52 protein-coding genes, 2 tRNA genes and 1 pseudogene (1 of these 55 running past the window's edge) are annotated in these 56,069 nt (G+C 64.3%); 33 read left to right on the top strand and 22 right to left on the bottom strand.

All coding sequences use genetic code 11. The features are described from left to right. Positions 1-235, top strand: the 3' portion of a protein-coding gene (locus DDZ17_RS09665; RefSeq protein WP_116366308.1) for an RNA polymerase sigma factor FliA. It extends 473 nt beyond the left edge of the window; only the last 235 of its 708 coding nucleotides appear in the window; its start codon lies beyond the left edge, outside the window; the stop codon is at positions 233-235. Between the two features lie 86 nt (positions 236-321). Here the strand turns inward: DDZ17_RS09665 and nadS are convergent, their stop codons facing one another. Both nadS and DDZ17_RS09655 read right to left on the bottom strand, forming a co-directional pair. Then, complete coding sequence (gene nadS / locus DDZ17_RS09660) at positions 322-609, bottom strand: NadS family protein (protein WP_116367237.1); 288 nt, start codon at positions 607-609, stop codon at positions 322-324. After that, positions 602-943 (bottom strand): type II toxin-antitoxin system RelE/ParE family toxin, encoded by a 342-nt coding sequence (locus tag DDZ17_RS09655; RefSeq protein ID WP_116366306.1) that lies wholly within the window; start codon positions 941-943, stop codon positions 602-604. Before DDZ17_RS09655 ends, nadS begins: the two co-directional genes overlap by 8 nt. A 290-nt stretch (positions 944-1,233) precedes the next feature. Here DDZ17_RS09655 and DDZ17_RS09645 point away from each other — a divergent pair, with 290 nt between their 5' ends. The 13 genes from DDZ17_RS09645 to DDZ17_RS09585 all read left to right on the top strand — a co-directional run bounded on the left by DDZ17_RS09645 (position 1,234) and on the right by DDZ17_RS09585 (position 14,366). After that, a complete protein-coding gene (locus DDZ17_RS09645; RefSeq protein ID WP_116366302.1) occupies positions 1,234-1,578 on the top strand; it encodes a hypothetical protein in 345 nt (114 codons plus the stop codon). A 148-nt stretch (positions 1,579-1,726) separates the two neighbouring features. Further along, complete coding sequence (gene hppD / locus DDZ17_RS09640) at positions 1,727-2,839, top strand: 4-hydroxyphenylpyruvate dioxygenase (RefSeq protein ID WP_116366300.1); 1,113 nt, start codon at positions 1,727-1,729, stop codon at positions 2,837-2,839. Between the two features lie 16 nt (positions 2,840-2,855). Then, positions 2,856-3,395, top strand: coding sequence for a VOC family protein (locus DDZ17_RS09635; protein WP_116366298.1), 540 nt, complete (start codon positions 2,856-2,858; stop codon positions 3,393-3,395). 27 nt (positions 3,396-3,422) lie between these two features. Next, on the top strand, positions 3,423-4,418 hold the full coding sequence (locus tag DDZ17_RS09630; RefSeq protein ID WP_116366296.1) for a fumarylacetoacetate hydrolase family protein: 996 nt from the start codon (positions 3,423-3,425) through the stop codon (positions 4,416-4,418). Between the two features lie 137 nt (positions 4,419-4,555). Next, positions 4,556-4,632, top strand: a tRNA-Met gene (locus tag DDZ17_RS09625). A 111-nt stretch (positions 4,633-4,743) separates the two neighbouring features. Then, positions 4,744-5,226: a ribosome maturation factor RimP gene (rimP, locus tag DDZ17_RS09620; RefSeq protein WP_116366294.1), complete on the top strand. Its 483-nt coding sequence runs from the start codon at positions 4,744-4,746 to the stop codon at positions 5,224-5,226. Position 5,227: 1 nt separating this feature from the next. Beyond that, complete coding sequence (gene nusA / locus DDZ17_RS09615) at positions 5,228-6,721, top strand: transcription termination factor NusA (protein WP_116366292.1); 1,494 nt, start codon at positions 5,228-5,230, stop codon at positions 6,719-6,721. A 63-nt stretch (positions 6,722-6,784) separates the two neighbouring features. Next, complete coding sequence (gene infB / locus DDZ17_RS09610) at positions 6,785-9,541, top strand: translation initiation factor IF-2 (RefSeq protein ID WP_116366290.1); 2,757 nt, start codon at positions 6,785-6,787, stop codon at positions 9,539-9,541. A gap of 21 nt (positions 9,542-9,562) precedes the next feature. Continuing rightward, positions 9,563-9,982, top strand: a complete 420-nt coding sequence (gene rbfA / locus DDZ17_RS09605) for a 30S ribosome-binding factor RbfA (protein ID WP_116366288.1) — start codon at positions 9,563-9,565, stop codon at positions 9,980-9,982. Beyond that, positions 9,982-10,911, top strand: coding sequence for a tRNA pseudouridine(55) synthase TruB (gene truB, locus DDZ17_RS09600; RefSeq protein WP_116366286.1), 930 nt, complete (start codon positions 9,982-9,984; stop codon positions 10,909-10,911). The genes rbfA and truB overlap by 1 nt, the downstream gene beginning before the upstream one ends. A gap of 137 nt (positions 10,912-11,048) precedes the next feature. Beyond that, on the top strand, positions 11,049-11,318 hold the full coding sequence (rpsO, locus tag DDZ17_RS09595) for a 30S ribosomal protein S15 (RefSeq protein WP_116366285.1): 270 nt from the start codon (positions 11,049-11,051) through the stop codon (positions 11,316-11,318). 60 nt (positions 11,319-11,378) lie between these two features. Beyond that, a complete protein-coding gene (gene pnp / locus DDZ17_RS09590; RefSeq protein WP_116366283.1) occupies positions 11,379-13,508 on the top strand; it encodes a polyribonucleotide nucleotidyltransferase in 2,130 nt (709 codons plus the stop codon). Between the two features lie 222 nt (positions 13,509-13,730). Next, positions 13,731-14,366, top strand: a complete 636-nt coding sequence (locus tag DDZ17_RS09585; RefSeq protein ID WP_116366281.1) for a TIGR04219 family outer membrane beta-barrel protein — start codon at positions 13,731-13,733, stop codon at positions 14,364-14,366. Positions 14,367-14,375: 9 nt separating this feature from the next. On the opposite strand, the gene DDZ17_RS09580 is transcribed toward DDZ17_RS09585, so the two are convergent. From DDZ17_RS09580 to dksA, 11 genes are all read right to left on the bottom strand, one after another. After that, positions 14,376-14,789 (bottom strand): PGPGW domain-containing protein, encoded by a 414-nt coding sequence (locus DDZ17_RS09580; RefSeq protein WP_116366279.1) that lies wholly within the window; start codon positions 14,787-14,789, stop codon positions 14,376-14,378. 66 nt (positions 14,790-14,855) lie between these two features. Beyond that, positions 14,856-15,740, bottom strand: a complete 885-nt coding sequence (panC, locus tag DDZ17_RS09575; RefSeq protein WP_116367236.1) for a pantoate--beta-alanine ligase — start codon at positions 15,738-15,740, stop codon at positions 14,856-14,858. A 434-nt stretch (positions 15,741-16,174) separates the two neighbouring features. Further along, positions 16,175-16,966 (bottom strand): 3-methyl-2-oxobutanoate hydroxymethyltransferase, encoded by a 792-nt coding sequence (gene panB, locus DDZ17_RS09570; protein WP_116367235.1) that lies wholly within the window; start codon positions 16,964-16,966, stop codon positions 16,175-16,177. A 7-nt stretch (positions 16,967-16,973) separates the two neighbouring features. After that, on the bottom strand, positions 16,974-17,657 hold the full coding sequence (locus DDZ17_RS09565; protein ID WP_116366277.1) for a deoxynucleoside kinase: 684 nt from the start codon (positions 17,655-17,657) through the stop codon (positions 16,974-16,976). A gap of 10 nt (positions 17,658-17,667) precedes the next feature. Next, positions 17,668-18,168 carry a 2-amino-4-hydroxy-6-hydroxymethyldihydropteridine diphosphokinase gene (gene folK / locus DDZ17_RS09560; RefSeq protein WP_116366275.1) on the bottom strand — a complete coding sequence of 167 codons (501 nt, stop codon included), beginning with the start codon at positions 18,166-18,168 and terminating at the stop codon, positions 17,668-17,670. After that, positions 18,165-19,454 (bottom strand): polynucleotide adenylyltransferase PcnB, encoded by a 1,290-nt coding sequence (pcnB, locus tag DDZ17_RS09555; protein WP_206613510.1) that lies wholly within the window; start codon positions 19,452-19,454, stop codon positions 18,165-18,167. Before pcnB ends, folK begins: the two co-directional genes overlap by 4 nt. Positions 19,455-20,016: 562 nt before the next feature. Beyond that, positions 20,017-21,468 (bottom strand): sigma-54-dependent transcriptional regulator, encoded by a 1,452-nt coding sequence (locus DDZ17_RS09550; RefSeq protein WP_116366271.1) that lies wholly within the window; start codon positions 21,466-21,468, stop codon positions 20,017-20,019. Between the two features lie 90 nt (positions 21,469-21,558). Beyond that, entirely contained in the window at positions 21,559-24,546 is a 2,988-nt protein-coding gene (locus DDZ17_RS09545; protein WP_116366269.1) for an ATP-binding protein, read from the bottom strand. Then, positions 24,536-24,712, bottom strand: coding sequence for a hypothetical protein (locus tag DDZ17_RS22635; protein ID WP_170150196.1), 177 nt, complete (start codon positions 24,710-24,712; stop codon positions 24,536-24,538). The genes DDZ17_RS09545 and DDZ17_RS22635 overlap by 11 nt, the downstream gene beginning before the upstream one ends. A 64-nt stretch (positions 24,713-24,776) precedes the next feature. Then, a complete protein-coding gene (gene gluQRS, locus DDZ17_RS09540) occupies positions 24,777-25,655 on the bottom strand; it encodes a tRNA glutamyl-Q(34) synthetase GluQRS (protein WP_116366267.1) in 879 nt (292 codons plus the stop codon). A gap of 93 nt (positions 25,656-25,748) precedes the next feature. Next, complete coding sequence (gene dksA / locus DDZ17_RS09535) at positions 25,749-26,219, bottom strand: RNA polymerase-binding protein DksA (RefSeq protein ID WP_116366266.1); 471 nt, start codon at positions 26,217-26,219, stop codon at positions 25,749-25,751. Between the two features lie 154 nt (positions 26,220-26,373). On the opposite strand from dksA, the gene DDZ17_RS09530 reads away from it, so the two are divergent. Both DDZ17_RS09530 and sfsA read left to right on the top strand, forming a co-directional pair. Further along, positions 26,374-27,594: a pyridoxal phosphate-dependent aminotransferase gene (locus tag DDZ17_RS09530; RefSeq protein ID WP_241505852.1), complete on the top strand. Its 1,221-nt coding sequence runs from the start codon at positions 26,374-26,376 to the stop codon at positions 27,592-27,594. Beyond that, the gene (sfsA, locus tag DDZ17_RS09525; RefSeq protein ID WP_116366264.1) at positions 27,594-28,298 is read left to right on the top strand and encodes a DNA/RNA nuclease SfsA; all 705 of its coding nucleotides are present in this window, start codon (positions 27,594-27,596) and stop codon (positions 28,296-28,298) included. The genes DDZ17_RS09530 and sfsA overlap by 1 nt, the downstream gene beginning before the upstream one ends. Positions 28,299-28,381: 83 nt before the next feature. On the opposite strand, the gene DDZ17_RS09520 is transcribed toward sfsA, so the two are convergent. Continuing rightward, complete coding sequence (locus DDZ17_RS09520; protein WP_116366262.1) at positions 28,382-28,696, bottom strand: Rieske (2Fe-2S) protein; 315 nt, start codon at positions 28,694-28,696, stop codon at positions 28,382-28,384. A 90-nt stretch (positions 28,697-28,786) separates the two neighbouring features. Between DDZ17_RS09520 and DDZ17_RS09515 the strand changes: the two genes are divergently transcribed. Further along, complete coding sequence (locus tag DDZ17_RS09515; RefSeq protein ID WP_116366260.1) at positions 28,787-29,515, top strand: M15 family metallopeptidase; 729 nt, start codon at positions 28,787-28,789, stop codon at positions 29,513-29,515. 23 nt (positions 29,516-29,538) lie between these two features. On the opposite strand, the gene ppa is transcribed toward DDZ17_RS09515, so the two are convergent. Together ppa and DDZ17_RS09505 are read right to left on the bottom strand one after the other, a co-directional pair. Then, positions 29,539-30,078, bottom strand: a complete 540-nt coding sequence (ppa, locus tag DDZ17_RS09510; RefSeq protein WP_116366257.1) for an inorganic diphosphatase — start codon at positions 30,076-30,078, stop codon at positions 29,539-29,541. A 64-nt stretch (positions 30,079-30,142) separates the two neighbouring features. Beyond that, positions 30,143-31,405 (bottom strand): 6-phosphofructokinase, encoded by a 1,263-nt coding sequence (locus tag DDZ17_RS09505; RefSeq protein WP_116366255.1) that lies wholly within the window; start codon positions 31,403-31,405, stop codon positions 30,143-30,145. Between the two features lie 192 nt (positions 31,406-31,597). Here DDZ17_RS09505 and mpl point away from each other — a divergent pair, with 192 nt between their 5' ends. From mpl to DDZ17_RS09485, 4 genes are read left to right on the top strand one after another with little or no spacing between them, the layout of a single operon-like run. Then, positions 31,598-32,974: a UDP-N-acetylmuramate:L-alanyl-gamma-D-glutamyl-meso-diaminopimelate ligase gene (gene mpl / locus DDZ17_RS09500; protein ID WP_277749308.1), complete on the top strand. Its 1,377-nt coding sequence runs from the start codon at positions 31,598-31,600 to the stop codon at positions 32,972-32,974. Between the two features lie 8 nt (positions 32,975-32,982). After that, a complete protein-coding gene (locus DDZ17_RS09495; RefSeq protein ID WP_241505851.1) occupies positions 32,983-35,640 on the top strand; it encodes an efflux RND transporter permease subunit in 2,658 nt (885 codons plus the stop codon). Between the two features lies 1 nt (position 35,641). Beyond that, positions 35,642-35,899, top strand: a complete 258-nt coding sequence (locus DDZ17_RS09490; protein ID WP_116366249.1) for a YkgJ family cysteine cluster protein — start codon at positions 35,642-35,644, stop codon at positions 35,897-35,899. Between the two features lie 6 nt (positions 35,900-35,905). Continuing rightward, positions 35,906-36,553: an LON peptidase substrate-binding domain-containing protein gene (locus DDZ17_RS09485; protein WP_116366247.1), complete on the top strand. Its 648-nt coding sequence runs from the start codon at positions 35,906-35,908 to the stop codon at positions 36,551-36,553. On the opposite strand, the gene rnt is transcribed toward DDZ17_RS09485, so the two are convergent. Together rnt and pyrC are read right to left on the bottom strand one after the other, a co-directional pair. Further along, on the bottom strand, positions 36,550-37,161 hold the full coding sequence (gene rnt, locus DDZ17_RS09480; protein WP_338322792.1) for a ribonuclease T: 612 nt from the start codon (positions 37,159-37,161) through the stop codon (positions 36,550-36,552). The two genes, DDZ17_RS09485 and rnt, sit on opposite strands and share 4 nt — an antisense overlap. Positions 37,162-37,187: 26 nt before the next feature. Beyond that, the gene (gene pyrC / locus DDZ17_RS09475; protein WP_116366243.1) at positions 37,188-38,228 is read right to left on the bottom strand and encodes a dihydroorotase; all 1,041 of its coding nucleotides are present in this window, start codon (positions 38,226-38,228) and stop codon (positions 37,188-37,190) included. Positions 38,229-38,373: 145 nt separating this feature from the next. Here pyrC and DDZ17_RS09470 point away from each other — a divergent pair, with 145 nt between their 5' ends. The 4 genes from DDZ17_RS09470 to DDZ17_RS09455 all read left to right on the top strand — a co-directional run bounded on the left by DDZ17_RS09470 (position 38,374) and on the right by DDZ17_RS09455 (position 45,143). Further along, a complete protein-coding gene (locus tag DDZ17_RS09470; protein ID WP_116366241.1) occupies positions 38,374-39,594 on the top strand; it encodes an argininosuccinate synthase in 1,221 nt (406 codons plus the stop codon). A 192-nt stretch (positions 39,595-39,786) separates the two neighbouring features. Beyond that, on the top strand, positions 39,787-41,511 hold the full coding sequence (locus DDZ17_RS09465) for a mechanosensitive ion channel family protein (protein ID WP_116366239.1): 1,725 nt from the start codon (positions 39,787-39,789) through the stop codon (positions 41,509-41,511). 260 nt (positions 41,512-41,771) lie between these two features. Then, on the top strand, positions 41,772-43,970 hold the full coding sequence (locus DDZ17_RS09460; RefSeq protein ID WP_116366237.1) for a TonB-dependent receptor plug domain-containing protein: 2,199 nt from the start codon (positions 41,772-41,774) through the stop codon (positions 43,968-43,970). A 153-nt stretch (positions 43,971-44,123) separates the two neighbouring features. Then, entirely contained in the window at positions 44,124-45,143 is a 1,020-nt protein-coding gene (locus tag DDZ17_RS09455; protein WP_116366235.1) for a CE1 family esterase, read from the top strand. An 11-nt stretch (positions 45,144-45,154) separates the two neighbouring features. On the opposite strand, the gene DDZ17_RS09450 is transcribed toward DDZ17_RS09455, so the two are convergent. Beyond that, positions 45,155-46,528: a metal-dependent hydrolase family protein gene (locus DDZ17_RS09450; RefSeq protein ID WP_116366233.1), complete on the bottom strand. Its 1,374-nt coding sequence runs from the start codon at positions 46,526-46,528 to the stop codon at positions 45,155-45,157. 130 nt (positions 46,529-46,658) lie between these two features. Beyond that, positions 46,659-47,300 carry a DUF2959 domain-containing protein gene (locus DDZ17_RS09445; RefSeq protein ID WP_116366232.1) on the bottom strand — a complete coding sequence of 214 codons (642 nt, stop codon included), beginning with the start codon at positions 47,298-47,300 and terminating at the stop codon, positions 46,659-46,661. 338 nt (positions 47,301-47,638) lie between these two features. On the opposite strand from DDZ17_RS09445, the gene DDZ17_RS22630 reads away from it, so the two are divergent. After that, positions 47,639-47,806: a hypothetical protein gene (locus DDZ17_RS22630; protein ID WP_170150195.1), complete on the top strand. Its 168-nt coding sequence runs from the start codon at positions 47,639-47,641 to the stop codon at positions 47,804-47,806. 84 nt (positions 47,807-47,890) lie between these two features. After that, positions 47,891-48,436 (top strand): DNA starvation/stationary phase protection protein Dps, encoded by a 546-nt coding sequence (gene dps, locus DDZ17_RS09440; RefSeq protein WP_116366230.1) that lies wholly within the window; start codon positions 47,891-47,893, stop codon positions 48,434-48,436. Between the two features lie 233 nt (positions 48,437-48,669). Here the strand turns inward: dps and DDZ17_RS09435 are convergent, their stop codons facing one another. Together DDZ17_RS09435 and DDZ17_RS09430 are read right to left on the bottom strand one after the other, a co-directional pair. Further along, on the bottom strand, positions 48,670-49,986 hold the full coding sequence (locus tag DDZ17_RS09435) for a hypothetical protein (RefSeq protein ID WP_116366228.1): 1,317 nt from the start codon (positions 49,984-49,986) through the stop codon (positions 48,670-48,672). 96 nt (positions 49,987-50,082) lie between these two features. Then, positions 50,083-50,994 carry a LysR family transcriptional regulator gene (locus DDZ17_RS09430; protein ID WP_116366226.1) on the bottom strand — a complete coding sequence of 304 codons (912 nt, stop codon included), beginning with the start codon at positions 50,992-50,994 and terminating at the stop codon, positions 50,083-50,085. Between the two features lie 137 nt (positions 50,995-51,131). Between DDZ17_RS09430 and DDZ17_RS09425 the strand changes: the two genes are divergently transcribed. From DDZ17_RS09425 to DDZ17_RS22705, 6 genes and pseudogenes are all read left to right on the top strand, one after another. Continuing rightward, positions 51,132-53,213, top strand: coding sequence for a TonB-dependent receptor domain-containing protein (locus DDZ17_RS09425; protein ID WP_206613509.1), 2,082 nt, complete (start codon positions 51,132-51,134; stop codon positions 53,211-53,213). Between the two features lie 92 nt (positions 53,214-53,305). Continuing rightward, positions 53,306-53,593 carry a hypothetical protein gene (locus DDZ17_RS09420; protein WP_116366224.1) on the top strand — a complete coding sequence of 96 codons (288 nt, stop codon included), beginning with the start codon at positions 53,306-53,308 and terminating at the stop codon, positions 53,591-53,593. Continuing rightward, positions 53,590-55,161, top strand: coding sequence for a PepSY-associated TM helix domain-containing protein (locus DDZ17_RS09415; RefSeq protein ID WP_157976560.1), 1,572 nt, complete (start codon positions 53,590-53,592; stop codon positions 55,159-55,161). Before DDZ17_RS09420 ends, DDZ17_RS09415 begins: the two co-directional genes overlap by 4 nt. Continuing rightward, positions 55,161-55,568: a DUF3325 domain-containing protein gene (locus DDZ17_RS09410; protein WP_116366221.1), complete on the top strand. Its 408-nt coding sequence runs from the start codon at positions 55,161-55,163 to the stop codon at positions 55,566-55,568. Before DDZ17_RS09415 ends, DDZ17_RS09410 begins: the two co-directional genes overlap by 1 nt. A 64-nt stretch (positions 55,569-55,632) precedes the next feature. Further along, a tRNA-Met gene (locus DDZ17_RS09405) sits at positions 55,633-55,709 on the top strand. A 125-nt stretch (positions 55,710-55,834) separates the two neighbouring features. Continuing rightward, positions 55,835-56,069, top strand: a pseudogene (locus tag DDZ17_RS22705) (IS110 family transposase); the annotation flags it as partial.

The following is a 56,069-nucleotide window of genomic DNA, read 5'->3' as shown; positions in this document are numbered from 1 at the left end:
CCCCCAGAGCCGCACACCCTTTGGCGCCCTGCTTGAAGGCGAGCGCCGGCAGCAACTCACTGAGGCCATCGACGCCCTGCCCGAACGCGAAAAACTGCTGATGGGCCTGTACTACCAGGAAGAACTCAACCTCAAGGAAATCGGCGCCGTGCTCGGCGTCAGCGAATCCCGCGTCTGCCAACTGCACAGCCAGGCCATCAGCCGCCTGCGTACCCGGCTGGTGGATGGGGACTAGCTGAGATCGCTACAGGTTGCTCTCCCGGATGTGCTTACCCGGATTCGCATCCCAGGCAGCGCTGTAGTCGTTGCGGTATCCGGATACTAGGAGGCCAGTGCGCGAAGGACCATTTCCGGCTCTTTGGCAACGACGTTCAGAAGCACCAGGGCCGGACCTTGCGGGCTACGGTCGCCTCGCTCCCAATGTCGAAGCGTACTCACACTGATACCAAATGCTGAAGCAAATTCGTTCTGTGACATACCGACTTTAGCGCGAATTTTCTTCACATCCAGTGGGCCAAATTCATGGACAACGGCTTTGCCCGGCTTGCCTTTCGAAAAGGCTACGGCCTCGGCCAAACCCTGCTTAATACTTGAAAATGCGCTAGTCATCGCTGCCACCATAATGCTTGTGTAAAAGACGGGTTAACTTTGCGAGTTCATTCCTCTCAGACTTGCTCAGGTTCGCTTTTTCACCCTTGCCAAAAACGGTCAGTAAGAACAGGGGTATAGAGCCGTTGTGGTAATAGTAAATAACGCGAACCCCGCCACTTTTACCTTTTCCCTGAGCAGACCACCGCAGCTTTCTAATCCCTCCCGTACCCTGCAATAAATCGCCAGCGCGAGGGTGCAAAGCCAGGTAGCTGATCATGCTGGATTTTTCGCCTGCTTCCAGAAGCGCATGTGCATGCTTTACGAATTCAGGCAGTTCTACGATAGTCTGCATGCAGCCTACAGTAATCCATTGGATTACCCATGGTCAAGGCGCCATCCAAAGCTGTTAGCGTGGGTCGCTAGGGCCCGCCCACTCAGTGCTGCACGCCGTGGCGGTCACCTGCCGCGCAGCGGGTTGTCCAGGCTGTGGTATTTAAGTAACGCATCCCCACCATCCCCCTCAAGGTTTTCTCCCCGCCGCCGATAGAGCAGTAGACAGCGCGGTGCCGCTGCCGGGCGTGGTCGTTCTGCTGCGCGGTGGCCCGGGCCGTCACCCGAAGCCCCAGACTCCCAGGAGAAGACATGAAAATGCAAAATCGCCATTCCCGCAGTGCGGGCACCGGCGGCGCCGCTGCAGTGGCGCTGGCTGTTTCCCTGATGACCTCCAAGGCGCTGGCCTGCAGCGAGCCGGTGTTTGCTGCCAGCATTCCCGACGGCAGCGCCGCCTCGGAATCCGAAATGGCCGCGGTGCAAAAGGCTGTTAAGGAGTACGTGAGCAGCGGCGAAGCCTATATCGCCTGCCTGGAGGACTCCGGGTCCAACGGTTCGCCCACCTATATTAAAAAGCGCAACGAAACCATCGACGGCATGGAGCGGGTGGCGGCCCAGTTCAATCGGGAGCTGCGCCAGTTCCGTAAAAACAGCTAGCCAGGCCCGCGCCACCGGGGCGCGAGCCATGCCCGACCGGCGCCCACCCATATAGTTGCATTTGCAACCATCTGGGTGGGTGCCTATACTCTCCGCAAACTGAACGGGTGCGCCCAATGCGCCTGTGCAACAGATAGCGGAGGGAGAAATGGCAGACCTGTTTGACAACCCCATGGGCCTCGATGGCTTCGAGTTCGTGGAGTTCACCGCGCCGGAGAAGGGCGTGCTGGAGCCGGTTTTTGAGATGATGGGCTTTGCCCGGGTGGCGCAGCACCGCACCAAGGACGTCAGCCTGTGGCGCCAGGGTGACATCAACTTCATCACCAATTACGAACCCAAAAGCCACGCCTGGTACTACGCCCGCGAGCACGGCGCCGGCGCGTGTGGCATGGCTTTTCGGGTCAAGGACGCCACCGCCGCTTACAACCGCGCGCTGGACAACGGCGCCCAGCCGATCCAGGTGGACACCGGCCCCATGGAGCTGCGCCTGCCGGCCATCAAGGGTATCGGCGGCGCCATCCTCTACCTGATCGACCGCTACGAAGAAGGTCGCAGCATCTACGATATCGACTTCCACTGGCTGGACGGGGTGGAGCGCAAGCCCGCCGGCCACGGCTTCCATACTCTGGATCACCTCACCCACAATGTGTACCGCGGGCGCATGGACTACTGGGCCTCCTATTACGAGGACCTGTTCAACTTCCGCGAAATCCGTTACTTCGACATCAAAGGGGAATACACCGGCCTGCTGTCCAAGGCGATGACGGCCCCCGACGGCAAAATCCGCATTCCCCTCAACGAAGAAGCCAAGGGCGGCGGCCAGATCGAGGAATACCTGATGGCCTACAACGGCGAGGGCATCCAGCACATTGCCTTTGCCTGCGACGACCTGCTGGCCTGCTACGACAAACTCAAGGCTGCGGGCCTTGAATTCATGCCCGCGCCACCGGCCACCTACTACGACATGCTGGACGAGCGCCTGCCGGGCCACGGCGAGCCCGCCGCCGAATTGCAACAGCGCGGCATTTTGCTGGATGGCACCACCGAGGGTGGCCAGCCGCGCCTGCTGTTACAGATATTCTCGGCCAACCTGCTGGGGCCGGTGTTCTTCGAGTTCATTCAGCGCAAGGAAGATGAAGGCTTTGGCGAGGGCAACTTCAAGGCCCTGTTCGAATCCATCGAGCGCGACCAACTGGCCCGGGGCGTGATTGGCGGCGACGATAGCACCAACAGCACCAGCGACGCAAAACAGACAGGTTGAGCCGGGAGGCGCTGCCATGAACATTCGCAAAATTCACCACGTGGCCTACCGTTGTAATGACGCAAAGGAAACGGTGGACTTCTACAAGCGGGTGATGGACATGGACCTGGTGCTGGCCATTGCCGAGAACGAGGTGCCCTCCACCGGCGCGCCGGATCCTTACATGCACATTTTCCTGGATGCCGGCATGGGCAATGTGCTGGCCTTCTTCGAACTGCCGAATTCCCCCGCCATGGGGCGCGATGCCGCCACCCCGGACTGGGTGCAGCACATAGCCTTTGAGCTGGGCTCGGTGGAGGAACTGCTGGCCGCCAAGGCGAAGGTTGAAGCCGAAGGGCTGGACGTGGTGGGGCCAACCCATCACGGTATCTTCAAGTCCATCTATTTCTTTGACCCCAATGGCCACCGCCTGGAGTTGGCCGCCAATATCGACCGGCCCGGGGATCTGGAGCAGCTGCGGGAAGTGGCGCCCGCCATGATAGAGGAGTGGTCGCGCACCAAGCGGGCGCCGCGCCACGCCGCCTGGCTGCATGAGCGCCAGGACGACACTGAATAACACCCAATATCACCCAAGGAGGATACTGTGAAGCTCGCATCATTGAAGGCGGGGCGCGACGGCGCCCTGGTTGTGGTATCGGATGACCTGGCGCGCCAGCTGGCCGCCAACATGACCCTGCAAGCTGCCCTGGATAACTGGGCCGACGCCGAGCCGGCATTGCAGTCGCTGGCTGGCCGGGTCAATGCCGGCGAAGGTGAACCCTTCGACGAGAGTACCTGCGCCTCGCCGCTGCCGCGTGCCTACCAATGGGCCGACGGCTCCGCCTATGTGAACCATGTGGAGCTGGTGCGCAAGGCCCGCGGCGCCGAGATGCCCCAGAGCTTCTGGAGCGACCCGCTGATGTACCAGGGCGGCTCCGACACCTTCCTCGGCCCCCGCGAGCCCATCGTCATGGCCAGCACCGACTGGGGCATCGACTTCGAGGGCGAGATTGCCGTGGTTACCGGCGATGTGCCCATGGGCGCCACCCCGGCGCAGGCCGCCGCCGCCATTCGCCTGGTGATGCTGGTGAACGATGTGTCCCTGCGCAACCTGATTCCCGGTGAACTGGGCAAGGGCTTCGGCTTTTTCCAGTCCAAGCCCTCCAGCGCCTTCAGCCCCGTGTGCGTGACGCCGGACGCGCTGGGTGGTGCCTGGAACGACGGCCGCCTGCACCTGCCTTTATTGGTGAGCTACAACGGCGCGCCCTTCGGCAAGGCCAATGCCGGGGTGGACATGACCTTCGACTTCCCGACCCTGGTGGCCCACGCGGCAAAAACCCGGCCGCTGGGTGCCGGCACCATCATTGGCTCTGGCACTGTGTCCAATAAAGATGCCGATGGCAGCCCCGGGCGGCCGGTGAGCGAGGGTGGGCTCGGCTACAGCTGCATCGCCGAGATCCGGATGATCGAAACCATCCAGCAGGGCAAGCCGCAAACCGCCTTCATGCAGTATGGCGACACCGTGCGCATCGAGATGCGCGATGGTGCCGGGCAATCGATTTTTGGCGCCATTGAGCAGCGCGTGAGCGCCCCGCAATAAATAATGAAATTAAATGGGTGCGCCCGGTTGACCACCATGGGGGCCGTACCTATAATGCACACCCTCGAATTCAGGCAGCAGCAACAACGCAGCCTGAGGTGAAGCGCCAAGGGGCCTTCACAGCGAGGAAGTATTGATGCGGGGTGGAGCAGCCTGGTAGCTCGTCGGGCTCATAACCCGAAGGTCGTCGGTTCAAATCCGGCCCCCGCTACCAATTACGTATCACCCGCTCCTTAATCTAGGTGATACGTTCGGAAAGCCCCTTTTCAGGGGCTTTTTCGTATCTGCGAAAAAGTACCGGCCAGCCGGTGGGAGCAACTTGCCAATGGCGACAAAGGAACAGGAACTCCAGCAGCTGCTGGCGCCCTCTGTGGAGGCGCTGGGCTTTGAGCTGTGGGGTATCGAGTACCTGTCACAGGGCCGTCATACGGTATTGCGCATTTATATCGAGAGCGAGCAGGGCATTGGCGTGGAAGACTGCGCCACTGTCAGTCACCACGTCAGCGGCGTGCTGGACGTGGAAGACCCGATTGCCGGCGAGTACACCCTGGAGGTGTCGTCCCCGGGTGTGGACCGGCTGCTGTTCAAGCTCGAGCAGTACCTGCCCTATGTCGGCGAGTGGATAGAGTTGCGTTTGCGCCGCCCCTTTGACGGGCGCCGTAAATTCAAGGGAACCCTGAAGGGAGTCGAGGGCGAAGACGTGGTGGTCCAGGTGGACGACCACGAATACCTGTTGCCCCACGGCGCAATCGAAAAAGCGCGTATTCAACCCCGCCTGGCGGGCAGTGATCGAACAAGCGAGGCTTGAGATGACGAAGGAAATCCTGATGGTGGCGGAAGCCGTCTCGAACGAGAAAGGTGTCTCCGAGGACATCATTTTCGAGGCGATTGAGCTGGCACTGGCGACAGCGACCAAAAAGCGCTACGACGAGGAAGCGGACATTCAGGTCACCATCGATCGCAAAACCGGCGATTACGAAACCATCCGCCGCTGGCTGGTGGTGCCCGACGATGAAATGGCCCTGCTGGGTACCCAGTTCACCACCGAGGAAGCCGCCGAGAAAGACCCGGGCCTGAAGCCCGGCGACATCTACGAAGAGCAGGTGGAGAACGTCGGCTTTGGCCGCATTGCCGCCCAGACCGCCAAGCAGGTGATTGTGCAGCGTGTGCGCGACGCCGAGCGCGCCCAGGTGGTGGAACAGTACATGGATCGCGTCGGCGAACTGGTGGCCGGCAGCGTCAAGAAAGTGACCCGCGACAACGTGATTGTGGACCTTGGCAACAACGCCGAGGGCCTGCTGCCCCGCGACCAGCTGGTGGGCCGCGAAACCTTCCGCGTCAACGACCGGGTGCGCGCCGTACTGAAAGAAATCAGCACCGAAACCCGCGGCCCGCAGCTCATTCTGAGCCGCGCCTGCCCGGAGATGCTGATTGAGCTGTTCAAGATTGAAGTGCCGGAGATTTCCGAGGAAGTCATCCAGATTCGCGCCGCCGCCCGCGACCCGGGCTCGCGCGCCAAAATCGCGGTAAAAACCAACGACCAGCGCATCGACCCGGTCGGCGCCTGTGTCGGCATGCGCGGCTCCCGCGTGCAGGCCGTGTCCAACGAACTGGACAACGAGCGCGTGGACATCGTGCTGTGGGACGACAACCCCGCCCAGCTGGTGATCAACGCCATGGCCCCGGCCGAGGTGGAGTCCATCGTGATGGACGAGGACAGCGGCACCATGGATGTCGCCGTGTCCGAGGACAACCTGGCCCAGGCCATTGGCCGCTCCGGCCAGAACGTGCGCCTGGCCAGCGAGCTGACCGGCTGGACCATCAACGTGATGAGCACCGAGGAAGCGGCCGAGAAACACGAGGCCGAATCCGGCGAGGTGATCCAGGCCTTTATGGAACAACTGGATGTCGACGAGGAAGTCGCCGAGATCCTGGTGGAAGAGGGCTTTACCACCCTCGAGGAAGTAGCCTACGTACCGCTGGAAGAAATGATTGCGGTAGAGGGCTTTGACGAGGACATCGCCGAGGAACTGCGCGCCCGTGCCAAGGACGCGCTGCTGACCCAGGCGATTGCGTCCGAGGAAGAGCTGGGCGCCCATGAGCCCGCTGAAGATCTGCTGAACATGGACGGCATGGATCGCCACCTGGCCTACATTCTGGCCAGCCGTGAAGTGATCACCATGGAAGATCTGGCGGAACTGGGTGTGGAAGACCTGATGGATATCCCGGAAATGACAGAAGAGCGCGCCGGTGAATTGATTATGACCGCCCGCGCACCCTGGTTTGCGGAGGACGCCGAGTAAGACCACGGCAACAGTGGCACGGCATTGGGCAGACTGGGAAACGGGATTTAAGGAGATTATTGAATGGCGCAGGTGACAGTACAGCAACTCGCAGAAACTGTGAATGCCTCCGTGGAGCGCTTGCTCACACAGATGAAAGACGCCGGTCTGCCGCACAAAGCGGCGGACGAAGCGGTGTCCGAAGAGGACAAACAGACTCTGCTGACCTTCCTGAAGCGCAGCCACGGTGAAGCCACCGAGGCGCCCAAGCGCATCACGCTGAAACGCAAAACCATCAGCACCCTGCGCACCAGTGGCTCCCAGGGCAAGAAAACGGTAAACGTCGAAGTGCGCAAGAAGCGCACCTACGTCAAGCGTGACCCGGAAGAGCTGCGGGCCGAAGCGGAGGCCGCCGCGGCCCAGGAAGCCGAAGAGCAGGCCGCGCGCGAAGCCGCCGCTGCCGCCGAAGAAGCCGCGCGCATCGAGGCACAAGCCGCCGAGGCCGAGCCGGAGCCGGAAGCTGCGGCCCCCGAGCCGGAAGTGGAAGAGGCCCCCGTCGCCGAAGAGCCCGCGCCGGTGCCGGAAGCGGCCCCCGAGCCGGAGCCCGAACCCGAGCCGGTGGCAGCGCAGGAGCCCGCCCCCGCGCCCAAGAAAGAAGACCCGCTGGAGCTGGACCCCGAAATCCTGCGCCAGCGTGCGGCTGAGCGCCGCAAGAAGAAAGAAGCGGAAGAGGCCGAGGCCCGCCGCCGCGCCATCGAGGCCAAAAAAGCCGAGGAAGAGCGCCAGAAGGCCGAGGCGGCCGCCCGTGCCGAGCGCGAGAAAGAGAAAGAAGCCAAGCGCCCCAAGCGCCTGCACGATGCGCCGTCCCCCGATGCCAGCACCCGCAGCAACGAAGAGCAGCGTCGCAAGTCCGCTGGCAAAGGTCGCCTGGAGCGCCCGCCGGGCCGTGGCAAGCAGCGCGGCCACATGTCCCTGAACAACCTCGAAGGCGACGGCTTTGGCCGCCGTCGTGGCGGTCGCCGCAAGCTCAAGGCCTCCCATGCCGAACACGGCAAGCACGGTTTTGAGCTGCCCACCGAGCGCCAGGTACAGGAAGTGGAGCTGGCCGACATGATCACCGTGCAGGGCCTGGCCCAGCAGATGAAGGTCAAGGCCGGCGAAGTCATCAAGGAGCTGATGAAACTCGGCGTGATGGCGAACATCAACCAGATGATCGACCAGGACACCGCGACCCTGGTGGTCGAGGAAATGGGCCACGCCGTCAAGCTGATCAGCGCCGACGCGCTGGAAGAGAAGCTGGAGGAAACCCTGTCGCTACACGAAGGCACGCCGGAGCCGCGCGCGCCGGTGGTGACCGTGATGGGCCACGTGGACCACGGTAAAACCTCCCTGCTGGACTATATCCGCAAGAGCCACGTGGCATCTGGCGAGGCCGGCGGCATTACCCAGCACATCGGTGCCTACCACGTAGAGACCGGCCACGGCATGATCTCCTTCCTGGACACCCCGGGGCACGCGGCCTTTACCGCCATGCGCGCCCGCGGTGCCAAGAGTACCGATATCGTGATTCTGGTGGTGGCGGCCGATGACGGCGTTATGCCCCAGACCGAAGAAGCCGTGCAGCACGCCAAGGCGGCCGGTGTGCCGCTGATCGTGGCGGTGAACAAAATCGACAAGGAAGGGGCCGACCCCGACCGCGTCAAGAACGAGCTGTCCGCCAAGGAAGTAATTCCCGAGGAGTGGGGCGGCGACACCCAGTTCATCAACGTGTCCGCCCATACCGGCGAGGGCATCGAGGCCCTGCTGGATGCGGTGCTGCTGCAGGCCGAACTGCTGGAACTGCAGGCGCCGCGCGATGTGCCGGCCCAGGGTATCGTGATCGAATCCCGCCTGGACAAGGGCCGCGGCCCGGTGGCCTCGCTGCTGGTGCAAAGCGGCACCCTGCGCCAGGGCGACATCGTACTGGCCGGCCTGCAGTACGGCCGCGTGCGCGCCATGCTGGACGAGAACGGCCAGCCGGTGAACGAAGCCGGCCCCAGTATCCCGGTGGAAATCCTCGGCCTGGATGGCACCCCGGATGCGGGCGACCAGTTTGCCGTGGTGGAGAACGAGAAGCGCGCCCGCGAAGTGGCCGACTTCCGCCAGGAGAAGCAGCGCGACAACAAACTGCAGCGCCAGCAGGCGGCCAAGCTCGACAACATGTTCGAGAGCATGACCGCCGGCGAGAAGAAGACCCTCAACGTGGTGGTCAAGGCCGACGTGCGCGGTTCGCTGGAGGCCATCCAGGCCTCGCTGCTGGAGCTTGGCAACGAGGAGGTGCAGGTCAATATCGTCTCCGGCGGTGTCGGTGGTATCGCCGAAACCGACGTCACCCTGGCGATGACCTCCAACGCGGTGATCTTCGGCTTCAACGTGCGCGCCGACAATTCGGCCCGTCGCCTGATCGAGGCCGAGGGCGTGGACCTGCGTTACTACAACGTGATCTACGATTTGATCGACGATGTGAAGCAGGCCCTGTCCGGCATGCTGGCGCCGGAGATGCGCGAGGAAATCGTCGGCATCGCCGAAGTGCGCGACGTGTTCCGCTCGCCCAAGTTCGGCCTGATCGCCGGCTGCATGGTGACCGAGGGCACCGTCTACCGCGCCAAGCCGATTCGTGTACTGCGCGACAACGTGGTGATCTACGAGGGCGAGCTGGAATCCCTGCGCCGCTTCAAGGACGATGCCGCCGAAGTGCGCAACGGCATGGAGTGCGGTATCGGCGTGAAGAACTACAATGACGTGAAGGTCGGTGACCAGATCGAAGTGTACGAGGTGAAGGAGATCGCCCGCTCCCTGTAAGGGGCGGCGACTCTGCCCGACATGGCCAAGGAATACAGCCGCACCCAGCGCGTTGCCGATTACTTGCAGCGCGAACTGGCCGCCCTGATCCAGCAGGAACTGCGCGACCCGCGTGTGGGTATGGTGAGCATCACCGGCGTGGATGTCAGCCGCGACCTCGGCTACGCCAAGGTATTCTTTACCCGGCTGGGGGTGGATTCCAGCGACGACGCGGCGGAAACCGCCGGTGTGCTGAACAAGGCGGCGGGCTTTTTGCGCTCGCAGCTGTCCCGCGACAGCAACATGCGCATGGTGCCCCAGCTGCGTTTCTACTTTGACAGCAGCGTGGGTTACGGCCGCAACATGGAAGACCTGATCCGTCGCGCTGCCGATGCCGACCGCGAGCTCGGCCTGCGCGACGAAGAGGACGACGGCACAGACGGCAGCGGAGAGCCGTCCTAGTGGCACGGCGTCGTCGCGGCCGTCCGGTGGACGGCATACTGGTGTTGGACAAGCCCGGCGGCGTGAGCTCCAACCACGCCCTGCAGCAGGCCAAGCGCCTGTATTTTGCGGCGAAGGCCGGCCATACCGGCAGCCTGGACCCGCTGGCCACCGGGGTGCTGCCCCTGTGCTTTGGCGAGGCGACCAAGTTCTCCCAGTTCCTGCTGGATGCAGACAAGGCCTACGAGAGCACCTTTGTGCTGGGCACCGCCACCGCCACCGGCGATGCCGAGGGCGAAGTGATTGCCCAGGCGGATGCCTCGGCGCTGGATGAGGCCACCGTGCGCAAGGCGCTGCAAGCCTTTCGCGGCGAGATCGAACAGGTGCCCTCGATGTTTTCGGCCATCAAGCAGGATGGCCAGCCGCTGTACAAGCTGGCCCGGCAGGGCGTAGAGGTTGAGCGCAGGTCGCGCCAGGTCACCTTGCACCGGCTGGAGGTGCTGGCCTTTCGCCCGGGCCCCAGGGCAGAGGTGGATGTAGCGCTGGAGTGCAGCAAAGGCACCTACGTGCGCTCCATCGCCGAGGACCTCGGCGCGGCCCTGGGCTGCGGCGCCCATGTGCGTGTGCTGCGGCGCACCAAGGCGGGGCCCTTCACCCTGGCGGATGCGGTCACCCTGCCCACGCTGGAGGCCCTGAAGCAGAACGACAGGCTGGCAGACATGGACCAGTTGCTGCTGCCGGCGGATACTGCCGTGCGCACCATGCCACTGGTGCAGCTGACTGAATCCGGCGGCTTCTACATGCGCCAGGGCCAGCCCGTTCAGGTGCCAAATGCGCCCTGTAATGGTATGGTGCGCGTCGCTCTGGAGACCGGTGAGTTTCTGGGTGTTGGCGAGATATTGGACGACGGGCGCGTGGCGCCCCGTCGACTGATCGTCACCGGGAGGTGACACAGGCATATCACCGTCGCGAGCGTCGACAGTGATGCAAACCGGAGATGTCTGTAAATCTGCACGGACAATCTTCTTTCATGAACGCGCAGCGGTAAGTGCTGCTGCCACAGGCAGATTCAACTGAGGAAATAGCAATGGCTTTAAACGCTGAAAAGAAAGCAGAAATCGTCAAGGAGTACCAGGTAGCTGAAGGCGACACCGGTTCCCCCGAAGTACAGATCGCGCTGCTGACGGCAAATATCGAGCAGCTCCGGGACCACTTCGCCGAGCACAAGCAGGATCACCACTCCCGTCGCGGCCTGATCCGCATGGTGAACCAGCGCCGCAAACTGCTGGACTACCTGAAGCGGAAGGATGTGAACCGCTACGCTGACCTGATCAAGCGCCTGGGTCTGCGTCGATAAGCTGCACCATAGACCGGGGCCCAGTGCCCCGGTTGTCATGTATAGAATTGGAGAAATAACGTGAATCCAGTAACGAAAACCTTCCAGTACGGTGGTCAGACCGTCACCCTGGAAACCGGCCGCATCGCCCGCCAGGCGACCGGCGCGGTTCTGGTGACTGTCGAGAACACCTCCGTGCTGGTTACCGTGGTGGCGGAGAAAACCGCCAAGGAAAACCAGCCCTTCTTCCCGCTGTCTGTGCACTACCAGGAGAAGACCTACTCCGTCGGCAAGATTCCCGGTGGCTTCTTCAAGCGCGAAGGCCGCCCCAGCGAGAAAGAAACCCTGACCTCGCGCCTGATCGACCGCCCCATCCGCCCGCTGTTCGCCGACGGCTTCATGAATGAAGTGCAGGTTGTCTGCACCGTGATGTCCGCCGACAAGCACATCGACCCGGACATTCCGGCCATGATCGGCACCTCCGCCGCCCTGGCCATCTCCGGCTGCCCCTTCAATGGCCCCATCGGCGCCGCCCGCGTTGGCTTCAACGAAGCCAAGGGCTACATGCTGAACCCCACTTACGAGCAGCTCAAAGACAGCAAGCTCGACATGGTGGTTGCCGGCACCACCGACGCCGTGCTGATGGTGGAGTCCGAAGCCAAGCAGCTGTCTGAAGACCAGATGCTGGGCGCCGTGCTGTACGCCCATCAGGAAATGCAGGCCGTGATCAAGGCCGTGAGCGAACTGGCCGCCGAAGCCGGCAAGCCGCGTTGGGACTGGCAGGCGCCGGCCATCAACGAAGAACTGCTGGCCGCCGTTGAAGCACAGGTCAAGACCGACCTGGGTGAAGCCTACCGCATCACCGAGAAGGCCCAGCGCTACGAGCGCGTGGGTGAAATCCGCGAAGCCTGCGTCGCCGCCCTGGCGGTAGAAGGCGGCCCCTCTGCCGATGAAGTGAAAGACATCTTCAAGAAGGTCGAGAAAAACCTGGTGCGCAAGCGCATCATCGCCGGCGAGCCGCGCATCGACGGTCGCGACAACCGCACTGTTCGCGCCATCGCCTGCGAAGTGGATCTGCTGGCCAAAGTACACGGCTCGGCCCTGTTCACCCGCGGTGAAACCCAGGCCATCGGCGCCGTGACCCTCGGCTCCACCCGCGACGCCCAGATCATCGACGCCCTGGAAGGCGAGCGCCGCGACCCCTTCATGCTGCACTACAACTTCCCGCCCTACTCCGTGGGCGAGGCCGGCCGCATCGGTTTCACCGGCCGTCGTGAAGTGGGACACGGCCGCCTGGCCCGTCGCGGCCTGGCTGCGGTGCTGCCCGGCGAAGAGGAATTCCCCTACACCGTGCGCGTGGTTTCCGAGATCACCGAATCTAACGGTTCCAGCTCCATGGCCTCTGTGTGTGTGGGCTCCCTGGCCCTGATGGCCGCGGGCGTGCCCCTGAAGGCGCCGGTTGCCGGTATCGCCATGGGTCTGGTGAAAGAAGGCAACAACTTTGCCGTACTCACCGACATCCTCGGTGATGAGGACCACCTCGGCGACATGGACTTCAAAGTGGCCGGTACCGCCGAAGGCGTCACCGCCCTGCAGATGGACATCAAGATCGAGGGTATCAACGAGCAGATCATGGAGATCGCTCTGCAGCAGGCCCTGCAGGCCCGCCTGCACATCCTCGGCCAGATGAATGTTGTTCTGCCGGCGGCCCGCGAAGTCACCTCCGACAACGCGCCGAGCATGATCACCCTGAAGGTCGACTCCGACAAGATCCGCGACATCATCGGTAAAGGCGGCGCCACCATCCGTTCCATCACCGAAGCCTCCGGCGCCACTGTCGACATCGACGACGACGGCACCGTGCGTGTTTTCGGCCAGGACAAGACCGCCCGCGACAAGGCGGTGGAACTGATCGAGGAAATCACTGCCGAAGCAGAAGTGGGTGCCATCTACACCGGTACCGTGGCGCGCATTGTCGACTTCGGCGCCTTTGTGAACATCCTGCCCGGCAAGGATGGCCTGGTGCACATTTCCCAGATCGCCAACGAGCGCGTGGAGAATGTGACCGACCACCTGAGCGAAGGCCAGGAAGTGCGTGTAAAAGTTCTGGATGTGGACCAGCGCGGCCGTATCAAGCTGTCCATCAAGGAACTGCTGGAAGATGAGGCTCCGGCCGAGGAAGCACCGGCACAGGAATCTGCCGATTCCTGATCCCGGTTACCCCGGTCGTTGATTCAGGGGCGCTCCCGCAAGGGTGCGCCCCTTTTTTTGCGCGCTGAATCCGCGCGCGCAGCCATGCGTGTGCTGCAGATGCCTGAACGGTGAAATCGGAACTGTGATGTCAGGGCAGCGATGGCAGAACAGCATTGACCCTCATCCGCTGGCCCCGTACTGTACCGCGCTACGTTCACAGGCCACCCGGAGTGCCAACACATGAAACGCCTTGCCACCGCCCTCTGTCTCATTGCCGCGCCATCGCTTGCCAGCGCCGACGTGCTGGCCCTCAAGGCCGGCGCCGCCGCCTGGATGGCCGATGCCAGCGCCCCCGGGTTTGATGCAGGGCAGGAGCAGCAGCTGTCGCTGACCGCCGCCTTCGAGCACCCCATTCCCATCATCCCGAACGTGAAAGTCCGCTACTGGGATTACGCCGAAAAAGACGGCCCGGTGCCGCTGGAGCTGAGCACGCTGGATGCCATCCTCTACTACGAAATACTCGATAACCCGGCCATCGACCTGGACCTGGGTGTGAGCGCCACCAACTTCCAGGATGGCCGCGCGCCGGGCCAGCGTTCCTTTGAGGGCTGGCTGCCGCAGCTCTACGGCACGGTGCGCGTGCCGCTGGTGGGCACCGGCTTTGGGGTATACGGCGAGGCCACGGCCACCAACTGGGATGACACCTCGGCATACGATGTGGAAGCCGGCCTTGATTACACCCTGGATATGCCGGTGCTGGATCTGTCCTTGCGCCTGGGCTATCGCCAGGTGGAGAACGACTTCGACGACTTTGACGATTACAGTGGCCGCATGGAATTCAGCGGCTGGAGCCTCGGGTTGCTGGTGGACTTGTAAGGCGCGTGGTCAGCGCGGGGCTTCCATCGGTTCGGAGCCCGCGCGCTGGCGCAGCCAGTTGATGGCGCGCAGGATGCCGGGCGTCAGGGCGAGCTTGCGCTCGAAGCGGTATTTGCCGGGGAAGTTCATCAGCATCAGCCCCACCAGAATGGTGACGGCGCCCTGGCCTGGGGTGAACAGCAGCACAATGCCAACGGCCAGTAGCAGCAGCCCGATCAGGTTTTTCAGTATCACCAGCAGCAGGCTGAGGAGGGGGTAGGGCGTCATATCGCGCCAGGAGCGGCGGGATTCGGCGTTGAAGTAATCCACCGGCAGCCGCGATAGCGCCCAGGGCATGACTACCACCGTGCCAATCAGCATCAGCAGCGACAGACCCGCAACCCAGGCGAGCAGCACTTCGGCGTGTTGCGTGACAAATTCCATGTGTACTTGCGACCGCCTGTGGTAGCGCTGGTTCCGCGCGGGCCTCTCGCCCGCGCGGAAGTCGGGTTACTGGGTGGCGAGCATACCCCAATCGGATGCCGGGTTGACCGCCAGTCGCACGTTGTCGATCAGCCGGGTGCTGCCCAGGCGGGCGGCGGCCAGAATGGCGATTTCCTCGGTGTGCTCATCCACCGCGCGCAGGGTGCGTGCATCGCGAATGGCGAAATAATCCGGCTCGAAGCCGGCCTGCAGCAACTGCATGCGGGCGTGGGACTCCAACTGCAGGAAGTTGTCGAAGCCGCAGGCAATGGCTTCGCGGCAGCCGGTAAGCACCGCGTGAATGGTGGGTGCAATGCGGCGCTGCTCGCGGTTCAGGTAGCCGTTGCGCGAGCTTTTGGCCAGGCCATCGGCATCGCGGGCGGTGGCCACGCCTTCAATCTGGATCGGCATGCACAGGTCGCAGACCATCTTGCGGATGATGGACAACTGCTGGAAGTCCTTCTCGCCGAACACGGCGACATCCGGCTGCACCATGTTGAACAGCTTGTTCACGATGGTGGTGACGCCGTTGAAGTGGCCGGGGCGGCTGCTGCCGCACAGGGTTTCCGACAGGTCGGGCACCTGCACCTGGGTGTGGGTGTGCATGCCCTCGGGGTAGATTTCCTCGACGGTGGGCGCATACAGCACCTGCACGCCTTCGCTGAACAGCTTTTCCTTGTCTGCCGCCATGGTGCGGGGATAGGCGTCCAGATCCTCGTTGGCCCCAAACTGCAGGGGGTTGACGAAAATACTGACGACAACGATATCGCACAGGGCCCGCGCCCGGCGCACCAGATCCAGGTGGCCGTCGTGGAGATTGCCCATGGTGGGAACAAAAGCGATGGATTGCCCCTGCTGGCGGAATTCGCACAGGGCGGAACGCAGGCTTGCGGTCGTGGTGTAAGTTCGCATATCTGCCATATCCCTCTATGTGGAATGGGCGACGCTAAACCGATCGTCGAAGTGGATACAGACCTGCCCTTGCGGCGGCAGGGGTCAGGCAGTATGCACAAAGATAATGTTACGGGCAACGGAATTTCATGAAAAATTCACGCTGCGGTGTTACTAAAGGAAGCAATTTCGACCACTTTTGAAAGTAAGCATTCACTTACTTGGCGGTGACCGTGCTGCCGGCTATGGGTGGGATCACCGGCGCAGCGACGGCGATGAAACCGGGCCACAGGGCAGTGCGACGGTGAGAAAGCCGGGCAGAGAGCAAGGGGAAGAGAAGGGCAGAGAGAAGGGCAGAGGGAAAGGGAGAGTGAGGCGGGCAGAGTCGAACAGAGAGAAGGGCAGGGCGAAGGACAGAGTGAAGGAAGAGAAGAGCGCCCAGCGCGGGGCGGCACCTAGCTGTAGCTGTGTTCTTCCCTTGGGTATTCGCCGGCCTTGACCGCCTGCACAAAAGCACTCAGCGCGCCCTGCACGCTGTTCGCGCCGGCCATAAAGTTCTGTACGAATTTGGGGCTGTGGCCCGACAGGCCCAGCAGGTCGTGCATCACCAGCACCTGGGCATCGGTGCCGGCGCCGGCGCCAATGCCGATCACCGGGATGTCCAGCTTTTCGCTGATGTCGGCGGCCAGGTGGGCAGGCACACACTCCAGCACCAGCAGGCTGGCGCCGGCGTCCTGGATTTCCACCGCATCGGCGAGGATGGACTTGGCGCTCTTGGGGGTTCGGCCCTGCACCCGGTAGCCGCCGAACACGTTGACGGACTGGGGGGTCAGGCCGAGGTGGGCGCACACCGGGATGCCACGCTCCACCAGCATGCTAATGGTGTCACTGAGCCACACACCGCCTTCCATCTTCACCATCTGGGCGCCAGCCTGCATCAGCATGGCGCTGTTGCGCAGGGCGTCCTCGGCGCTGCTGTAGGTCATGAAGGGCAAATCGGCAATCACCATGGCGTCGGTGTTGGCGCGGCACACACAGGCGGTGTGGTAGACCATGTCTTCCATGCGCACCGGGATGGTGCTGCCGTGGCCCTGAACCACATTGCCAAGGGAGTCGCCCACCAGAATGGTTTCGGCGCCCGCCTCGCTGACCAGGCGGGCAAAGGTGGCATCGTAAGCGGTGATGCAGACAAACTTCTCGCCGGCGGCCTTCATCTTGTCCAGGGTGCTGACAGTAATCTTGCCCATGGCGGTGTTATCCAAAGAAGGTGGGGTTGAAGTAGTGGCGGCCGCTGCGAATGTCCAGCAGGTAGTCGACCAGGTGGTGGTAGTCGCTGTCACCGTGGGCGAGATCGATTTCGCTGGCGTTGACGATCAGTAGTGGGGCGCCATCGTAATACAGAAAAAACTCGCTGTACACTTCGTTCAAGCGCTCCAGATAGTCCCGTTCCAGGCCCTGTTCAAAGTGGATTCCACGCTGTTCGATGCGTGATAACAGCACATCCGTGGAGGCCTGCAGGTAGATCACCAGATCCGGTCGCGGCGCATCGATGGTGAGCTGCTTGTACACCCGCTCGTACAGCTGGAACTCGTCCGCCTCGAGGTTGATGCGGGCGAACAGCGGGTCTTTGTCGATCAGGAAGTCGGCCACCCGCACTGGCTCGAAGATGTCGCTTTGGCGCAGCTGCTCGATTTTTTCGGCCCGCTGGAACAGAAAAAACAGCTGGGTGGCCAGCGCCGCCTGTTTGCGGTTGCGGTAGAACTTCTCCAGGAAGGGGTTGGCCTCGGCCTCTTCCAGCAGGGTCTGGTAATTGAAGGTGGCGGCCAGGCGCCTGGCCAGGGTGGTTTTGCCAACGCCGATGGGCCCTTCCACGGCGATGTACTGGGGAGGCTGGCGGCCCTTGAGGTTTGCGCCAATGGTTGTGCTGTCACCGCTCACACTGTGACTCCTAGTGCGTTTTCAGGCGTATCCGCGTGCGTTCCAGCCGGCTTGTGGGGCAGCGCTGCGCCAGTGTGGCGAGGTCACTGCCGCCAGGCACCACCAGGCGCGGGTCGCAGATGTCGGTCAGGGGCACGAGCACAAAGTTGCGCTCTGCCATGGCGGGGTGGGGTACCTGCAGCCGCGGCTCGTTGATGCGCTGGTCACCGTACAGCAGGATGTCCAGGTCGATGCAGCGCGGCCCCCAGCGCTCGCCGCGCACCCGGCCCTGGGTGTCTTCAATGGCCTGCAGGGCGTCCAGCAGTGCCAGCGGTTGCAGTTCGGTGATCAGGGCTACCACGGCGTTCAGGTAGTCGTTCTGCCCGGCGGGCCCCAGCGGCTCGCTGCGGTAGACCGGCGAGGCCGCCGCCAGGCGCGAATGCGGCAGCCGGGCGAGGGCCGCGACGGCGTCCTGCAGCTGGCGCTCGGGGTCGTCCAGATTGCTGCCCAGGGCCAGGTAGCAGGTGATCACGCGGCGTCACCGCCCGGGCGCCGTCGCCGCGGTCGCCGCCGGCGGGTGCGGGCGGGTTTGTCGTGGGCCACCTGCTGCACCTGCTGGTTTTCCGGCAGGGTCTGGAATTCGGTCCACCAGGCGCCGGCGCCGTCGGTGGTTTCGCCGGCGGCTTCGCGCAGCAGCAGAAAGTCGTAGGCGGCGCGAAAGCGTTTGTGCTGCACCAGCTCCACGGCCTTGCGCCCGCGGCGTTCAAGGCGTGACTGGAATTCCCAGATATCGCGCATGGGCAGGCTGAAGCGGCGCGGGATGGACAGGTGCTGGGCAGCCTCGGCGATAACCTGCTGGGCGGCGCTGTTGATGGCCTGGGCCGGCGCTTCACCGCGCGCCTTCAGGTTGTCGGCCCGGGCCCGGACAACCGGCCACAGCAGGGCGGCCAGCAGGAAGGCCGGGGTGACGGGTTTGTCTTCGGCAATGCGGGCATCGGTGCTGCGCATGGCGGCTTCCACCAGGGCCTGGCCGCTGGCGTCGCGCTGCAGCTGGTGGGCGCTGTCCGGGAACAGGTAGCGCAGCAGCTGGTGCTGCTGCAGCAGCGCCAGGGTGGGCTCGGCATAGCCGGCCAGAAACAGTTTCAGGAACTCATCAAACAGCCGCGCCGCGGGGATTTCGGCCAACAGGCCGGCGCACTCGGGAATGGCCGCCGCGGTGCCAGGGTCAATGCCGAAGTCGAGCTTGGCGGCAAAGCGCAACACGCGCAGCATGCGCACCGGATCCTCGGTAAAGCGCTGCACCGGGTCGCCGATAATGCGTATGTTGCGGCGCGCCAGATCGTCCAGCCCCTGAACGTGGTCGAAGACCTCGAAGGTCTTGCTGTCGTAGTACAGGGCGTTGACGGTGAGGTCGCGGCGCACGGCGTCTTCTTCCAGGGTGCCAAACACGTTGTCACGCAGCAGCAGGCCGCTGGAGGACTGGCGTGAGTGGCTGGAACGGGGGCGGCTGTCGTCGCTGTCGTGGTGGCCCCGGAAGGTGGTGACCTCGATGATCTCGCGGCCGAAGCGCACATGCACAATGCGAAAGCGGCGGCCGATGATGCGGGAATTGCGGAACAGCTCGTGAACCTGTTCGGGGGTGGCGTCGGTGGCGACGTCAAAGTCCTTGGGGTGGCCGCCCAGCAGCAGGTCGCGAACGGCGCCGCCAACCAGGTAGGCCTGGTAGTCGCTGCTGCGCAGGCGCGCCATGACCTTGAGGGCGTTATCACTGATGTTCTGCCGGGAAATGCAGTGCTGATCCCTGGGAATGACCTTCAAGCGCCGTGCCTTGTGCAGAGGGTTAACGCTGCGCAGTCTACCACAGAAGGTCGCGCGGAGTGTGTCGAGGAAGGAGGGAATGGCGGTCTCGGTGGGCAATAATAAGACGGGGAAAACAGATGTTTTCCCCATCCAGGTCTCTTCGGATTATTCTTATGCGCTAGCCGTTTTTATTCTTATTGGCAGGCGATAGAACTATTTCGCAAAAGCACTGCCAAATCTGTAGTTCTGGCGTCCAGTGGTTCGGACGTCCGGGGCATATCCCTGATGGGTCAGCCAATGTGGCTGTCGGTTACAGGGTATTCCCGAAAGCTGTTTGGAACGAAGGGGAAGAAATCTTCCCCCACCAGGTCCATAGTGAAAATATCTTATTGTTATTACGGCAGGTTGTTATTTTTATTGTTGTAGCCGACCTAGTAATTGCAGGGCGTGTGCCAATTTTTAAAAAATCGTTATAAAACAGTAAGTTAATTTTTTTGGCTGGGTTTGCCAGATGGCCGCATGGTAGCTGTTGTTACCATTTTACTCCGTGTTTTGTTACACATATGTGACCGGGTAACGCTCAGCTGGCGGCCTTTTTGCGCCGGGTGGCGCTGGCGCTGGCGGCTTTTTTGCGCGGAATATCAAAGCGCTGGCGGCGCTCCCACAGGCACTTGCGGCTGATACCCAGTTTCTGGGCCAGTTCGGTTTCGCTCATGGAGTCCTGGTGTTCCAGTACGAAACGCTGGAAGTAGTCCTCCAGCGACAGGTCTTCCGCCGGGTCCGAACTGATGCTGCGCGGTTGTGCCGGCGCCGGATGCGCCGCGCTGACGCCGCCCTGGTGGCCGCGAATGCGATTGATGTTGACCAGTTCCAGGTCGATGCCCAGGGTTTCGTTGTCGATCTCATCACCCTCGGACAGGATGACCGCCCGCTCGATGGCGTGTTCCAGTTCGCGCACGTTACCGGGCCACTGGTAGGTGGTAATGGCCTGGATGGCTTTGGGCGACAAGGTCATGGGGCCCTTGCCCAGCCGCTCCAGTTGCACCTGCAGCAGTTGTTCGGCCAGGTGCAGGATGTCCTTGCCGCGCTCGCGCAGGGGCGGCAGGTGCAGGCGCAGCACATTGATGCGGTAGTAAAGGTCCTGGCGGAATTCGCCCTCGGCGGCCAGCGCCTGCAGGTTGCGGTGGGTGGCGCAGATCAGCCGCACGTTCACCTTGCGCGAACTCACCGAGCCAATGCGGCGGATTTCCCCCTCCTGAATAAAGCGCAGCAAGCGGGCCTGGGCCTCCATGGGCAGCTCGCCGATTTCGTCCAGGAACAGGGTGCCGCCGTCGGCGGCCTCGATCAGCCCCATGCGGCTGGCGTTGGCGCCGGTGAAGGCGCCCTTTTCATAGCCGAACAGCTCGGATTCGATGAGGGTGTCGGGGATCGCCGCGCAGTTCACGGAAATGAGGGTCTTACCGGCCCGCCGGCTGGCCTGGTGCACGCTGCGCGCCACCAGTTCCTTACCGGTGCCGGTTTCGCCCAGCACCAGCACGGTGGAATCGGTGGGGGCCATTTTGTGGATATTGCTGAACAGCGTCTGCATGGCCGGGCATTTGCCGATAAAGCCGGTGACCCGGCTGCCGCCCTCGTCCTGGCTGGGCTGGGCGGTATCCCGGCTGCTCTCTGCGTGGGCGGTGGGGTGGTCGGCGATAATGCGTTCCACCGCGCTCAGCATGTCGCTGTGGTCGAAGGGCTTGGCGATATAGTCCACCGCGCCCATGCGCATGGAGTCCACCGCCGAGCGCAGGCTGGCGTAGCTGGTCATGATCAGCACCGGCACATCGCCGGCCTTTTTGATCAGGTCGGTGCCCGGGGCGCCCGGCAGGCGCAGGTCGCTGATGATCAGGTCGAATTCAGTCAGGGTGTGCCGCGTTTCTGCCTCTTGCACGGAGGCCGCCTCGGACACGCTGTAGTCATTGCGCTCCAGCAGGCGCCGCAGGGCGGTGCGGATCACGGATTCATCTTCGACGACGAGAATCTTTTGCATCAAGTGTTACCCGTGGGTGTGCAGGTGACACAACATACTCCCCCACCCGCGAATTTTCCAGTCGCGCCCCGGCGCGGATGTCACCGCCGGTTACATGGGTAACCCGAAATCACTGTCGTAGCGCCCCAATGGCAGCTGCAGGGTGATGCGCGTGCCGGGCTGGGCGCCTTCGAATACCGGGCTTTGCAGCTGCACGCTGCCCCCCATGTCCTCCATGATGCTGTACACCAGGGCCAGGCCAAGGCCGGTGCCTTCGCCCGGGTCCTTGGTGGTGTAGAAGGGCTCGAACACCTGGCTCTGGATGCTGGCTGGCACGCCGCTGCCGTTGTCTTCCACCTCGATGGTGGCAATGCCGTTGCCGGTGCTGGCCCGCACATGGACATGGCCGCTGTCGCCGGCGCAGGCGTCGCGGGCGTTGCCGAGCAGGTTGATGAACACCTGCAGCAGCTTCTGGGTGTCGGCCAGCACCACGGTTTCGCGGTCGCAGTCGTTGCTGAAGGTGACCGGCTTGGCCTGGTGGTCCAGCTCCAGCAGGTGCACCGCCTCGTCCACGCAGTCCGCCAGGTTGCAGGCCACCAGCCGCGTGTTGCCGGAGCCGGACCCGGTGTGGGAGAAGTTGACGAGTGATTCCACGATGCGGCTCACGCGGTCGGTCTGTTTGAGGATGTCGCGGGCGGTGGCGCGCACTTCCTCCGGCTCCAGGTCGTAGTCCAGGTTCTGGGCCAGGCAGGCGATGCCGGTGATGGGATTGCCGATTTCGTGGGCTACACCCGCCGCCAGCCGGCCGATGGAGGCCAGGCGCTCGCTGTGCAGCAGTTCGGTTTCCAGCCGCTCGAGGTCGGAGATGTCCTCCACCAGCACCACCCGGTCGCCGCTGCTGCCGCGGCCCTCGGTAGAGGCCTTGTGCAGGCTGATCCAGCGGCTGCTGCCGTCAGCCAGCACCACCTCCTGTTTCAGCAGGGCCTCGCTGGGGTCGGCCAGAAAGTCGCTGAAGATGCGCCGCCAGGGCTGGGGCATAAAGGCCTGCAGGGAGCCCAGGGTGCGGCGGGCGGGGATGCCGGTGATCTCTTCCATGCTGCGGTTCCACAGCAGGATTTCACCGTCCGGCGCAGTGGAAAATACGCCGATGGGCAGGTTGTCCAGGGTCTGGCGGTAGTGGCGGCGCAGGTGATCCAGCTCGGCGGCAAAGCCGGTGAACTGGCCCTCGGCCTTATCCAACTGGCGCTCGATCAGGTAGAGGTCGTCGGTACTGCCGTTGAGGTCGGGCTGGAAGGGCACGCAGCGGTTGAGGATGTTGAGCGCCACGGTGGGGCCGAGCAGGCCGGACAGGTTGGCCTCGAGCCGGGTGCGCAGGCGGCGCAGGGCGTAGGGGCGCGACTCGGTCTCCTCGAACTGCAACTCCACCAGCGCCCGGCGCACCTCGGCGCGGGCGGTGCGCTCGCCCAGTGCCGGGGCCAGCGACTCTATGAACTGGCCGGCGCTGTGCAGCCCGAGGCTGCGGCGCACCGGGCGGTTGAGATCGTCCATGGAGCAGATTTCCGCCGCCACGCGCTCTTCGTCGCTGGTGCCGGTGATCAGGGACACCGCCAGAAACAGCACCACATTGAGGCTGATGGACAGCACGCAGCTGACCGCCCAGGCCTCTCGCGGGTCGCCGAACCAGTCCATCGCCAGCACCGGCAGCCAGGCCGGCTGGGCGGCCCCCAGGGTCGGCAGCAGCAGGGTGGCGCCCCACAGGCCGAGGCCGCCGGCCAGCCCCGCCAGCAAGCCGCGACGGTTGCCGCCGTGCCAGTAGGGCGTGGCGATAATGCCGGGTAAAAACTGCAGCGTGCCGGTAAAGGCCACCAGGCCCAGCTCCGCCAGGCTCTGGCGGCTGCCCACCGCCAGGAAGCAGCCGTAACCGGCCAGGATCAGCAGGGCGATCAGGCTGCGCCGCAGCAGCTTGAGGTGGGAGTACAGGCTCTGCTCGCGGCCAATCTGGATGACGTTGCGGGGCAGGATGAGGTGATTGAGGATCATGTTGGCCAGTGCCAGGGTGGCCACGATGATGGTGGCGCTGGCGGCCGACAGGCCGGCCACGAAGGCGGTGGCGGCCACACCTTCCGACTTGAGCCCCAGCCCCAGGGCCAGCCCGGTGTACTCCCGGGGCAGGTCGTGGGCCAGGCTCATGCCGGCCCAGGTCACCGGCAGCACCGGCAGGCTGATCAGCAGCAGGTAGAGCGGCAGGCCCCAGCTGGCCGCGCGCAGGTCCAGGCTCTCCTTGTTCTCGGCGAAGGCCATGTGAAAGATGTGCGGCATGCACACAGCGCCGGCAAAAAACACCAGCAGCAGCAGGCGGGTGGCATTGCCCTGCAGTGGACGCTGCATGATCTGGGCGGCCTCGGGGGCCTGGGCCAGCCACTCGGCCATGGCGTCGAAACCGCCGAACACCTGGTAGACCGCGGTGAACATCAGCCCCAGCAGGGCCATCAGCTTCACCAGCGATTCAAAAGCAATGGCCGTAACCAGCCCGGTGTTGCGCCGCTGTGAGGCAATGTTGCGGGTGCCAAACAGAATGGCAAACACCACCATGATGACGCAGAACACCAGCGCCAGTCCGTCCTGTCGGTCGGAGGCCGGCAGCAGGTTGCCGGTGGCGCCGGCGAGAATCTGGATGGAGTCCGCCACCGCCTGGATTTGCAGCGCCAGCAGCGGCAGCAGGGTGATGCACATGGCCAGGCTCACCGCTGCGCCAACCCACTGGCTGCGGTAGCGAAAGGTCAGCACGTCGGCCAGCGACGACAACTGATACACCCGACACAGGCGCAGCAGTGGCAGCAGCAGCAGGGTGGCGATCAGGAACATCAGCACCCCGCCGAGGTAGTACAGCAGGTAGCCATAGCCGTAGCGCCAGGCCAGCTCGAAGATGGCATTGCTGGCCATGGCCCCGGTAAACACCCCCAGTGACAGCACATAGGTGGCCGGGTGATGGGTGAGCCAGCGCGGCAGCAGGTCGCGGTCGGCGAGGTGGGCGACGAGGAACAGGATGCTCAGGTAGGCGACAATCGCCAGGACGATCTGCGGTAGGCTAAAGCTCATCCGGGTACCTTGAGCGCTGGTTCCACCAGCCGGCGACAATGGCCGCCAGCCACAACAGGTAGGGGCGATACCACTCGGTGGGGGTTTGCCACAGCCAGCGCTCGATGGCGGGCAGGAAGATCAGGGCCAGGCCCAGTAACAACAGCAATGCCCGGTTGATGTACATGGGGCGTGTTCCTTGTCGGCGTGGCGCTGAGTCTACAGAGGCCCCGCGGGGCGGTAAAGCAGCCTCAGCGGGGCGCCAGCGTGAGCCCGGCGGGCACCCGTGTGGCGTCCCAGTGGCGGCAGGCAGCGGCCAGTAACTCGGTCACGCTGGCGCAGTCCGGCGGGGGCGGGGGCTGGCCGAGGGCGTCCAGGGCGCTGCGCAGGTTGTGCGTGGCCCTGCCATCATCCAGCGCCGGCGCGTGGTTCTGCTTGCTCAGTTTCTGGCCTTGGCGATTGGTCAGCACCGGCAGGTGGCCATAGTGCGGTTGCGGCACATGCAGCAGGGACTGCAGCCACAGCTGGCGCGGGGTGGAATCCAGCAGGTCGCTGCCGCGCACAATGTGGCTGATGCGCTGTTCGGCATCGTCCACCACCACTGCCAGTTGATAGGCGAACAGCTGGTCCTTGCGGCGCACCACAAAGTCCTGCAGAGCGCGCCCGATGGGCCAGTGCTGGGGGCCCTGCCAGCGGTCCTGCCACTGGGCGGCAAATTGTGGCGCCACCGGCACGCGCAGGGCTACCGGCGGTGGTGGGGTCTGCTCCCGGCAGTCACCGCAGCAGTTGCCGGCGCTGTCGGTGCGGGCGCGGCTGCAACTGCAGGCGAACAGGTGCCCCTGCGCTTGCAACTGGTTCAGGGCGGCGAGGTAGGCGGCGCTGCGCTGGCTCTGCCACAGCACCGGCTCGTCCCAGTAAAGGCCGTGGGCCTCCAGGCTGCGCAGGATGGCATCGGCCGCGCCGGGTTGTTCCCGTGGCGGGTCCAGGTCTTCCATGCGCACCAGCCAGGTGCCGCCGGCGCGGCGGGCTTCCAGATAGCTCGCCAGGGCAGCAACCAGTGAGCCCTGGTGCAGGGGGCCGGTGGGAGAGGGGGCAAAACGACCCCGGTAGGCGGTGTCGGCAGAGGGCATGCAGGGTGTGGAGGTTATGGCCCGGGGCGCCGGGGCAAGGCGCGGCGACCTTCGGGCAGGCGCCGCCCGGGCCGGGCGGCGGCAGGGTGGGCCTTAGCCCAGCTCCTGCTTCTCCTTGATTTCGGCGAGGGTTTTGCAGTCGATGCAAAGGGTGGCGGTGGGGCGCGCTTCCAGGCGCTTGATGCCGATTTCCACGCCGCAGGCGTCGCAGAAGCCGTAGTCGTCCTGGTCGATGCGCTCGATGGTGCCGTCGATCTTCTTGATCAGCTTGCGCTCGCGGTCGCGGGTGCGCAGTTCCAGGCTGAACTCCTCTTCCTGGGTGGCGCGGTCGGCCGGGTCGGGGAAGTTGGCGGCCTCGTCCTTCATGTGGGTCACGGTGCGATCCACTTCCTGCATCAGGTTGGCCTTCCAGTTCAGCAAAATGGCGCGGAAGTGGTCGCGCTGCTTCTCATTCATGTACTCCTCGCCGCGCTTGGGCTTGTACGGCACGAAGCTTTTGAACTCGGAGGGTTCCGCTTTCTTGGCGGCGGGTTTTGCGGTCGTTTTTTGCGCTGCTTTTGGCATGGTCAGTATCCCACACTGCAAGATGGTTCAGGCGCTGCTGTAAAGCAGTCCCGGCGGCGGGGGGCCGCCGCTCTCAAGCGCGCAGAAACTACCAGATATCACAGGGCGGTGCCACAAAAAGTTTGGGCCGCTATGGGCCTTGTCAGGCGCTCGCGTGGCGCTGGTAGAATGGCCGGCCAAACCCTTCAAGGACGCCCCGATGCCCAGTGTTTTCGAGCGCCGAGGCAGCGCTGCCCGTGTGCGCGATATCGAGCCCTTTCGCGTGGTGGAAATTCTCACCCGGGCCACCGAACTGGCCGCCAGCGGCCGCGATATCGTCCACATGGCCGCCGGCGAACCGGACTTCGCCACCGCCGCGCCCGTGGTGGAGGCCGGCCGCGCCGCCCTGGCCGCCGGCGCCACCCATTACTCCCAGCCCGCCGGCCTGCCGGCGCTGCGCGAGGCGCTGGCGCGCTACTACCAGGACGAGTACGGCCTGGACGTTCCCCCTTCGCGCATTGTGATCACCCCCGGCGCCTCTGGCGCCCTGCTGTTGCTGTCGGCCCTGCTGATGAACCCCGGCGAATCGCTGCTGATGAGCGACCCGGGTTATCCCTGCAACCGCCACTTTCTGCGCCTGGTGGAGGCCCGCGGCCAGCTGGTGCCCACCGGTCCCGAAGCCCGCTACCAGCTGACCCCGCAACTGCTGGCCGAGCACTGGCAACCCCACACTGCCGGCGCCCTGCTGGCATCGCCGGCCAACCCTACCGGCAGTGTGCTGTCGCTGGAAGAACTGGCGGCGCTGTCGGCGGCCACCCGCGAGCGCGGCGGCTACCTGTTGGTGGACGAGCTCTACCACGGCCTTGGCTACGACGTGGCCACGCCCTCGGTGCTGGCCGTGGACCCGGACGCCTTCGTCATTAACAGTTTCTCCAAATACTTTGGCATGACCGGCTGGCGCCTGGGCTGGCTGGTGGCGCCGGAAGTGGCGGTGCCGGAGCTGGAAAAACTGGCCCAGAACCTGTTCATCTCCATGTCGACCATGGGGCAGTACGCTGCGCTCGCCTGTTTCGAGCCGGCCACCCGGGCGATGCTGGATGAGCGGCGCGAGCTGTTTCGCCAGCGCCGCGACTTTCTGCTGCCTGCGCTCAAAAACATCGGCTTTGAGGTGCCCTGCACACCCCAGGGGGCCTTTTATATCTATGCCAACGCCGCCCGCTTCACCCGCGACAGCCAGGCCTTTTGCCGACAGCTACTGGAAGAGCACGGCCTGGCCCTGACGCCGGGGCTGGATTTTGGCCACCACCGCGCCGGTGAGCATGTGCGGTTTTCCTACACCACTAGCCTGGAGCGGCTGGAGGTGGCGGTGGAGCGACTGGCGAAGGTGCTGGGCTGATGGAATTTGGCAAACTGGTGCAGGGCCGGCTGCTGCGTCGCTACAAGCGCTTCCTGGCGGATGTGGAGCTGCCGCAGGGAGAGGTGATCACGGCCCACTGCCCCAACACGGGCGCCATGACCGGCTGCATGCCCGAGGGCGCCCCGGTGTGGCTGTCGGTGAGCGACTCAAAGACCCGCAAGTACGCCCACACCTGGGAACTGGTGGATACCCCCGCCGGCCTCGCCTGCATTCACTCTGCGCTGGCCAACAAGGTGGTGCGCGAGGGCTTTGAGGCCGGCCGGGTGAAGGGCTTTGCCGACTACTCCACGCTGCGCAGCGAAGTGAAGTACGGCGAAAAAAGCCGGGCCGACCTGCTGCTGGAAGGCGAGCCGGGGCGGGTGTTTGTCGAAGTGAAGTGCGTCACCCTGCACCGCAGCGATGGCTGGGGCGCCTTTCCCGACGCCGTCAGCGACCGCGGCCGCAGGCACATCCGCGAGTTGCAGGGTGTGATGGATGCGGCCACCCGCGCCTTGCTGCTGTTCTGCGTCTTCCACAGCGGTATTCACAAGGTCTGCGCCGCTGGCGACATCGACCCGCAGTACCGCGATGCCCTGGCCGAGGCGATGGCGGCGGGGCTGGAAGTGCAGGCCTACGCGGCCGAGGTGACCACCCGTGGGCTCAGCCTGGCCCGGCGCCTGCCTTTTAGCCTCGATCCTGTTTGATGCGCTGCACAGGCTGATGCGCTACGCAGCCCGAGCCTTGGCACAGCCTGTGCCATGCACAGCTCGCGCTGCCGGATGGCCGCTCAGTCCAGGTAGATATCGCCGTTACTGAGAGTGAAGGGAATGGCGCGCAGGCTCTCGCCCAGGCAGGGGCCGGCCACGCACTCGCCGCTGTGGCTCAAAAATTCCGCCCCGTGGTGCTGGCACACCAGCAGCATGCCCCGATCGGTGGCGACAGAGCCGCCCATCGGGTCCAGCTCGGTGTTGGCGTGGGGGCAGCGGTTTTCATAGAGAAAGAGTTCGCCGTCCTTTTTTACCGCCAGCAGTTCCAGGTGATCCACCTGCAGGCTGGCGCTGCTGTTGTCGTCAAAGTCGTCGATGTGGCCAATCCGGCTCATGCGCTGCCCCGTTGTTGTCGCTGATTTTTCGCTGCGCTATTGTGCCGGCTGTTGCCGCTTTCGCAAGTTATCTGCCATGTGTTATGTGCCATGTCTTCTTCCTTTGCCATTGACCACCTGACCGGTGTCGACGACAGCCACCTGGTGGCGCTGCCCGACGGGCACCGCCTGCAGCCGGCGGTGGCGGAGGCCTGGCAGCGCCTGGTGCGCGATGCCCGCGGCGCGGGCTTTGACCTTGCCACTGCCAGCAGCTACCGGGATTTTGGGCGGCAGGGCGCCATCTGGAACGCCAAGGCGGCGGGGCAGCGCAGTGTGCACGACGACGCCGGCAATCCGGTGGACATGGCGGCGCTCACCCCGGCGCAGCAAATGCACGCCATCCTGCGTTTTTCCGCCCTGCCTGGCACCTCGCGCCACCACTGGGGCACCGACCTTGACGTGTTTGACGCCGCGGCGGTGCCGGCGGACTACGCCGTGCAGCTCACGCCGGCGGAGGTGGCGCCGGGCGGGCCTTTTGACGCCCTGCACACCTGGTTGGACGCGCGCATGGCGGCGGGGGAGTCACACGGCTTCTACCGGCCCTATGCCATTGATCGCGGTGGGGTGGCGCCGGAGCGCTGGCACCTGAGTTACGCGCCACTGGCGCTGGACTGCGCCGGCAGGGTCGGGGCAAGCGAATTGCGTGATTGCTGGAACCGGCATTTGCCGCAGGGGCTGCTGCTGCGTGGGGAGGTTGAGGCGGAGCTGGACGTTTTGCTGGCGCGCTACGTGAGTGTGGCGCAGGGCTGGTGCCCGGGGGGAATCGCCGGCCAGCACTGAGGCTGGCCGGGCTTGGCGGGGTATTAGTGGCCTTCCGCCTTGGCGTAGGCGGCAACCGCCGCTTCGATGGCGGCGCGGGCGTCGGCCGCGGTGCCCCAGCCATCTACCTTCACCCACTTGCCGGGCTCCAGGTCTTTGTAGTGCTCGAAGAAGTGGGTGATCTGCTGGATCAGCAGGGCCGGCAGGTCTTCGGCTTCCTGCACGTCGTTGTACAGGGGGCTCAGTTTCTTGGTGGGCACGGCGATCAGCTTGGCGTCTTCGCCGGCTTCGTCGCTCATTTGCAGGATGCCCACCGGGCGGCAGGGGATCACACAGCCGGAAACCACGGTGTGAGGGGTGTGTACCAGCACGTCCAGAGGGTCGCCGTCATCCGCCAGGGTGTTGGGGATGTAGCCGTAGTTGCAGGGGTAGAACATGGCGGCGGACATGAAGCGGTCCACCATGATGGCGCCGCTGTCGTGGTCCACTTCGTACTTGACCGGGTCGGAGTGGGCCGGCACTTCAATAATCACGTTGATTTCGTCGGGGATGTTCTTTCCCGCGGGGACCAGATTCAGGCTCATGGGCTTACCTATCCTTCGCAAAGACTATGGGGTTGGGTTTTCGGGGCGCGGAGTATAGCAGGGCCTAGACCTTGAATGTACTGCGCAGCTTCTTCGGCACGCCCACCAACTTGAGACGGGTATAGCGGGGCAGTCCGTTCTTGTACTCCGGGTAGGCTTCGCCGGCGATCAGCGGCGCCAGGTAGTCGCGGGCGGCCTCGGTGATGGCAAAGCCGTCGCGGCTGATATAGCTGCGGGGCATTTTCTTTTCCACGTTCGCCACCTGGCTCAGCGGCGCCTCGCCGATGGACCAGCTGTAGCGCTTGCCCTTGCCGCGCACGATGGCGGGCATCACCGCGTTCTTGCCGGCCACGGCAAATTCCACCGCCGCCCGGCCCAGGGCGTAGGCCTGGTCGAGGTCGGTCTGGGAGGCAATGTGGCGGGCCGAGCGCTGCAGGTAGTCGGCCACCGCCCAGTGGTATTTGTAGCCCAGCTCAGACTTGATCATCTGCGCCAGCGACGGCGCCAGGCCGCCGAGCTGCTTGTGGCCGAAGGCATCCACCACACCGGAGTCGGCGAGGAAGGTGCCGTCTTTATACTGGGCGCCCTCGCTGGCCACGATCACGCAGTAGCCGTGCTTCTTCACGGTGCGCTTGACCCGGGCCAGGAACTTCTCGCGGTTAAAGGCGATTTCCGGGAACAGGATGATGTGGGGCGCGTCGCCTTCTTCCTCGGCGGCCAGGCCCGCGGCGGCGGCAATCCAGCCGGCGTGGCGGCCCATTACCTCAAGAATGAAGACCTTGGTGGAGGTCTCGCACATGGAGGCCACATCCAGCGCCGCCTCGCGGGTGGAGATGGCAATGTACTTGGCCACCGAGCCAAAGCCCGGGCAGTTGTCGGTCAGCGGCAGGTCGTTGTCGATGGTCTTGGGTACGTGGATGGCCTGGATGGGGTAGCCCATGGATTCGCTGAGCTGGGACACTTTCAGGCAGGTGTCGGCGGAATCGCCGCCACCGTTGTAAAAGAAGTAACCGATGTCGTGGGCGCGAAACACCTCAATCAGGCGTTCGTACTCGGCGCGGTTTTCCGCCAGGCTCTTGAGCTTGTGGCGGCAGGAGCCGAAGGCGCCGGCGGGGGTGGATAGCAGGCCGCGAATGGCCGCCTTGCTTTCCTTGCTGGTGTCGATGAGGTCTTCGCGCAGCGCGCCGATAATACCGTTGCGCCCGGCATAGACCTTGCCGATGTGTTTGCGGTGCTCGCGGGCGGTTTCGATCACGCCGCAGGCGGAGGCGTTGATGACGGCGGTAACGCCGCCGGACTGTGCGTAAAAGGCGTTCTTCCTGGCCATGGCGGGGGGTCCGTGGTCGGTGAGTGAGCGGGTAGATCCCCGCCTCGGAAAAAGCGCGCATCATACGCGAAAGGCGGGCCCATGTGGACTGCCAGGGGAAGTATTACCGCTTCTTGGCCACGCGCAAGGCGCCGCGCTGCAAGGGCTGCGGGGCTGCGTGCTACACTCGCCGCTGCAAACAAGGAGTGCCTGTTGAAAGCACATATTCATATCCTCGGCATCTGCGGCACCTTTATGGGTGGCATTGCCCTGCTGGCCCGCGAGCTGGGTTACCGCGTGACCGGCTCCGACGCCAACGTCTACCCGCCCATGAGCACCCAGCTCGAAGCCGCCGGCATCGAGCTGATGGAAGGCTACCTGCCGGAACACCTGCAGCCGGCGCCGGACTGCGTGGTGGTGGGCAACGCCATGACCCGGGGCAACCCGGCGGTGGAATACCTGCTCAATCGCGGCATTAACTACAGCTCCGGCCCCCAGTGGCTGGCGGAGCACCTGCTGCACGGCAAGTGGGTGCTGGCCGTCTCTGGCACCCACGGCAAAACCACCACCAGCAGCCTGCTGGCCTGGATACTGGAATACGCCGGCATGTCCCCCGGCTTTCTGATCGGCGGGGTGCCGGCCAATTTCGGCCAGTCGGCCCGCCGTGGCGACAGCGATTTTTTTGTGGTGGAGGCGGACGAGTACGACACGGCCTTCTTCGACAAGCGCTCCAAGTTTGTCCACTACCGGCCGCGCACGCTGGTCATCAACAACCTGGAGTTTGACCACGCGGATATCTTCCCCGACCTGGCCGCCATCCAGCGCCAGTTCCACCACCTGGTGCGCACCGTGCCGGGGGAGGGGCAGGTGATCTACCCCGCCGCCGCCGGCGCGGTGGATGCCGTGTTGCAGCAGGGCTGCTGGACGCCCACCGCCAGCTTTGCCGTGGGCGCCGCCGCCGACTGGCGCGCCGAACCCCTGCAGGCCGACGGCTCCAGCTTTTTACTGCAGGGACCGGATGCCGAGCCGGTCACCGTGGAGTGGGGCTTTCTCGGCCGCCATAACGTTGAGAACGCGCTGGCGGCGGTGGCCGCGGCGCGCCATGTGGGGGTGCCGCCGGCAGTGGCCGGTGCGGCGCTGGCGCAGTTTCGTGGCGTCAAGCGGCGGCTGGAACTGCTGGGCAGCCCGCAACAGGTTTATGTGTACGATGACTTCGCCCACCATCCCACCGCCATTGCCACCACTTTGGAGGGCCTGCGTGCCCACGTGGGGCAGGGACGGGTGATCGCGCTGATCGAGCCGCGTTCCAACACCATGCGCATGGGCTCCCACCGGGACGCCCTGGCGGCCAGCACTGCCTGTGCCGATGCGGTGTACTGGTTTCAGCCGCCCGGCATGGACTGGTCGCTGGAGAGCGTGGTGGCGGCAAGCCCGGTGCCGGCGCAGTGGTTTGGTGATGTGGATCAACTGGCCGCGGCGGTGGCAGCGGGTTCCCGCGCCGGCGACCGCGTGGTCATCATGAGTAATGGCAGCTTCGGCGGTGTGCATCAGCGCCTGCTACAGCAACTGGAGAGCGCTCAGGCCCGATGAACCGTTTGATGTCTTTCTACGAGCGCAGCGTGCTGCGCCACCCCTGGTTTTGGCTCGGTTTTGTGCTGGCCCTGCTGGTGGCCTGCGCCACCCAGCTTGGCAAGCTCAAGCTGGATGCCTCCGCCGACTCCCTGATGCTGCAGGGCGACCCGGCGCTGGACTTCTACCGCGAAATCAGCAGCGAATACAGCGCCGAGGACTTCCTCATCATCACCTGGCAGCCCGAGGCGCCGCTGCTCAGCGATGCCTCCCTGCAGCCCCTGTCGCAAATGGCGGACGAGCTGCGCCAGCTGCCGGGCGTGTCGTCGGTGGTGACGGTGCTGGATGTGCCGCTGCTGCAGAGCCCGCCGGTGGGGCTGTCGGACATTACCGGCAGCGAGCCCCTGCCCAGCCTGCGCGACCCGGGTGTCGATCGCGCGCTGGCGCTGAAGGAGTTCACCACCAGCCCCATTTATTCGCGGCTGCTGGTGAGCCGTGACGGCGATGTCACCGCGGTGCAGATCAACCTGCAGCGCGACCAGCGCTACTTTGAACTGCTGGGCGAGCGCGAGGCCCTGCGCCAGGCCCGCCAGCTGGGTGAGCTGAGCGCCGAGCAGGCGGCGGAGCTGGAGCGGGTAGAGGCGGCCTTCAAGGCCCACAGCGCCGAATCGCTGGCGGCCCAGAGTGCGCTGGTGCAGTCGGTGCGTGACATTGCCGATGCCTACCGCGATCACGCCAGGCTCTTTGTGGGTGGGGTGCCGATGATCACCGCCGACATGGTGAGCTTTGTGCGCTCCGACCTGGTGCTGTTCGGCAGCGCCATCCTCGGCGTGATGCTGCTGGTGCTGGCGGTGATCTTCCGCCGGGTGCGCTGGGTGGTGATTCCGCTGGTGACCTGCAGCGCCTCGGTGCTGGTCATGCTCGGTATCCTGGCGGTCTTCGACTGGCGTATGACGGTGATTTCCTCCAACTTCGTGGCCGTATTGCTGATCATCAGCCTGGCCATTTCCATCCACTTGATTGTGCGCTACCGGGAGCTGCACGCCGCCGAGCCGGAGGGCGACCTGTTCCAGCGGGTCAGCGATACCGTGCGTTTGATGGCGGTGCCCTGCACCTATACCGGCATTACCACCATCGTGGCCTTTGTGTCGCTGGTGGTGTCCGGCATCCAGCCGGTGATCGACTTCGGCTGGATGATGACCACCGGCATCGTGGTGTCGCTTGTGCTGGCCTTTATCCTGGTGCCCTGCCTGATTCTGGTGTGGCCCCACGGTCGCCCCCACCGCTATGCGGCAGAGGGCACACCGCTGACCATCTACTTTGCCCGGGCTACAGACCACTTCCACCGCAGCATCATCGCGGTGACCCTGCTGTTGTGCGCCCTGGTGGTGGCTGGCGTATCGCAGCTGAAAGTGGAAAACCGCTTTATCGACTACTTTAAGGACACCACGGAAATCTACCGTGGCATGGAGCTGCTGGACGCGCGGCTTGGCGGCACCATTCCGCTGGATATCCTGCTGAGCGCCCCCAGCAACGACGAGCCGCTGCCGGGCCTGGAGCCGGCCACCGATGGCAACGCGCCGCCACCGGCCGAGGATGATCCCTTCCTGGCGGAGCTGGAGGCCAGTGAAGACGCCGGAACCGGCTTTGACGACTTTGGCGGCGCCGAGGATGACTTTTCCGAGGACATTTCCGACGACATTGCCGAAGCAGGGGGCGATGACTGGGCCGACGACGGCTTTGGCGAGGAGAGCTTTGATTTTGCCGGCCCCACGGGCAGCTTCAAGCCCAGCTACTGGTTCAGCCTGGAGGGCATGCGCCGCATCGACGCCGCCCACGCCCTGGTGGACGAGCAGCCGGAAACCGGCAAGGTGCTGTCGCTGTCCACCGTGTTCCAGGTGGTGCGCAACCTGATGGGCGACGACATTGGCAGTGTGGAGCTGGCCCTGGTGCAAAAGAGCCTGCCGCAGGACGTGGCGGCCATGATGGTCGACCCGTACTTTTCCGCCGAACACGAGCAGGCGCGCATCACCGTGCGGGTGATGGAGACCAGTAAAGAGCTGCGCCGTGACGCCTTCCTCAAGCGCCTGCATGCCGATTTGGTACAGACCCTGGGCCTGGCGCCGGAGAACGTGCAGTTCACCGGCATGCTGGTGCTGTACAACAACGTGCTGCAGAGCCTGTTCAAATCGCAGATCCTGACCCTGGGGGCGGTGTTTGCCGCCATCCTGCTGATGTTTGTGCTGCTGTTCCGCTCCTTCAGCCTGGCGCTGATCGCCCTGGCGCCAAACGTGCTGGCGGCGGGCATTGTGCTTGGCACCATGGGCCTGCTGGGCATTCCGCTGGACATCATGACCATCACCATTGCCGCCATTGTGGTGGGCATCGGGGTGGACGACTGCATTCACTACGTGCACCGCTACCTGCGTGAATTCGACGTAGACCGGAACTACCTGGCTGCCATGTACCGCTGCCACGGCAGCATCGGCCGCGCCATGTACTACACCACCATCACCGTGGTGATCGGCTTTGCCATGCTCACCCTGTCCAACTTCAACCCCAGCATTTACTTTGGCCTGCTCACCGTCATGGCCATGGTGGCGGCGGTGCTTGGCGCGCTGCTGTTGCTGCCGCTGTTGATTGTGCTCATCAAGCCGCTGGGGCCGGAAGGGGCGGAGGGCCGGTGACATGCAGTGCCGCAGCGGCTGCGGCGCCTGCTGTATTGCGCCGTCCATCACCCGCCCCTACTACGGCATGCCGCATGGCAAGCCGGCGGGGGTGCGCTGCGTACACCTGGACGATGCCATGAACTGCCGGCTGTTCAATGACCCGCGCCGCCCGGCGCTGTGCGCGGCCTTCAGGGCCGAGCCGGACATCTGTGGCGACAGCCGCGAACAGGCCCTGCGCCTGATCGGCGAACTGGAAGTGGCGAGCCAATCACACTGAGGCACTATGCAGACACCGACTGAACCTCCACGGACTGAGCCTACACGGACTGAAATCCCCCTGTTTCCCCTGTCTGGCGTGCTGCTGCCCTATGGCCGCATGCCGCTGCGTATCTTTGAGCGCCGCTACCTCGATCTGGTGCGCGACTGCATGCGCGAGGGCGTGGGTTTCGGGGTGGCCTGGATACGCCGCGGCGAAGAAGTGGCCCAGCGCGGCCAGGCCAGCCCGGAACTGGGCGACTGGGGCACCTATGCGCGCATTGTGGACTGGGACCAGCTCAAGGACGGCCTGCTGGGCATCACCATCGAGGGCGAGCGGCGCTTTTCCCTGCTGCGCAGCAGCGTTGCCCCCTCCCAGCTGGTGATGGGCGAGGTGCAGCTGGATGAGCCGCCGCCGCGCCAGCCGGTGCCCGATGACTGGGAAAGCCTGGTGGAAGTGCTGCAGAGCCTGGAGGCCCACCCCCACGTGGAGCGCATGGGCCTGGCCATTGATTACCAGAACGCCTGGCAGGTGGCCTATGCGCTGATCCAGTTGCTGCCGCTGGAAGAGTCGCTGAAGTACGCCCTGCTCGGGCTGGACGATCTGGAGCAGGTGAAGCAATCCCTCAACCAGATCCTCAACCGCATCAGCGGCGAGGACGAGCTCGAGGGCTAGTCGAAGCTGGGCATCCAGCCGCCGCTTTCCTTCCAGCGGTTGACGATGTCGCAGAACAGCTCGGCGGTGCGCTCGGCGTCGTAGGCGGCACTGTGGGCTTCGTTGTTGTCGAAGGCGATGCCCGCCTCGCTGCAGGCCCTGGCCAGCACTGTCTGGCCGTAGGCCAGGCCCGCCAGGGTGGCGGTGTCGAAGTGGGAGAAGGGGTGGAAGGGGTTGCGCTTGATATTGCAGCGCGCCACCGCGGCGTTGACAAAGCCGGCGTCGAAGTGCGCGTTGTGGCCCACCAGAATCGCGCGGTTGCAGCCCTGGTCCTTGATCTCCTTGCGCACCACCTTGAACACTTCGGTCAGTGCCTGCTCTTCGGGAATGGCCTCGCGAAAGGGGTGCCAGGGGTCGATGCCGGTAAAGTCCAGCGCCGCCTGTTCAATATTGGCCCCTTCAAAGGGCTGCACGTTAAAGCTCACTGTGCGGTGCACCGTCAGCAGGCCGTCGTCATCCATGCGCACGATGGACGCGGCAATTTCCAGTATGGCGTCGGTGGCCGACTGAAAGCCGCCGGTTTCCAGATCAACCACCACCGGCAGAAAGCCCCGGAAGCGGTCGTACATGCGGTGTGGTCCCGAGTCCTGCAACATCAGCCCTCGCGCACCTGCCAGGCCACCGTTTCGCCGGCGCGCATGGGGGTCAGCGGCGCATCACCCAGCGGCAGGGCGGCGGGCACCTGCCAGTCGTGCCTGGCCAGGGTGATCTGGTCGCTGTTGCGCGCCAGGCCGTAAAAATCCGGCCCGAAGTGGCTGGCAAAGCCCTCCAGTTTGTCCAGCGCGCGGGCGCCTTCGAAGGCCTCCGCGTAGAGCTCAATGGCCGCGTGGGCGGTGTATACCCCGGCGCAGCCACAGGGGCTTTCCTTGGCGCTGGTGGCGTGGGGGGCAGAGTCGGTGCCCAGGAAAAACTTGGGGCTGCCAGAGGTGGCCGCCGCCAGCAGGGCCTGCTGGTGGGTGTTGCGCTTGAGAATGGGCAGGCAGAAATAGTGGGGGCGAATGCCGCCCACCAGCATGTCGTTGCGGTTCAGCAGCAGGTGGTGGGCGGTAATGGTCGCCGCCACGTTGGCCGGGGTTGCGCCAACAAAAGCCGCCGCATCGGCGGTGGTGATGTGCTCCAGCACCACCCGCAGGCCCGGGAAGCGCTGCACAATCGGCGCCAGATGGCGTTCGATAAACACCGCCTCGCGGTCAAAAATGTCGATGCCCGCATCCGTCACCTCGCCGTGCACCAGCAGCGGCAGGTCGTGCTTTTCCATCGCCTCCAGGGTCGGGTACAGGCCCGCCAGGTCCGCCACGCCGGCGGCGGAGTTGGTGGTGGCGCCGGCCGGGTACAGCTTGATGGCGTGAACAAAGTCGCTCTCGGCCGCGCGCTGCACCTCGTCCGCCGTGGTGCGGTCGGTCAGGTACAGGGTCATCAGCGGCTCGAAGGGCCGCGCCAGGCCGGCCATGGCCGCCAGGATGCGCTCGCGGTACGCCGCCGCCTCCGCCACGGTGGTCACCGGCGGGGTCAGGTTGGGCATGACAATGGCGCGGCCAAAATAACGCGCCATGTCGCGGCAGGTATCGGGCAGGGCGGCGCCGTCGCGCAGGTGCACGTGCCAGTCATCGGGGCGGGTGAGGGTCAGTTCAGTCACGGGAGCATCAGGCAGCTTTTGAAAGGGCGCATGCTATCACACCTTGGGGCCCCGGAACCCGGCTGCGGCGGCTGTCTGGAATACCGCCACCCCGATCAGTAGAATATGCCCCCTTTGTCCACCCTCACTGCGCGGGAACCCCATCATGTCCGATATCAACAAGGTTGTACTTGCCTATTCCGGCGGCCTCGACACCTCCGTCATCGTGCGCTGGCTGCAGGAAACCTATCATTGCGAAGTCGTCACCTTTACCGCCGATATCGGCCAGGGTGAAGAGGTCGAGCCGGCCCGGGCCAAGGCCGAGGCCCTGGGCGTGAAGGAGATCTACATCGACGACCTGCGCGAGGAATACGTGCGCGACTTCGTCTACCCCATGATGCGTGCCAACACCCTGTACGAGGGCGAGTATCGCCTGGGCACCTCCATCGCCCGCCCGCTGATCGCCAAGCGCCTGATCGAGATTGCCAACGAGACCGGGGCCGATGCCATCTCCCACGGGGCCACCGGCAAAGGCAACGACCAGGTGCGCTTTGAACTTGGCGCCTACGCCCTCAAGCCCGGCATCAAGGTGATCGCCCCCTGGCGCGAGTGGGATTTGAACTCCCGCGAGTCGCTGATGAACTACTGCGAGAAGCACAACATTCCGGTGGACTTCTCCAGCAAGAAGAAAAAGTCCCCCTATTCCATGGACGCCAACCTGCTGCACATTTCCTACGAGGGCGGTGTGCTGGAAGACCCCTGGCAGGGCCCCGAGGAAGACATGTGGCGCTGGAGCGTCAGCCCCGAGGTGGCCCCGGACAGCCCCACCATCATTGAATTGGACTTCGAGCGTGGCGACATCGTTGCCATCGACGGCGAGCAGCTGAGCCCCGCCACCGTGCTGGAGCGCCTGAACAAAGTCGGCGGCGCCAACGGTATTGGCCGCGACGACCTGGTGGAGAACCGCTATGTGGGCATGAAGTCCCGTGGCTGCTACGAAACCCCCGGCGGCACCATCATGCTGAAGGCCCACCGGGCCATGGAATCGCTGACCCTGGACCGCGAAGTGGCTCACCTCAAGGATGCGCTGATGCCGCGCTATGCCGACATGATCTACAACGGCTACTGGTGGTCACCCGAGCGCAAGATGCTGCAAACCGCCATCGACGAAAGCCAGGTGCACGTCAACGGCAAAGTGCGCCTCAAGCTGTACAAGGGCAACGTGATCGTGGATGGGCGCCAGTCCGCCGACAGCCTGTTCGACGAGAGCATTGCCACCTTCGAGGAAGATGCCGGCGCCTACAACCAGGCCGATGCCGAGGGCTTCATCAAGCTGAACGCCCTGCGCATGCGCATCGCCGCCAACAAGGGCCGCAAGCTGCTCTGACCCTGCCGCCGGGGGTGGCTCACCCGCCCCCGGCCATGCCTGCCCCGCCCTGGGCGTGTTTTTCATGCCCCCATTGCATTCTCTGGTTCGTCTTCTACATTCTGCCCAGTGGTTACGAATCTGGCGTACATTGATCCCGATCGGGTTAAATAGCCGCTGAGCGCCGCAGGGAGCGGCCATTGGAGAACAGAGATGCCCAAGTCATCGGTCGCCGTGCTGCGACTCATTCTGCTGTCATTGCTGGCCCTGCCGGTTTTTGCCGCCCTGGCGCAGGAGGAGCACAGCCCGCAGGATGCCACGCCGGCGGCAGAGGCCGCTGCCACGCCCCACGCCTTCAGCGACTTCAGCCACAGCGACGGTGTGCGCATCGCCGATGTGGAACTGGACGGCGCCACCCTGTTCCGGGTGCGCGGTATCTCGGCCTTCCCGGCTACCGAGCGTGCCAAGCGCATACGCCAGCAGATTATCGCCATCGCCCGCAACCCTGATTTGGATGCCGCCGCGGGCCGTGCAGTGATGCAGGGGGATCGCCTGCGGCTGGACATCGACGGCGAACTGCTCGCCTACCTGCTGCCGGTGGATGCACAGATTGAAGAGGTGCCACTGGAAGTACTGGCAGAGGGCATCCTGCCGCGGGTCAGCGAGGCCATCACCAAGTACCGGGAGACGCGCAGCTCCCGCAGCCTGCTGCGCAGCACCGGCATGCTGGTGGCCATCACCGTGGTGGCCGGGTTGCTGCTGTGGGGCATTAATGCCCTGTTCCGCTGGCTCAACCGGCTGATCGAGCGGGCGGTGAAGCGCCGCATCGAGCGCATCGAGCGCGCCTCCCACCGGGTGATTGACGCGGCCCAGCTGTGGAGCTGGTTCGGTGGCCTGCTGCGGGGCGTGCGCACCCTGACCCTGGCCGCCATTGTGCTCACCTGGCTCAACAGCGCCCTGGGCCTTTACCCCTGGACGCGCCCCTTTGCCACCGACATCTTCCGCCTGCTGCTCAACCCCCTGCAAAAAATGGGCGTGGGGCTGATCGAATCACTGCCGGACCTAGTCTTCCTGGCGGTGCTGTATTTTGTGGTGCGCTTTGTGCTGTTGGCCACCCACAACTTTTTCCAGCGGGTGGACCGCGGCTGGATTCGCCTGGACAACTTCGACCGCGACTGGGCCATGCCCACCTACCGCATTGCCCGCATACTGGTGATCGCCTTCGCCCTGGTAGTGGCCTATCCCTATATTCCTGGGTCGGATTCCGAGGCCTTCAAGGGTGTCAGCATCTTCCTCGGGGTGGTGTTTTCCATCGGTTCCTCGTCCTTTATTGCCAACATGATTGCCGGCTACAGCCTGACCTATCGCGGCGCCTTCCGCGAAGGCGACCGGGTGCGCATTGGCGAGCACCTGGGGGAGGTGGTGGATGTGCGCGCCCTGTCCACCCGCATGCGCTCCCTGAAGAACGAGGAGATCAACATCCCGAATTCGGAAGTGCTGGCCAGCGCAGTGGTCAACTACAGCACCTTTGGCCGCGAGCAGGGCATCATCCTGCACACGGACGTGGGCATTGGCTACGACACGCCCTGGCGGCAGGTGGAGGCCATGTTGCTGGAGGCGGCGCGGCGCACCGAGGGGCTGGAGTCCGAGCCGCCGCCCTTTGTGCTGCAAACTGCCATGGGTGATTTTACCGTGGTTTACCAGCTCAACGCCTTCTGCCGCGACGCGACGGCCATGATGAAGCTGTACAGCGCCCTGCACGCCAATATCCAGGACGTGTTCAACGAGTACGGCGTACAGATCATGTCGCCCAACTACGAGCAGGACCCGGCCGAGCTGAAGATAGTGCCCAAGGAGCAGTGGTACGCCGCCCCCGCCAAAGCGCCGGAGGCTGCCAGCGACGCGCCGGAAGGCGGTGCAACGCCGGCGCCGCGCTAGTGTCATTAATAAAATCCAAATGGCCTTTATAGTGCTTTTGAAGTGCGCTTTTTACCAGGCCATGAACAACCCCCCGCTTGAACCGGGGCGTTAAAACGCCCTGAGCAGGCGTCCGGTCAGGGCGCCTCTGTCACAAAACTGCCACACTGCGTCACCTGGCTGTCACGCCGCTGTCATGCTGCCCGATTACTCTGCCGCCTTTTCCGGAGGTGCGCGGGGGCGCGCCCCGACCAAAAGACCATAGCGGGAGAGACAGTCACATGGGGATCATTACACGCCAACAACGGTGCGCGGGTTTGCCCGCGGCATTGCAGCCCGCTTGGGCAGCCCTGCCGCTGGCGGTGGCCAGCGTCACCTGCCTGCTGCTGGCACCGGAGGCCGCGGCGCAGCAGGGCAGTCGCAGCGCCAGCGACCTGCCGATTGAGGAGATTGTGGTGACCGGCAACAACGTGTACCGGGACCGCACCGAAGACATCAACCCGACGCTGGCCTATGGGCTGGATTTCTTCCAGCGCTTTGAGCCCTCCACTGTCGGTGAAATGCTCAAGCGTACCCCGGGCGTGGTATTTACCTCCGACGTGCTGGAATACGACGCCGTGCAGCTGCGCGGGCTGGATGCCGCCTACACCGAAGTGCTGATCAATGGCCGCCCGGTGCCGGGGCAGGGCGCCGACCGTACCTTTTTTGTGGACCGCATTCCCTCGGAGCTGGTGGAGCGGGTGGAGATCATCCGCTCGCCCTCGGCCGACATGAGCTCCCAGGGCGTGGCCGGCTCGCTGAACATTATTCTCAAGGACGGCGCCCAGCTGGAGGGCCTCACCACGCGCCTGGGCACCACCTACTACGATCAGGACGACCGCTTCCGCAACACCGGCTCGGTGGCCTACGCCGATGCCGGCGACAGCTACGACTTCTGGGTGGGCGCCAACGTGCAGGAGCGTCGCAACCCCAAGCAGAAGCTGGAAGCGTACTTTGACGACGAAGCCCTGGAAGGCTTTGCCTACGAGGACGATACCCGCGACGGCACCGACTCCTCCGTCAACGGCTCGCTGGGTTTGCAGCTGCCCGCCGGCAACCTGCGCCTGAATGGCTACTACGTCTACACCGACCGCAGCGAAGAGGAATACGTGCGCGAGTACGAGGGCGGGGTGGTTGATGTGGACGCCGCGGACCTTATCGCCATCGCCACCCAGAAGGAAGCCATCGACCAGACCAGCTGGGGCCTGGATGGCATCTATACCTTGCCGCTGGGTGAGGGTGAGCTGGCCCTGTCGGCGGCCATGTCGCACTTTGACGAGGACACCAAGAATTTCGAAACCGAGGAAGCGTTTGAAGGCGGCATCTCCCAGGGTATCGAGGAGGGCGAGGAAGCCCTGGACATCAAAGACAACAACTACGCCGCCGAGGCCAGCTACACCTACCCCCTGTGGGACGGCGGCGAGCTGAAAACGGGCCTGTCCTACAGCCTGAACGAGCGCGAGGGCCTGCAGGCCGGCTTCTTCGACGTGGATGCAGACATCGAGGAAACCCGCTGGGCGCCCTATGCCAAGCTGACGGTGGACATCACCGCGGCGCTGACCGTGGAAGGCGGGGTGCGCTACGACATTTACGAGCGCGACGTTGACAACGAAGACGGTGCCGCCAGCCAGGACGGGGAGGAAGTGCTGCCCTCGCTGAGCCTGCGCTGGGAGCTGACCGAGGCCACCCGCGTGACCGCCTCGGTGGCGCGCACCCTGCGCCGCCCAGAGTTCGATCTGGTGACCCCCTTCGAGGAAGACGAAACGCCGGATGACGACGATGCCACCATCGGCAACCCGGCGCTGGATTCCGAGCTGGCCTGGGGCTACGACCTGGGGCTGGAGCACCGCATTGCGAACCGCGGCATTGTTGGCATCAACGTTTTCTACCGCGATATCGAGGATGTGATTGAAATCACCGATACCGGCCTGCCCTACGACGGCGGCGACGGCAGCATCTTCACGCCGCAGAACATTGGCGATGGCACCGCCAGCGGTGTCGAGCTGGATATTTCCACCCCGCTGGACTTTATCGGCCTGGACAACACCGGCTTCTACGCCAACTACGCCTGGCTGGATTCAGAGATTGAAGACCCTTTCACCGGCGAGGACCGCGCCTTTCGCAACCAGCCGGACTACGTGTACAACATCAGCCTGACCCAGGACATCCCGGGCTTTGGCGGCGCCGGCATTTCCTACCAGCAGCGCGGTGATTCGCTGGCGACGGAATTCGAGGAATACGTGGTTACCGAGTACGACGGCAACCTGGAACTGTTCGTGGAGTGGAACATCACCGACAACTCGGTGCTGCGCCTGACCGGCACCAACCTGCTGGACCAGGAGAAGATCGAGTACATCCGCGACTATGGCGAGCCGATCAGCGAAATCCAGTACGAGGAATCCACCCCCACTTACAGCCTGGTGTGGCGCGCCGCCTTCTAGACTGACCGTTTGCATGCACCCGCGCCCCGTCTTCCCGCCTCTCCCCTGTCGCGGGTTGGCGGGGTGCGGGCCCTCACGCATAATGCCCCTTAGCGATTGCAGCAATGATTACAACAAGGCTGGCAACACGCCTTACAAAAAAAGGGGTAGGCGATGCGCACAATGCTTGTTTGGCTGGGGGGCGGCCTGGCGCTGCTGCTGTTCACGGCCATGGTGCTGGGGTGGTGGTTCCTGTCATCCGATGCGATAGACCCGCCTGCGTTGCCGGGCCAGCGCGTATCCGGCGAATTGGAATGGGACGGCCTGCAGCGCAGCTATCAGCTCTATGTGCCCGACGCCCTGCCTGCCGGTGCGCCACTGCTGATCCTGCTGCACGGCTCCCGTAGCAACGGGGCCGACATGGCGGCGCTCAGCTTCTACAGTTTTGAGGTGCTGGCCGAGCGCGAAGCGTTTCTGGTGGCCTACCCCAGCGGGGTGGAGCGGCACTGGAATGACTGCCGCGCCAGCGCCAGCTACAGCGCCAACCTGCGCAATATCGACGATGTCGGCTACCTGAAGGCACTGATTGCACAGCTTGCCGCCCAGTATGGGGTGGATGCGGGCCGCGTGTATGTGGCGGGTATGTCCAACGGCGGCCACATGGCCTACCGCATGGGGTTGGAAGCGCCCGAGGCGGTGGCGGGCATTGCCGCCTATGTGGCCAACCTGCCAGTGGCGGCCAACCGCGACTGCGGCGCCGCCGGGCAGCCCCTGCCGGTGCTGATCGTCAACGGCACCGACGACCCGGTAAACCCCTACGAGGGCGGCTTGGTGGAACTGTTTGGCGACGACAGCCGGGGGGAGGTGATCTCTGCCCGGGACAGCGCCGCCTACTGGGCAGCGCTGGCCGGCTACAGCAGCGATGGCCAGCACAGCGACTGGCCCGACCAGGTGGTGGACGACGATACCCGCGTGACCACCCTGCAGTGGCAGGGCCCAGGCCGCGCCAGCGTGGCGCTGGTGAGTGTGGAGGGGGGCGGCCATACCCTGGCCAACCCGGTGTTTCGCCTGCCGCGCCTGCTGGGGCGCACCAGTCACGAGTTTGATACCGCCGCCCTGACCTGGCAGTTCTTCACTGAGGGTGAAGTGCAGCGCCCCGCGGCGCTGGCTAAGCCTTTGGCCGGGGGCGAGTAGTAACGGGGCTTTTACTTCTGTTTGAAGACCTTGCCGCCCTTCATGACAAAGTCCACATCCAGCAGCTCTTCGATGTTATCCAGCGGCGAGGCGCTGTAGGCGACGATATCAGCCTGCTTGCCCACTTCCAGGGTGCCGAGGCTGTCGCTCATGTCGATCAGGTCGGCAGCGCTGACGGTGGCAGATACCAGCACGTCCATGGCGCTCATGCCGGCCTGTTTCATCAGCACCGCCTCCTTGGCGTTGTCGCCGTGTGCGGATACGCCGCTGTCGGTGCCGTAGGCAACTTTCACGCCGGCTTTATAGGCCCTGCCGAAGTTGTCCTTCATGTCGTTGCCCACGCGAATGGCTTTTTCCTTGATGGCGGGGCTCAGGAAGTCGGAGGTTTCCGCCATGGTTTTAACGGTGTCGCCGGCCAGCAGGGTGGGCACCAGATAGGCCCCGCTGGACTTGAACAGCTTGATGGCCTCCGGGCCGGTGTAGGTGCCGTGCTCAATGCTGTCCACTCCGGCCTTCAGGGCGGCGACAATGCCGTCCTCCTGGTGGGCGTGGCTGGCCACCTTGCGGCCCATGCGGTGGGCGGCGCGCACCACTTCGTCCAGTTCGTCCATCTCCATCTGCTGGCCGGTGCCGGTGTCGCGATCGGTCAGCACGCCGCCGGTGGAGGTGATCTTGATCAGGTCGGCGCCGTACTTGATGGCGTCGCGGGTGGCGCGGCGACAGTCGTAGGGGCCATCGCAGATGGATTTGTCGGTGTACAGCTCCAGCAACTCGTGCTTCATGCCGGAGACATCGTTGTGGCCGCCGGTAATGCCCACGCCGCCAGCGGCGATGATGCGTGGCCCATCAATCCAGCCGCGGTTGATGGCGTCGCGCAGGGCGTACATTTCCTGGCTCTTGGAGCCGGCGTCGCGCACGGTGGTAAAGCCGGCATTCAGGGTGCGCAGGGCAAACATCAGCGAGCGCATCTGCAACAGCTCGTCGGAGAACTTCAGGTCTTCACTGTCGCCGTTGGGGCCGAGTTCGCCCTGCAGATGGACGTGCATGTCCATTAGGCCCGGCATGACAAAGCGGTCCTTGAGGTCAATCACCCTGGCATCGGCGGTGCCAGCGGGTTGCTGGTAGCCATCCAGCACCTGGCTGATGCGCCCGTCCACCACCACCAGGGTCTGTTCCTTCTCTGGCTTTTTACCGGGGGTGGCCAATAGCTCGCCAGCATGAATCACCAGGGTTTGCGCCGGCGCGCCCTGGGCATGGGTGAACGGGGCTGTGGTGAGCAGGGCCGTGGTGAGCAGGGTCGTGGTGAGCAGGGCACTGCTGAGCAGGGCGCTGGTAAACACGGCAGTGCGGGCGCTCAGGTGAGCGAGGATTCGGGGACGGTTCATGGCGGGCTCCGCAGCAAAAGCTGGCAGCGTATAAAGGCCCCGGTTGCTTGTCAAAAGCCGGTGGCGCGATTTGTCCCTTGCCCCGGCGCAGATTGGTCTACCCTTGAGAGGCTGGGGCGTGGGGTTACCACTACTGGCTCTGCATGCTGTCGATAAAGGCGTTGCTGGCCGCGATGGATTTGCGCATTTCGGCAATCAGCAGATCAACGTCTCGGGCGATACCGTCGAATTCGGTCTTCAACGACGCCACCGCCTGGGCGTTGAGGTTGTGCTTGAGGAACAGCACATTGTCCTTCAGCGCTGTCAGCACCGGGTCCATGCGGGATTCCGCCTTGCGCATGGCGGCGAGCATGCCGGTATAGCGCTGGCGGGTTTCGCGCAGCTGGCGCTGGCTCTGGGCCTTGAAGCTGGCGTTCTGGTATTCGTCGATTTCCGCTTCCCATTCGTCGAACAGGGCCTCGGCGACAGATTCCACCGCGTTGATGCGGTCGTGCACATTCTGCGCGGCCGTGACGGAATCCTCGTATTCGTCGTTGAGGTCTTCGTACACGTCCTGCAGATCGCCGCCGTCAAAGCCGACCACCGCCTGGAAGTGCTCCAGCGCGGATTCGAACTGTTCCTCCGCGTCCTCCTGTGCGTCGCGAGAGCTTTCCACCCGGTCGACCAGAATGTCGCGTTTGTGAATGCCGACCTGTTCCGCGGCGGAATAGTAGGCCGACTCACAGCCGGCAAGGCTGACAAGCAGGGCTGCGGAAGCGAGCAGAGTGCGCATGGTGATCTCCTGTCGGGTGCAGCGAAGAGTATAAAGGGAAGAGTATAAAGCGCAGAGTATATAAAGAATCGTGGCATAACAGCCAATGTGCGGCCTTCCTCTGTAATTTTTGCAAAGCCAGTGTAGTGCTTACAAAAAATCACCCGCTGTAGCCTGCACCGGCTCACGGTGCAGTTGCGGTGGTATTTGGCTGGCGCCGCGCAGCCACTGGGTTTGGCGCTTGTTTTACCCTGTTTGGCCAGTGTTGGTATGCCGCTTGCATTGACTGAGTTACGGAAACTGAAACCGGCCGTTGCGGTCGATATGCACCACAACCCTGCTTATTAAGGAGCAACATTATGAAATCTCTGTTTGCCATGCTGTTCAGCGCGCTGATGATGGTCGGTATTGCCGGCTGTGACGACAACAACATGGAAGATGCCGCCGACAACCTCGGTGACGCCGTGGAAGATATGGGTGATGCCGCCGAGGACGCCTGCGAAGAAGCCACCGACGAGAACTGCTAATTCCCTGCGAATATTCCCACAGTAACAACGGGCGCCCGTGAGCCGGGCGCCCGCGCAACCTTGAGAATGCACAGGAGATAGAACATGACAGCGACCAACTTCACCGTACCCGGCATGGACAAGGCCACCGCAGACAAGGTAATTGCCATCCTGGACAAGCGCATGGTGGCGCTTATTGACCTGGGCCTGACCCTCAAACACGTGCACTGGAACGTGGTGGGGCCGAACTTCATCGCGGTGCATGAAATGCTCGACCCCCAGGTGACCGCAGTGCAGGAAATGGTGGACGCCGTGGCCGAGCGCATTGCCACCCTGGGTGGCATTCCGGTCGGCACGCCAGCGGCCGTGGTCAATCGCCGCGACTGGGACGACTACTCCCTGCAGCGAGCGCTGGCCACCGAACACCTGGCGGCGCTGGATGTGGTATACACCGGACTGATCGAGGATCAGCGCAGCGCAGTGGGTAAACTGGGCGAACTGGACTCCGTCTCGGAAGACCTGCTAACCGGGCATACCGGCGATCTGGAACTGTTCCAGTGGTTCATTCGTGCCCACCTGGAATCCTCTGGCGGCAAACTGCCCACCGAAGGCGTGGCGACAGAAAAAGGCGCCGCCGGCAAAGTGTCCTGACCTTAAGGGTGTCCTGACCATAAGAGTGGCTTGATAGAGCCTGGATAGAACCTGGATAGAACCTGGCGCCAATGGCCGGGGCATGTGTACCCCGGCCTGGCAGCTCAGCGTGTGGCTGTGCCGCAGGTTGAACCCCAGCTCAGATGCTGATGCTTCTCCTGCCGGTTCCCCTTCCCCATTTTTAACATTCCCCCTGTATTGCAATCATTGCATTGGCGGGGGTTGTGCCAAAATCATTCCAGATCAGAAGGCAGGCGGGGCGATGCCAGCAGCGCGCTGAACTTCTGCCAGCGCTGTTCGCTGGAGTGGGTGTCGCGTTCGATATAGGCCTTCACCAGTGCCTTGCCCCAGTTGTAGTTGATGACGTAGGCGCCATAGGTGTCGATAAACCGCACAGATTGCTCGGCGCGGCTGTGGCTGGTGGGGCCGTAGGTCTGGGACAGGGCGATGGCCTGCTCGCGGTCTATTTCGCCGTTCAGGTACTGGCGGGCAATCTCGTTGCGGGCGTAGCTCAGCTCTGCCGTCAGCGCCTGCACCTCGTCATAGCGCTTCGCGGTGGTGGGGTCCAGCCCGGCCAGCGGGTAGAGCACCTCCTGCTCGAAGCGCAGTTTTTCCTTGCCGGGAAAAGCCAGCTCAATGCCGTAGTTGGCACTGCCCTCGGCAATCAGCGACTGGGGGCTGAACAGTGGGTAGACACTGAACTCCACCCAGCCGCGCTGTTGCACAAAGGTGGATTCAAGCAGGGCATTGTAGGTGTGGTGGCCGGGGTAGCCCTCGTGGCAGCCCAGGTCGATGGCGCGGTCAATGCGAACCGGCAGGTCGGTGTTCACCTGAATCAGGCTGTGGGCCTTGCCCTCATACCAGTTGTAGCCGCTCCAGGGCTGGTCGGTGACATATTCCAGGCGAAAGCTCTCACCCTCGGGCAGGGCAATGTGCGCCAGGGTGCGCTCGCGGCAGGCGTCAATGGCCGCCTCGAAGACGGCGGGCAGTTTTGCCCGGGGGATGTCGAACTGGCGCTGGAAGGCATCCACCCGCTCGTGCAGGGGGCCGTCGCCGGGCAGCAGGGCCGCCAGCTGTGCCAGGGTGCTGTCGAAGGAAGACAGCTCACGCCGGGGCGGCGCGGTGTCGTACAGGGCCCGGGCCTCGGCGTCGAAGTCGCGCGGTGCTTTGCTGCCGAAGCGGCCGGCGTAAGCGGCCAGCGCGCCAAGCTGGGTGCGCAGGTAGTTCACGCGCAGGGCTTCAAGCGCGGTGTCGGGCGCTGTCGCAGCCTGTTCATCCGCCGCCGGCAGCTGCGCTTGCAACTGGCGGGCGGTGGCGGCAATGGCCGCCGGGGCGGGCGGCGCTTCCGCTGCCTGCTGGCGCCATTGTGGCGGGCCGTAGTAGGCATCTACGTAGCCCTCATCGTGCTCGCCCATGGCCAGCACCAGGCGCACATATTGCTGTGCTGTTTCGTTCACGCTGTTCTTCACAGCATTATTCTCGGTGCTGGCCTGGCAGGCGGCGCTGGCCGCCAGGGAAACGGCAAGGGCCGGGAGCAGTGTGCGTAGCATGGGAGTCATCCTGCATGGAAAAGCCCTGATTATGCCGCCGCCGGGGTGGCCAGGGCCACAGCGATGGCAGAGGCGTGCGCTGTGCGGCGCGGGTATTCACGCTGCGCCTGTCGCGCTCCACGCATCCGGCAGGTGGCGGCGCAGGTGGGTGAGAAAGGCCTGGTGCTTGCGCGCCAGCTTGCCGTGGGGGTAGGCCAGCCAGATGGGCATGGCCGGCGGCTCCCAATCCTCCAGGCAGCGCTGGAAGCAGCCGGGGTGAGCGCGCAGGCGCAGCTGGGCCTGCCAGTTGGGGATGATGCCCAGCCCCTGGCCGGCGCAGATGGCGTCCGCGTGCAGGACCAGCTGATCCGACTGCATGCGCGAGGGCGGCAACGCCACCGGCACCTGGGCGCCATCGGCGGACTCCATGACCAGGGTGTCGCTGGCGCTGCCAAGCAGGTGAATCCACTGGTGGGTCTGCAGGTCCCTGGGGTGCTGTGGCTGCCCGTGCCGCTGCAGATACTCTTGGCTGGCATACACGCCCTGGCTCAGCAGGCTCAGGCATTCCTGCCGCAGGGGGTGCGGGGGTAGCTCGCCCATCCACAGGAACACCGTGTCCCGCCAGCGCTCGGCGTCCTGGCCGAGATAGGTTCGCAGGGTGACGCTCACTTCAGGATAAAGGCGCATGAACTCGGCGATCACCCCGCCCAGCCAGCCACGCAGCAGGCCGTTGTCCACGTACAGCGCCAGCTCGCCCTGGGCGACCTCGCTGAGCCGGTCCAGCTCGTCCAGGCCCTCGTCCGCCAGCTGCAGAATGCGGGTGCCAACGTGGTAGAACGCGCGCCCGGCCTCGGTGGGGATGAGCCGGTTGGACTCCCGCTTGAGCAGCAGGTGGCCAACGTCAGCCTCCAGCTTTTTGAGATGGCGGCTCAAGGTTGACTTGGGTAGCTGCAGCTCGCGGGCGGTGGCGCTGAGGCTGCCGCTGGCGACTACGGCGACGTAACTTCGCAGCTCTTTCCAGTGGGGCATGGCGGTTGTCGGCTCCGGTTGGGCGCAGGCAGTGTTCCGGATTGCGGAACGCACTGTTCGGGCATTCTAGTCTATTTGTCGGTAATAGGAAGCATTATCATTCGCGCCCTTGTTGTTATCCATAGGGGAATTGAGACATGCGTTCACTGTTGACCGCCCGGGCCGTGCGCTGCGCCGGCCTGCCACTACCGCTGGTGCTGATGGCGCCGCTGGCGATGTCCGACACGGCTGGGCTTGCCCATGAGCGGCAGGACAACATGGAAGAGATCGTGGTGACCGCCGCCGGCCACCAGCAGCGCATTATCGATGCGCCGGCCTCTATTTCTGTAATCTCCCAGGAGCAGCTGCGCAAGGAGTCCTACACCACCATTGTCGACGCCATGCGCGACATCCCCGGTGTGTACGTGACCGGCGGTGGCAACATGCAGGACATCAGCATCCGCGGCATGGACGACAAATACACCCTGTACCTTGTTGACGGCCGCCCCATTTCCGCAGGGCGCTCGGTGAACACCAACGGCGCCGACGGCGGCAAGCAGATCGGCCTGCCACCGCTGGCGATGATCGAGCGGGTGGAAGTGATCCGCGGCCCCATGTCCTCCCTGTACGGCTCCGAGGCCATGGGCGGCGTGGTGAACATCATCACCCGGACCACACCGGATGAGTGGGGCGGCAGCATCGCCGGTGACTTTACCCATTCCATGAACGACATCAGCAGCGACGCCTACAACTCCGACTTCTACCTCGGTGGCCCACTGGTGGATGGCGTGCTGGGCCTGGAGTTGAACGGCAGCTACCAGCACACCGACGAGAGCGAGTACTACGGTGGTGGCGATTCCGCCGCCAGCCGTCCGGATGCCGACACCGTCCGCCTTGGCGGCAAATTGAACTGGGCACTGAACGATGCCAACCGCCTGGGCTTTGCCTACGACGAATCCAACATGGAGTTCAGCCACACGCCGGGCAAGTCCATTCCCGAGGATTCCGACGGCTCGTCCTACGAGTACGAGAAAAAGCTCTACACCCTGACCCACGACGGCAGCTACGGCCAGCTCACCACCACCACCTACCTGCAGCAGGACCTGTCCGAGCGCGTGCAGACCGAAGACAAGCAGGAAGAAATTCTCATCCTGAACTCCCAGGCCACCTATGCCGGCGAGCGCCACATCTACACCTTTGGCGGGCGCTACAAAACTGAAGAGCTGGTGGATGAAACCAACGGCCTGCTGGACGCCAACGTGCCGATTGCCTCCGATACTGTGGACCGCTGGATTGGCGCCGTGTTCGCCGAGGCCGAGTGGAACTTCATCGAGAACCTGGGCATCACCACCGGCCTGCGCTACGACGACGACGAGCAGTTCGGCGCCCACTGGTCACCGCGCCTGTACGCCAACTGGCACAGCAGCGACAACCTGACCTTCAAGGGTGGTGTGTCCACCGGCTACACCCAGCCCTCCCTGGCCGAAGCCACTGCCGGCTTTGGCCGCGGCACCGGTGGCGGCGGTTCACCCAACCTGACCCCCGACGGCCAGCCCATCTCCCGCGCCCTGATCATCGGCAACCCCGACCTGGAGCCGGAAACCAGCGTGAACTACGAGCTGGGCTTTATCTACAACAACCGCGACCTGGGCCTGAACACCAGCGTGATGGCCTTCCATACCACCTTCAAGGACAAGATCGCCGAGGACCGCTACTGCACCAGCGAAGGCGTGGACCGCAACGACTACCAGAACTACCAGTGCGCGTTCAGCGGCAACACCTACTACTTCCTGAGCACCCGCATGAACATCGCGGAGGCAGAAATGCAGGGGATAGAAGCCTCCGTCAACTACTGGCTCACCGACAGCCTGCAACTGAAGGCGGACTACACCTACACCGACTCCGAGCAGAAAACCGGTGACTTCGCTGGCGAGCCGTTGAACAAAATGCCGAAGCAGATGGCCAACGTAACCCTGAACTGGGACGCCACCAGCAAGCTCAACCTGTGGGGTCGGGCCAACTACCGCGGCGAAACCACCGACTACCTGGGCCGCACCTCAATGACCGATGGCACCCCGCAGTACACGCTGATGGACATCGGCGCCATGTACCGCCTGAGCGACAGCCTCAAGCTCATGGCCGGCCTGTACAACGTGGCCGACAAAACCATTACCAACGACAACTACGGCGTGGTGCTGGATGGCCGCCGCCTGAATGTCAGCTTCAACCTGGACTTCTGAACCTTGCAAGTGCAGTTGTCAACAGGCCCGGCAGCGTCGGGCCTGTTGCGTTTACAGACCGCGACAACAAGTCGGCACAGGGGGCTGACACTATGACCGCCACACGCAGCAGTGCCCTTGATGTACTGACCCGCGTTGTCGCCGCCGGCCCCGGCGGTTACTGCCTGTCGATGATTGTTTGCATCTGGCTGGTGCGCCTGCTGCAGCTGTCTTCGCAGGAGGGGCGTCAGTTGGTCAACGTCCTGTTTTTTGTTGTCTACCTGCTGGTGATTATGTGGGTGTTTGCCGTTGCCCGCAGTCGCACGGCGGCGCTTGGGGTGGCGCTGCCCACCCTGGCCCTGTTCGGCCTGCACCGGCTGGTGGCGGGGGAGTGGGCGTGAAAGGTTCCTTCCGCGAATCCATGACCTGGCTGCACACCTGGAGCAGCCTGGTGGTCGGCTGGCTGCTGTTTGCCATTTTCCTGACTGGCACCGTGGTGTTCTTCCGCAGCGAAATCAACTACTGGATGGCGCCCGAGCTGCACGTTTCCCAGCCGGGCCCCGGCTCCGCCCAGGTGGCTTACGATTACCTGGCGCGCAAGGCGCCGGAGGCAGAGCAATGGCAGATCCAACTGCCCACCACGCGCGAGCGCGCCCTGCAGGTGCGCTGGCGCAACCCCGGGGAGCCGGGCGGCCGGCGGGGCGGCCACAGCCAGGCCCTGGATGCCTCCACCGGCGCAGAACTGGCGCCGCGGGATACCGACGCCGCCAACTTTCTCTACCGCTTTCATTTCCAGTTGCACGGCATCCACTGGCTGCCGGGGCGGATCATCGTCGGGATCGCCTCCATGCTGATGTTCGTCGGCATCATCACCGGCATTGTCGCCCACAAGCACATTTTCAAGGACTTTTTTGCCTTTCGTACCCGCAAGTCGTTGCGTGGGCTGCTGGACGGCCACGCCATTACCGCCGTGTTTGCCCTGCCGTTTCACTTCATGATCACACTGAGTGGCCTGGTGCTGCTGGCCGGCACCTTGGTGTTCTGGAACAACGAAGGCGGGCGCGGCCGCGGTGCAGAGCCGCCGCCGGCACCGGTACAGTCATTCACGCCGGCAGATGGCGACCTGCCACTGGCGGCGATGCTGGCCACCACCGAAGCCCGCTGGCAGATGCCGGTGCGCGCCATCGCCATCCAGCACCCACTCACCAGTGCCGCCAAAGTGGAAGTGGATTCCAGCTACCGCTCAGGCGTCACCTCCGGTAGGGGCGGTGGCGCCAGCCTGGTGTTCAATGCCGCCGGCGAAATACAGAAGGAAAACCCGGGGGCGTGGGCGGACAACGCTATCGCCGCCACCTGGAATGCCCTCAGCATCCTGCACCAGGCGCGTTTTGCCGGCACCCTGCTGCGCTGGCTGTTCTTCCTGGCAGGCGTGCTGGGTTGCGTCATGATCGCCACCGGCCTGGCCTACTGGGCGAAAAAGCGGCGCAAACAGCTCGGTGGCCGCTTTGGCTACGAGCTGGTGAACGCATTGAACATCGCCGGCGTTGCCGGGCTCTGTATCGCCACCGCCGGCTTCTTCTGGGCCAACCGCCTGATCCCCGTCGCGGCGGAAGATCGCGCCAGCCTGGAAATCAGCGCCTTTTTCCTCATCTGGCTGGCCGCGCTCGCCCATGCCGCCTGCCTGCGCAGCCGGCGCGGCTGGGTTCACCAGTTCGCCGTGGCGGCACTCCTGTATGCCCTGATCCCCCTGCTCGACAGCCTCACCTCGCCTGTCAGTTTGGTGGGCGCCTGGCGCCAGGGTGACTGGCTGCGCCTGGGTTTTGACCTGACCTGCTTTGCCACCGGCGTGGCCTTTGCCGTGGCTGCAGCCATCCTGGCGCGCGGTGCAGTGCCTGCAGCCCGGGTGGCGGCTGCGCCCGCCGCAAACCGCGGGCGCAGCGCGCCCCTGGCGCGGGAGGGAGCGGCCTGATGGCGCTGGATTTTGTGCTTGCCCTTGCCCTCAGCACCCTGGCTTTCCTGCACTTTGCCTACGCCAGCAGCAGCTATTATCGGGCGCTGAACGGGCGCGCGCGAACGCCGCTCGCCTTCTGGATACTGCAGGGCGTGGCGTGGGCACTGCTGCTGGCATCGGTGCTGCCCTGCGTCCGGCGCTGGGAGCTCGAGATCGGGCTGACCACCTGGTTCGGCACCATCACCGTGGCGGTTCTGGTCGTTGCCGTGCTGGTCAACTATCGCTGGTCCCTGGTCGCTCTCAGCTGGCGCCTGAACCCCCTGGCCCAGCTGTTCAAAGCGCTGCCCGAGGCGGGCGAGCAGGGCAATATTGGCCGTGGGCGCGGGGTAGAAAATCGGGGCGTAGAAGTACAGGAAAGGGCTTGACTTGCCCCGGCGAATTCCTCAAAATTCGCGCCTCTTTGGGACTGCCCAGTCCCGTCGCTGATGTGGCTACGTAGCTCAGCTGGTTAGAGCACAGCATTCATAATGCTGGGGTCGGTGGTTCAAGTCCACCCGTAGCTACCACCTCCCTCCCGAATAGCAGGCTCTACCCCATAAACAATGGGATGGACTCCTCCTCACCCATATTCGGCATCTAAGTGCCAGACTGGAAGTGTTGGAGACCAGTCACGAGAGAGGAGGAGCCCAACATGCAGATTATTCGAGTCGGCGTAGATTTGGCAAAAAACGTCTTTCAGGTTCACGGTGTCGATAGCCGCGAACGACCTGTCTGGCGGAAGAATCTAAAACGAAGCACATGGCTTGCCGAGATACAGCGCCGTGTCCCCTCTGGCGCTGAAATCGGGCTTGAAGCCTGTTCTGGCGCGCACCATTGGGGTCGACAACTAATCGCACGCGGTTATCAGGTCAAATTGATAGCCCCGC

It is taken from the genome of Parahaliea mediterranea, from assembly GCF_003402235.1.
Lineage (GTDB): Bacteria > Pseudomonadota > Gammaproteobacteria > Pseudomonadales > Halieaceae > Parahaliea > Parahaliea mediterranea.
Note: the sequence above shows the minus strand (reverse complement) of the source record. Positions and strands in the feature narration are given on the sequence as shown.

What these genes read in the sequence shown, in the direction of transcription:
- DDZ17_RS09420 (WP_116366224.1), top strand. Translation starts at nt 53,306, where the DNA reads ATGACCGCCACACGCAGCAGTGCCCTTGATGTACTGACCCGCGTTGTC.
- DDZ17_RS09450 (WP_116366233.1), bottom strand. Translation starts at nt 46,528, where the DNA reads ATGAACCGTCCCCGAATCCTCGCTCACCTGAGCGCCCGCACTGCCGTG.
- DDZ17_RS09470 (WP_116366241.1), top strand. Translation starts at nt 38,374, where the DNA reads ATGTCCGATATCAACAAGGTTGTACTTGCCTATTCCGGCGGCCTCGAC.
- nadS (WP_116367237.1), bottom strand. Translation starts at nt 609, where the DNA reads ATGACTAGCGCATTTTCAAGTATTAAGCAGGGTTTGGCCGAGGCCGTA.
- DDZ17_RS09465 (WP_116366239.1), top strand. Translation starts at nt 39,787, where the DNA reads ATGCCCAAGTCATCGGTCGCCGTGCTGCGACTCATTCTGCTGTCATTG.
- DDZ17_RS09635 (WP_116366298.1), top strand. Translation starts at nt 2,856, where the DNA reads ATGAACATTCGCAAAATTCACCACGTGGCCTACCGTTGTAATGACGCA.
- DDZ17_RS22630 (WP_170150195.1), top strand. Translation starts at nt 47,639, where the DNA reads ATGAAATCTCTGTTTGCCATGCTGTTCAGCGCGCTGATGATGGTCGGT.
- dksA (WP_116366266.1), bottom strand. Translation starts at nt 26,219, where the DNA reads ATGCCAAAAGCAGCGCAAAAAACGACCGCAAAACCCGCCGCCAAGAAA.
- dps (WP_116366230.1), top strand. Translation starts at nt 47,891, where the DNA reads ATGACAGCGACCAACTTCACCGTACCCGGCATGGACAAGGCCACCGCA.
- DDZ17_RS09545 (WP_116366269.1), bottom strand. Translation starts at nt 24,546, where the DNA reads ATGAGCTTTAGCCTACCGCAGATCGTCCTGGCGATTGTCGCCTACCTG.
- DDZ17_RS09585 (WP_116366281.1), top strand. Translation starts at nt 13,731, where the DNA reads ATGAAACGCCTTGCCACCGCCCTCTGTCTCATTGCCGCGCCATCGCTT.
- rpsO (WP_116366285.1), top strand. Translation starts at nt 11,049, where the DNA reads ATGGCTTTAAACGCTGAAAAGAAAGCAGAAATCGTCAAGGAGTACCAG.
- DDZ17_RS09460 (WP_116366237.1), top strand. Translation starts at nt 41,772, where the DNA reads ATGGGGATCATTACACGCCAACAACGGTGCGCGGGTTTGCCCGCGGCA.
- DDZ17_RS09490 (WP_116366249.1), top strand. Translation starts at nt 35,642, where the DNA reads ATGCAGTGCCGCAGCGGCTGCGGCGCCTGCTGTATTGCGCCGTCCATC.
- ppa (WP_116366257.1), bottom strand. Translation starts at nt 30,078, where the DNA reads ATGAGCCTGAATCTGGTCCCCGCGGGAAAGAACATCCCCGACGAAATC.
- sfsA (WP_116366264.1), top strand. Translation starts at nt 27,594, where the DNA reads ATGGAATTTGGCAAACTGGTGCAGGGCCGGCTGCTGCGTCGCTACAAG.
- rimP (WP_116366294.1), top strand. Translation starts at nt 4,744, where the DNA reads ATGGCGACAAAGGAACAGGAACTCCAGCAGCTGCTGGCGCCCTCTGTG.
- DDZ17_RS09410 (WP_116366221.1), top strand. Translation starts at nt 55,161, where the DNA reads ATGGCGCTGGATTTTGTGCTTGCCCTTGCCCTCAGCACCCTGGCTTTC.
- hppD (WP_116366300.1), top strand. Translation starts at nt 1,727, where the DNA reads ATGGCAGACCTGTTTGACAACCCCATGGGCCTCGATGGCTTCGAGTTC.
- rbfA (WP_116366288.1), top strand. Translation starts at nt 9,563, where the DNA reads ATGGCCAAGGAATACAGCCGCACCCAGCGCGTTGCCGATTACTTGCAG.
- panB (WP_116367235.1), bottom strand. Translation starts at nt 16,966, where the DNA reads ATGGGCAAGATTACTGTCAGCACCCTGGACAAGATGAAGGCCGCCGGC.
- DDZ17_RS09430 (WP_116366226.1), bottom strand. Translation starts at nt 50,994, where the DNA reads ATGCCCCACTGGAAAGAGCTGCGAAGTTACGTCGCCGTAGTCGCCAGC.
- gluQRS (WP_116366267.1), bottom strand. Translation starts at nt 25,655, where the DNA reads ATGCCCTCTGCCGACACCGCCTACCGGGGTCGTTTTGCCCCCTCTCCC.
- DDZ17_RS09505 (WP_116366255.1), bottom strand. Translation starts at nt 31,405, where the DNA reads ATGGCCAGGAAGAACGCCTTTTACGCACAGTCCGGCGGCGTTACCGCC.
- DDZ17_RS09655 (WP_116366306.1), bottom strand. Translation starts at nt 943, where the DNA reads ATGCAGACTATCGTAGAACTGCCTGAATTCGTAAAGCATGCACATGCG.
- panC (WP_116367236.1), bottom strand. Translation starts at nt 15,740, where the DNA reads ATGCGAACTTACACCACGACCGCAAGCCTGCGTTCCGCCCTGTGCGAA.
- DDZ17_RS09435 (WP_116366228.1), bottom strand. Translation starts at nt 49,986, where the DNA reads ATGCTACGCACACTGCTCCCGGCCCTTGCCGTTTCCCTGGCGGCCAGC.
- DDZ17_RS09445 (WP_116366232.1), bottom strand. Translation starts at nt 47,300, where the DNA reads ATGCGCACTCTGCTCGCTTCCGCAGCCCTGCTTGTCAGCCTTGCCGGC.
- nusA (WP_116366292.1), top strand. Translation starts at nt 5,228, where the DNA reads ATGACGAAGGAAATCCTGATGGTGGCGGAAGCCGTCTCGAACGAGAAA.
- DDZ17_RS09550 (WP_116366271.1), bottom strand. Translation starts at nt 21,468, where the DNA reads ATGCAAAAGATTCTCGTCGTCGAAGATGAATCCGTGATCCGCACCGCC.
- infB (WP_116366290.1), top strand. Translation starts at nt 6,785, where the DNA reads ATGGCGCAGGTGACAGTACAGCAACTCGCAGAAACTGTGAATGCCTCC.
- DDZ17_RS09515 (WP_116366260.1), top strand. Translation starts at nt 28,787, where the DNA reads ATGTCTTCTTCCTTTGCCATTGACCACCTGACCGGTGTCGACGACAGC.
- DDZ17_RS22635 (WP_170150196.1), bottom strand. Translation starts at nt 24,712, where the DNA reads ATGTACATCAACCGGGCATTGCTGTTGTTACTGGGCCTGGCCCTGATC.
- DDZ17_RS09485 (WP_116366247.1), top strand. Translation starts at nt 35,906, where the DNA reads ATGCAGACACCGACTGAACCTCCACGGACTGAGCCTACACGGACTGAA.
- rnt (WP_338322792.1), bottom strand. Translation starts at nt 37,161, where the DNA reads ATGTACGACCGCTTCCGGGGCTTTCTGCCGGTGGTGGTTGATCTGGAA.
- DDZ17_RS09425 (WP_206613509.1), top strand. Translation starts at nt 51,132, where the DNA reads ATGCGTTCACTGTTGACCGCCCGGGCCGTGCGCTGCGCCGGCCTGCCA.
- DDZ17_RS09495 (WP_241505851.1), top strand. Translation starts at nt 32,983, where the DNA reads ATGTCTTTCTACGAGCGCAGCGTGCTGCGCCACCCCTGGTTTTGGCTC.
- DDZ17_RS09520 (WP_116366262.1), bottom strand. Translation starts at nt 28,696, where the DNA reads ATGAGCCGGATTGGCCACATCGACGACTTTGACGACAACAGCAGCGCC.
- DDZ17_RS09580 (WP_116366279.1), bottom strand. Translation starts at nt 14,789, where the DNA reads ATGGAATTTGTCACGCAACACGCCGAAGTGCTGCTCGCCTGGGTTGCG.
- DDZ17_RS09645 (WP_116366302.1), top strand. Translation starts at nt 1,234, where the DNA reads ATGAAAATGCAAAATCGCCATTCCCGCAGTGCGGGCACCGGCGGCGCC.
- DDZ17_RS09455 (WP_116366235.1), top strand. Translation starts at nt 44,124, where the DNA reads ATGCGCACAATGCTTGTTTGGCTGGGGGGCGGCCTGGCGCTGCTGCTG.